Source organism: Streptococcus suis, from assembly GCF_019856455.1.
Lineage (GTDB): Bacteria > Bacillota > Bacilli > Lactobacillales > Streptococcaceae > Streptococcus > Streptococcus suis_AE.
Genome location: NZ_CP082205.1, coordinates 805968 through 863638 on the forward strand (window position 1 = coordinate 805968; position 57671 = coordinate 863638).

51 protein-coding genes and 1 pseudogene (2 of these 52 cut by a window edge) are annotated in these 57671 nt (G+C 41.6%); 44 read left to right on the top strand and 8 right to left on the bottom strand.

Going from position 1 to position 57671, the window contains the following annotated elements; all coding sequences use genetic code 11:
* From K6969_RS04035 to K6969_RS04090, 12 genes and pseudogenes are all read left to right on the top strand, one after another.
* Positions 1-4879: the final stretch of a SpaA isopeptide-forming pilin-related protein gene (locus K6969_RS04035; protein WP_321537469.1), read on the top strand. It extends 5576 nt beyond the left edge of the window; 4879 of the gene's 10455 nt are visible here — the last part of the coding sequence; its start codon lies off the left edge, out of view; its stop codon occupies positions 4877-4879.
* 36 nt (positions 4880-4915) lie between these two features.
* The gene (locus K6969_RS04040; protein WP_104931122.1) at positions 4916-6205 is read left to right on the top strand and encodes an IS4 family transposase; all 1290 of its coding nucleotides are present in this window, start codon (positions 4916-4918) and stop codon (positions 6203-6205) included.
* A 268-nt stretch (positions 6206-6473) separates the two neighbouring features.
* Entirely contained in the window at positions 6474-6950 is a 477-nt protein-coding gene (locus tag K6969_RS04045; RefSeq protein ID WP_253911855.1) for a SpaA isopeptide-forming pilin-related protein, read from the top strand.
* 177 nt (positions 6951-7127) lie between these two features.
* A complete protein-coding gene (locus K6969_RS04050; protein WP_321537470.1) occupies positions 7128-9134 on the top strand; it encodes a SpaH/EbpB family LPXTG-anchored major pilin in 2007 nt (668 codons plus the stop codon).
* Positions 9135-9158: 24 nt separating this feature from the next.
* Positions 9159-10022: a prealbumin-like fold domain-containing protein gene (locus K6969_RS04055; protein ID WP_029174246.1), complete on the top strand. Its 864-nt coding sequence runs from the start codon at positions 9159-9161 to the stop codon at positions 10020-10022.
* A 183-nt stretch (positions 10023-10205) separates the two neighbouring features.
* Entirely contained in the window at positions 10206-11123 is a 918-nt protein-coding gene (locus tag K6969_RS04060; protein ID WP_321537471.1) for an Rpn family recombination-promoting nuclease/putative transposase, read from the top strand.
* Complete coding sequence (locus tag K6969_RS04065; protein ID WP_321537472.1) at positions 11120-11374, top strand: hypothetical protein; 255 nt, start codon at positions 11120-11122, stop codon at positions 11372-11374. The genes K6969_RS04060 and K6969_RS04065 overlap by 4 nt, the downstream gene beginning before the upstream one ends.
* On the top strand, positions 11371-11637 hold the full coding sequence (locus tag K6969_RS04070) for a hypothetical protein (protein WP_029174244.1): 267 nt from the start codon (positions 11371-11373) through the stop codon (positions 11635-11637). Before K6969_RS04065 ends, K6969_RS04070 begins: the two co-directional genes overlap by 4 nt.
* Positions 11634-11897: a hypothetical protein gene (locus K6969_RS04075; protein WP_029174243.1), complete on the top strand. Its 264-nt coding sequence runs from the start codon at positions 11634-11636 to the stop codon at positions 11895-11897. The genes K6969_RS04070 and K6969_RS04075 overlap by 4 nt, the downstream gene beginning before the upstream one ends.
* A gap of 239 nt (positions 11898-12136) precedes the next feature.
* A pseudogene (locus K6969_RS04080) lies at positions 12137-12927 on the top strand (class C sortase).
* Positions 12924-13781, top strand: coding sequence for a class C sortase (locus K6969_RS04085; protein WP_171943166.1), 858 nt, complete (start codon positions 12924-12926; stop codon positions 13779-13781). The pseudogene K6969_RS04080 and the gene K6969_RS04085 overlap by 4 nt, the downstream one beginning before the upstream one ends.
* Positions 13778-14629 carry a class C sortase gene (locus K6969_RS04090; RefSeq protein WP_171943167.1) on the top strand — a complete coding sequence of 284 codons (852 nt, stop codon included), beginning with the start codon at positions 13778-13780 and terminating at the stop codon, positions 14627-14629. Before K6969_RS04085 ends, K6969_RS04090 begins: the two co-directional genes overlap by 4 nt.
* A gap of 92 nt (positions 14630-14721) precedes the next feature.
* Here the strand turns inward: K6969_RS04090 and K6969_RS04095 are convergent, their stop codons facing one another.
* A complete protein-coding gene (locus tag K6969_RS04095) occupies positions 14722-15549 on the bottom strand; it encodes an exodeoxyribonuclease III (RefSeq protein ID WP_171943168.1) in 828 nt (275 codons plus the stop codon).
* A gap of 155 nt (positions 15550-15704) precedes the next feature.
* On the opposite strand from K6969_RS04095, the gene K6969_RS04100 reads away from it, so the two are divergent.
* Both K6969_RS04100 and K6969_RS04105 read left to right on the top strand, forming a co-directional pair.
* Positions 15705-17366: a hypothetical protein gene (locus K6969_RS04100; RefSeq protein ID WP_171943169.1), complete on the top strand. Its 1662-nt coding sequence runs from the start codon at positions 15705-15707 to the stop codon at positions 17364-17366.
* 159 nt (positions 17367-17525) lie between these two features.
* Entirely contained in the window at positions 17526-18914 is a 1389-nt protein-coding gene (locus K6969_RS04105) for an amino acid permease (RefSeq protein WP_171943170.1), read from the top strand.
* 444 nt (positions 18915-19358) lie between these two features.
* On the opposite strand, the gene K6969_RS04110 is transcribed toward K6969_RS04105, so the two are convergent.
* Positions 19359-20561, bottom strand: a complete 1203-nt coding sequence (locus tag K6969_RS04110) for an IS110 family transposase (protein ID WP_321537495.1) — start codon at positions 20559-20561, stop codon at positions 19359-19361.
* Between the two features lie 366 nt (positions 20562-20927).
* Between K6969_RS04110 and K6969_RS04115 the strand changes: the two genes are divergently transcribed.
* On the top strand, positions 20928-21128 hold the full coding sequence (locus tag K6969_RS04115; protein ID WP_253911787.1) for a hypothetical protein: 201 nt from the start codon (positions 20928-20930) through the stop codon (positions 21126-21128).
* On the top strand, positions 21106-21810 hold the full coding sequence (locus K6969_RS04120) for a DUF975 family protein (protein ID WP_253911788.1): 705 nt from the start codon (positions 21106-21108) through the stop codon (positions 21808-21810). The genes K6969_RS04115 and K6969_RS04120 overlap by 23 nt, the downstream gene beginning before the upstream one ends.
* Before the next feature lie 111 nt (positions 21811-21921).
* On the opposite strand, the gene K6969_RS04125 is transcribed toward K6969_RS04120, so the two are convergent.
* Positions 21922-22803, bottom strand: a complete 882-nt coding sequence (locus K6969_RS04125) for a CPBP family intramembrane glutamic endopeptidase (RefSeq protein ID WP_171942563.1) — start codon at positions 22801-22803, stop codon at positions 21922-21924.
* 113 nt (positions 22804-22916) lie between these two features.
* Between K6969_RS04125 and K6969_RS04130 the strand changes: the two genes are divergently transcribed.
* The 3 genes from K6969_RS04130 (at position 22917) to metG (ending at position 26570) form a co-directional block, all read left to right on the top strand.
* The gene (locus tag K6969_RS04130) at positions 22917-23528 is read left to right on the top strand and encodes a DUF3885 domain-containing protein (RefSeq protein ID WP_171942564.1); all 612 of its coding nucleotides are present in this window, start codon (positions 22917-22919) and stop codon (positions 23526-23528) included.
* Between the two features lie 81 nt (positions 23529-23609).
* Positions 23610-24359: a hypothetical protein gene (locus K6969_RS04135; RefSeq protein WP_171942565.1), complete on the top strand. Its 750-nt coding sequence runs from the start codon at positions 23610-23612 to the stop codon at positions 24357-24359.
* Between the two features lie 207 nt (positions 24360-24566).
* The gene (gene metG, locus K6969_RS04140) at positions 24567-26570 is read left to right on the top strand and encodes a methionine--tRNA ligase (protein WP_171942566.1); all 2004 of its coding nucleotides are present in this window, start codon (positions 24567-24569) and stop codon (positions 26568-26570) included.
* A 28-nt stretch (positions 26571-26598) separates the two neighbouring features.
* On the opposite strand, the gene K6969_RS04145 is transcribed toward metG, so the two are convergent.
* On the bottom strand, positions 26599-27165 hold the full coding sequence (locus K6969_RS04145) for a GNAT family N-acetyltransferase (RefSeq protein WP_171942567.1): 567 nt from the start codon (positions 27163-27165) through the stop codon (positions 26599-26601).
* A gap of 61 nt (positions 27166-27226) precedes the next feature.
* Between K6969_RS04145 and K6969_RS04150 the strand changes: the two genes are divergently transcribed.
* The 18 genes from K6969_RS04150 (at position 27227) to K6969_RS04235 (ending at position 41818) form a co-directional block, all read left to right on the top strand.
* Positions 27227-28159, top strand: a complete 933-nt coding sequence (locus K6969_RS04150; RefSeq protein WP_171942568.1) for a competence protein CoiA — start codon at positions 27227-27229, stop codon at positions 28157-28159.
* 237 nt (positions 28160-28396) lie between these two features.
* A complete protein-coding gene (gene pepF, locus K6969_RS04155) occupies positions 28397-30199 on the top strand; it encodes an oligoendopeptidase F (RefSeq protein ID WP_171942569.1) in 1803 nt (600 codons plus the stop codon).
* Between the two features lies 1 nt (position 30200).
* Positions 30201-30644: a hypothetical protein gene (locus K6969_RS04160; RefSeq protein ID WP_171942570.1), complete on the top strand. Its 444-nt coding sequence runs from the start codon at positions 30201-30203 to the stop codon at positions 30642-30644.
* Between the two features lie 10 nt (positions 30645-30654).
* Positions 30655-31203 (top strand): DUF6630 family protein, encoded by a 549-nt coding sequence (locus K6969_RS04165; protein ID WP_171942571.1) that lies wholly within the window; start codon positions 30655-30657, stop codon positions 31201-31203.
* 74 nt (positions 31204-31277) lie between these two features.
* Complete coding sequence (locus K6969_RS04170; RefSeq protein WP_171942572.1) at positions 31278-31997, top strand: O-methyltransferase; 720 nt, start codon at positions 31278-31280, stop codon at positions 31995-31997.
* Between the two features lie 63 nt (positions 31998-32060).
* Complete coding sequence (prsA, locus tag K6969_RS04175) at positions 32061-33062, top strand: peptidylprolyl isomerase PrsA (RefSeq protein ID WP_044689579.1); 1002 nt, start codon at positions 32061-32063, stop codon at positions 33060-33062.
* 360 nt (positions 33063-33422) lie between these two features.
* Positions 33423-33908, top strand: coding sequence for an LURP-one-related/scramblase family protein (locus K6969_RS04180; RefSeq protein ID WP_171942573.1), 486 nt, complete (start codon positions 33423-33425; stop codon positions 33906-33908).
* Positions 33909-34115: 207 nt separating this feature from the next.
* Positions 34116-36734 carry an alanine--tRNA ligase gene (alaS, locus tag K6969_RS04185; RefSeq protein WP_321537473.1) on the top strand — a complete coding sequence of 873 codons (2619 nt, stop codon included), beginning with the start codon at positions 34116-34118 and terminating at the stop codon, positions 36732-36734.
* A 74-nt stretch (positions 36735-36808) separates the two neighbouring features.
* The gene (locus K6969_RS04190) at positions 36809-37261 is read left to right on the top strand and encodes a cytidine deaminase family protein (RefSeq protein ID WP_029173477.1); all 453 of its coding nucleotides are present in this window, start codon (positions 36809-36811) and stop codon (positions 37259-37261) included.
* Positions 37262-37469: 208 nt separating this feature from the next.
* On the top strand, positions 37470-37685 hold the full coding sequence (locus K6969_RS04195; RefSeq protein WP_024379659.1) for a hypothetical protein: 216 nt from the start codon (positions 37470-37472) through the stop codon (positions 37683-37685).
* 140 nt (positions 37686-37825) lie between these two features.
* Positions 37826-38380, top strand: a complete 555-nt coding sequence (locus K6969_RS04200) for a DUF3267 domain-containing protein (RefSeq protein ID WP_029173476.1) — start codon at positions 37826-37828, stop codon at positions 38378-38380.
* A 12-nt stretch (positions 38381-38392) separates the two neighbouring features.
* Positions 38393-38608, top strand: coding sequence for a helix-turn-helix transcriptional regulator (locus tag K6969_RS04205; protein WP_004299042.1), 216 nt, complete (start codon positions 38393-38395; stop codon positions 38606-38608).
* Positions 38605-39363 carry a DUF3169 family protein gene (locus tag K6969_RS04210; RefSeq protein ID WP_029173475.1) on the top strand — a complete coding sequence of 253 codons (759 nt, stop codon included), beginning with the start codon at positions 38605-38607 and terminating at the stop codon, positions 39361-39363. Before K6969_RS04205 ends, K6969_RS04210 begins: the two co-directional genes overlap by 4 nt.
* Positions 39364-39382: 19 nt before the next feature.
* Positions 39383-39892 (top strand): DUF3278 domain-containing protein, encoded by a 510-nt coding sequence (locus K6969_RS04215; protein WP_029173474.1) that lies wholly within the window; start codon positions 39383-39385, stop codon positions 39890-39892.
* 20 nt (positions 39893-39912) lie between these two features.
* Positions 39913-40098: a hypothetical protein gene (locus K6969_RS04220; RefSeq protein ID WP_029173473.1), complete on the top strand. Its 186-nt coding sequence runs from the start codon at positions 39913-39915 to the stop codon at positions 40096-40098.
* A gap of 25 nt (positions 40099-40123) precedes the next feature.
* Complete coding sequence (locus K6969_RS04225) at positions 40124-40807, top strand: CPBP family intramembrane glutamic endopeptidase (protein ID WP_171942575.1); 684 nt, start codon at positions 40124-40126, stop codon at positions 40805-40807.
* Between the two features lie 9 nt (positions 40808-40816).
* The gene (locus tag K6969_RS04230) at positions 40817-41134 is read left to right on the top strand and encodes a hypothetical protein (protein ID WP_029173471.1); all 318 of its coding nucleotides are present in this window, start codon (positions 40817-40819) and stop codon (positions 41132-41134) included.
* A 9-nt stretch (positions 41135-41143) separates the two neighbouring features.
* A complete protein-coding gene (locus tag K6969_RS04235; RefSeq protein WP_029173470.1) occupies positions 41144-41818 on the top strand; it encodes a CPBP family intramembrane glutamic endopeptidase in 675 nt (224 codons plus the stop codon).
* A 33-nt stretch (positions 41819-41851) separates the two neighbouring features.
* On the opposite strand, the gene nrdF is transcribed toward K6969_RS04235, so the two are convergent.
* The 3 genes from nrdF to nrdH form a co-directional block, all read right to left on the bottom strand.
* Positions 41852-42811: a class 1b ribonucleoside-diphosphate reductase subunit beta gene (nrdF, locus tag K6969_RS04240; RefSeq protein ID WP_024378442.1), complete on the bottom strand. Its 960-nt coding sequence runs from the start codon at positions 42809-42811 to the stop codon at positions 41852-41854.
* Between the two features lie 738 nt (positions 42812-43549).
* Complete coding sequence (gene nrdE, locus K6969_RS04245; RefSeq protein WP_171942576.1) at positions 43550-45709, bottom strand: class 1b ribonucleoside-diphosphate reductase subunit alpha; 2160 nt, start codon at positions 45707-45709, stop codon at positions 43550-43552.
* A 32-nt stretch (positions 45710-45741) separates the two neighbouring features.
* Positions 45742-45960, bottom strand: a complete 219-nt coding sequence (nrdH, locus tag K6969_RS04250) for a glutaredoxin-like protein NrdH (RefSeq protein ID WP_029173467.1) — start codon at positions 45958-45960, stop codon at positions 45742-45744.
* Between the two features lie 362 nt (positions 45961-46322).
* Between nrdH and acnA the strand changes: the two genes are divergently transcribed.
* From acnA to K6969_RS04280, 6 genes are all read left to right on the top strand, one after another.
* On the top strand, positions 46323-48992 hold the full coding sequence (gene acnA / locus K6969_RS04255; RefSeq protein WP_171942577.1) for an aconitate hydratase AcnA: 2670 nt from the start codon (positions 46323-46325) through the stop codon (positions 48990-48992).
* Complete coding sequence (locus K6969_RS04260; protein ID WP_171942578.1) at positions 48989-50107, top strand: citrate synthase; 1119 nt, start codon at positions 48989-48991, stop codon at positions 50105-50107. The genes acnA and K6969_RS04260 overlap by 4 nt, the downstream gene beginning before the upstream one ends.
* Before the next feature lie 2 nt (positions 50108-50109).
* The gene (gene icd, locus K6969_RS04265; RefSeq protein WP_029173464.1) at positions 50110-51303 is read left to right on the top strand and encodes an NADP-dependent isocitrate dehydrogenase; all 1194 of its coding nucleotides are present in this window, start codon (positions 50110-50112) and stop codon (positions 51301-51303) included.
* A gap of 141 nt (positions 51304-51444) precedes the next feature.
* Positions 51445-51708 carry a phosphocarrier protein HPr gene (locus K6969_RS04270; protein WP_024378446.1) on the top strand — a complete coding sequence of 88 codons (264 nt, stop codon included), beginning with the start codon at positions 51445-51447 and terminating at the stop codon, positions 51706-51708.
* Between the two features lie 4 nt (positions 51709-51712).
* Entirely contained in the window at positions 51713-53446 is a 1734-nt protein-coding gene (ptsP, locus tag K6969_RS04275; RefSeq protein ID WP_029173463.1) for a phosphoenolpyruvate--protein phosphotransferase, read from the top strand.
* A 209-nt stretch (positions 53447-53655) separates the two neighbouring features.
* Positions 53656-55080, top strand: coding sequence for an NADP-dependent glyceraldehyde-3-phosphate dehydrogenase (locus K6969_RS04280; RefSeq protein WP_029173462.1), 1425 nt, complete (start codon positions 53656-53658; stop codon positions 55078-55080).
* 529 nt (positions 55081-55609) lie between these two features.
* On the opposite strand, the gene K6969_RS04285 is transcribed toward K6969_RS04280, so the two are convergent.
* A complete protein-coding gene (locus K6969_RS04285; RefSeq protein ID WP_029173461.1) occupies positions 55610-57097 on the bottom strand; it encodes a DUF1846 domain-containing protein in 1488 nt (495 codons plus the stop codon).
* 273 nt (positions 57098-57370) lie between these two features.
* On the opposite strand from K6969_RS04285, the gene K6969_RS04290 reads away from it, so the two are divergent.
* Positions 57371-57671 carry the 5' portion of an MFS transporter gene (locus K6969_RS04290; protein WP_029173460.1) on the top strand. The gene runs 968 nt beyond the window's last position, so 301 of the gene's 1269 nt are visible here — the first part of the coding sequence; it begins with the start codon at positions 57371-57373; its stop codon lies off the right edge, out of view.

Consider the following 57671-nt stretch of genomic DNA (forward strand, 5'->3'; position numbering starts at 1 on the left):
TTCATCAGCAACGACTGAGCGCTTTGAGCAGTCTACCGACCTTCTCGCTCGGTATATCCGTGTGAGAAATGAAGAGCAAGTCGTCAACAAATGGTATGCGGTTCGTGAGCTACGTATCTCAGCCCAAGAAGCGGAGTCCGTAAGTCTTCAAGGTGGGCAGGCATTCCCAATCGGAAATATCCAACATCCATTTATCCGAATGGAAAAACGAGATAGTGAGACAGGTGCTATTATCCAAGGAACAGCGACCTTCAAGCTCTATAAGGTTCCGGAAGATACTACAGAAACTACCCTGTCCACTGCCATTAATGATAACAATCTCATTCAAACCTTCCAACTAGCCAATGGACAGACTGGTAATGAAACCTTGCTTATCAAGGAACTTGGCAAGTATGCCTTGGTCGAAACCCAAGCCCCAGATGGCTATATTGGATTGAGCCAGCCAGTCCTACTTGAGGCAACCGAGGCACGTCAGGCACATTCAGATACAAAAAACAAACATGTGACACGGTTTGCGGTCCTATCCTCTAGCGATAAGGTGACTGTCGATACCAGCAGTACAGCAAATGACAATGTTTTGAAATTGCAGGTGAAAAACAGACAGAAAGTCTATAACCTTAAGATTTTGAAACGGGATGCCCAGAATGCTCAACAAGGTTTGACTGCGACATTTGGTCTCTTTAATGCAGATGGGACAAACAAGATTGCAGAAGGGCAGACCAACGAAAACGATCATTCCTATACCTTTAGTCAGCTAAGACCGGGTACCTATACTCTCAAAGAGTTGCAAACGCCAATCAATTATAATCCATTGAGAGACTTCAAGATTGTCATTGCGAACAGTGGTCAGGTCAGTGTACTGGATACCCCAACCAGAATGGTAGAAGTGGGTAACACAGTTGATACTACCATTAGCCTCACTATCAAAAACCGCACCTATACGCCAATCAGTATTCAGAAGGTGGACAAACGTAGCAACGAGACCACCTTGATAGGTGTGCGGTTGCGGATTCAGGCTAAGAATGGCAATCAGATGCCGCAATTTAGCAATCGAAGCTGGCATGAAACAAACTATCAGGGTCGTGTGATTGACACTGAAAAGGCCCTTGAGTGGATGAGCTCGACTGCTGGAAATGCCGTCTTCCAGCTACCACAAGGAACTTATACCATCAGCGAACTCTCTGCACCAGCAGGTTACGAGCAGCTACAGCCTTTCGATATCACTGTGGCAGAAGATGGTAGTGTCCAGCTTGCTCAGGGAACAAATCCTGAACAGGTTAGTCAAGGTACAAAAGATGGACGGATCAATATCAAACTCACCAACGTCTTTAAGCCTAAGATAAAGATTATCAAAGTCGACAGCCGTGATGCCAACCGTAAGCTAGCAGGTGCACGCTTCAAGTTATTTGGACCGGATGAAAATACGCAGATAGGTCAGGAAGTGACAACCAGCAGCAACGGTGAAATCACCCTTCCAGGCTTGGAGCCAGGTACCTACTATTTGCAAGAAAGTCAGCCTCCGACAGATTATCAGGCTAATGCTCGCAAATACCAAATCATAATTGATGCCAATGGTTCGGCTCAGATTACTAATGCTGATGCTAAGATTGAGAACGGAGCTAGTCAAGATCAGGGTGCGGATAAGATTATCCCAATCACCGTTAAAAATGAGAGAGAAACCTATAACCTCAAGATTTTGCAACGGGATGCCCAGAATGCTCAACAAGGATTGATAGCGACATTTGGGCTGTATAATGCAGATGGGATAAGTAAGATTACGGAAGGTCAGACCAACCCAAGCGATCATTCCTATACCTTTAGTCAGTTGCTCCCTGGCACTTATGTCCTCAAAGAAGAGAGGCCGCCGTCAGGTTATATTCAAGTAGATCCAGTTCGACTTGAAATCACGCAGGCGGGTCAATTACGAATCCTGTCAGGAGATAGTAGCCTTCTAGAAATTGGTGCATCAAGTGGCAATACGCTTCAACTGACGGTGAAAAACGACAGTAAGAAAACCCTGCGCATTTCCAAACGCATCAAGGGATTGGAAGATTTGCCGAGTCTTATCACAGGACAGATGACCTTTACATTGACCAAGGACAATGATGCAACCGCAGTATCAGCCGTTCAGACACATGCTGCGACAGAAGACTTCGTGTTTACTAACCTGACCTACGGTTCTTATACCCTAGTCGAGACAGCACCACCAGCAGGCTATATGGTCGAGCCGATTACCTATAAGGTATCCGTGAGTCGCTCAGGAGTTTCTCTCTATAAAGTAGCGAACGCAGCTCCGAGCGAACGTGTCGCAGGTGCAACCCTCATCAAGTCCCTTGACTTATCCAATATCCAGTCAGGACAAGATGGAGACGCAATTGATGGAAGTGATACAACTTCTGTGACCTACCAGAATTTCAATGGTCAAGGAGATAATATTCCTGCTGGAGCCTATCTAGGGGTTGACCTACAAGGCGTCAAACGTGTTCGCCACATTCACTACTTGCAAGGCACTCAGCACAATCCGCTAGATAGATTCAACCGCTTCACACTTGAGTACTCAATAGATGGACGCACCTATTTCCCACTGTCTACTTATACAACCTATGGATTGGTCGATTTGAACACGGACATAGTGGCTCGCTACATTCGTGTGAGAAATGAAGACCGAGTAGAGCAGAAATGGTATGGGGTTCGTGAATTGACCGTCTCAGCTCAAGCTACAGAAACCGTTAACGCATTATCAGCTGGTCAATACCCAATTGGCAATATCCAGCATCCTGAGATTCAAATCGAGAAGCAGGATATGAATAACCGTACTATCCAACAAGCAGTGACATTTAAGCTCTATAAAGTTCCAGATGATGCAACGTCACAAACGGTGACAGGCGCTCTGACAGATCAAAATCTCGTCCAAACCTTTACATTGACAAATGGTCAAGCAAGTCAGGCTTTACAAGCCAAGGTACTGGGACGCTATGCCCTTGTCGAAGTCGCACCGCCAACTGGTTATCGTGCTTTAGCTGGTCCAGTCTTACTAGACTTGCAGACACTACAGCGACCACACAGCGGAAGTCAGATGAAGACAGTGAGCCGCTTTACCCTCGTTGGAACAAATGATAAGGTTAGGATTGACACCACTACTGAAAATGTATTGAAAATCTTCGTGAAAAACGAGTTACTCACCTACAATTTGCTTATCAAGAAACGAGACCTTGCGAATCCAAATACAGGACTTGATGCCCGTTTTGAACTCTACAATGAGAACGAGACGAGGCCGCCACTGGGCCAAGGCCATACCACGGAGACAGGAAACAGCCTCACCTTCCGTAATCTGCAACTGGGCACTTACGTCCTCAAAGAGGTCACAGCCCCAACAGGCTACAATCCGATCCAGAAAATCAAATTGACCATCAGTCTAGATGGACAAATTAGGATTGTGGAAGGACCACAAGACTTGTTGGAAAGTCAAGCTGTGAATGCCAATAACGAGATAGAACTTGTCGTCAAGAACAGACCATTTACAGATTTCAGTATCGAAAAGGTTAGCAATCTCGATTCGACGAGCAATTTGGCAGGAGTTCAGCTGCAAATCAAGGCAAAAAATAATGGACCAGCTCCGCTATTTAGCGATGATGATTTGCATAGACAACGGTATCGTGCAACGATTGATACCGCAAATAAAGCCTTGACCTGGTGGACCCAATCCAATGACGTTGGCAATGCTGTCTTTAAACTTCCTCAGGGAACGTATACGATTAGTGAGTTAGCTGCACCAGCTGGTTACGAATTGCTTCAACCGTTTGATATTATCGTTGGAGAAGATGGTCAAGTTCGGTTGGCAAACGGCGCACCGACCAATGCGGAGATTAATACCAAAGATAACAGGCTCAATCTCAAATTGACCAACATCTTCAAACCGAAACTGAAGATTATCAAGGTTGATAGCAGGAATGAGACTCGCAGACTTGCAAATGCAACCTTCAAACTCTTTGGTGGGGATGGACGCACGCAGGTTGGAAGTGACTTGGTGACAGGCGCTACTGGAGAGATAGAAACTCCAGCCTTGACACCGGGTACCTACTATCTACAAGAAACCCAGTCCCCAGCAGGCTTCCAGACAAATGGAACCAAGTACAAATTGATCATTGCTGCGGATGGCACAACAACTGTAGAGAATGGCAACGACCTTATTGCTGTCGCGCCACTTTCGGATGACAAAGTCATTCAAATCACGGTGAAAAACAAGGTGAAGACCTATCTCTTGAAGATTAAGAAGCGCGACTATGATAATCCAACTAACGGAGTATCTGGTGCTCGATTTGCTCTCTATCCATCTGAAGGTCCAAACGCAGATGGTAGCAATATGGTGCAAGTGCTCATCAACGGTAGTATGACACCCCTTGTGGGTAACAGCTATTCTCATTTTGATAATACGATTGATTTTCCAAATATTCCACCTGGAGAATACGTCCTTAGAGAGATACAAGCTCCATCAGGCTACACAAAAATCAGAGATACGCGCCTTCAGATTGGGGAGGACGGACGCTTGACGCTCCTTGATGCAGATCAGGCTCTTGTATCCGTTGAGACAGGGCAAGGGGATACGCTTGTCATGGTTGCTAAAAACATTCGTACTTTTAACTTCCAAATCAAAAAAGTGGATAGTACAAATGAGGCGACTCTCCTCGATAATGCTCAATTCTCAATCTATAAGACAGATGTTAACTGGACAAAAGGAGACACAGCCTTAGCTCAGGGTCTGACAAGAGCGGGTATCTACCAGACGAATCTTGAGCCTGGCTATTATATCCTAAAAGAAGACCAGGCTCCATCCAATGTCATTAAGTTAACTAACCTATCACATTTTGTGGTGGGTTAGTTTTTATGTTACACTAAAAATAAAAGGGGAAAAGTCATGCTAGATCAGATTAAAGCTCATTTACTTGATAGTATTAACGACATCGTTTCTAGTGCCAATCAGTTTGTGCTTCATCCTGAAAAAGATTTTAGTCGGCAAAGTCAGCTAACGATGAAAACCATGATTCAAGCTATACTGACCATGGGTGGTAATACCTTAGCCAAAGAGCTACTTGATTTAGATTTGCCTGTCTCTCAATCTGCCTTTGTCCAACGGCGGTATCAGATTAAACACCAAGCTTTTAAAACACTTTTTAGGGATATTACTTCTAAAATTCCAATCTCTGATAATCTCCCTATCCTGGCTGTTGATGGCAGTGATGTGATTCTACCAAGAAATCGTTTTGATAAAACGACCTCTTTTCAAACTGGACCACATCACACTCCTTACAATCTTATTCATATCAATGCTCTCTACAATCTTGAACAAGAGATATATCATGATTTACGGATCCAAGATAATCGAGAGGTTGATGAACGTGCAGCTTTTATTGACATGATGAAGAACTCTTCTTTCAAACAAGCTCTGGTAATAATGGATAGGGGGTATGAATCCTACAATGTCATGGCTCACTGCCAAGAAAGAAATTGGTCCTATATTATTCGTATTCGTGACGGGAATCATTCTATGAAATCAGGATTTAACCTCCCTGACACCCCTTGTTTTGATGAAAAATTTGACCTAAACATCTGTCGGAAACAGACCAATGAGATGAAGCAACAGTATCAAAATTTTCCTAATCACTATCGCTGTTTACCTAATCACACATCCTTTGACTTTCTACCAAGCTCTAGCCGAAAAAGCGACCCAGTTCAGTTTTACGAACTTCATTTTCGAATGGTGCGTCTCGAAATCAAGCCAGGTTTCTTTGAAACTTTGGTGACAAACACCGATTATTCTCCAGAAAAATTAAAAGATCTCTATGCCTACAGATGGGGCATAGAGACCAGTTTTCGTGACCTAAAATACAGTATCGGTCTGACTCATTTTCATGCAAAAAAGAAGGAAGGGATTCTCCAAGAAATCTACGCTCGCTTTATCAATTTTAATGTTTGTAAATGGCTAACCTCACACGTTGCTATTAAAACATCAAAGTTAAAACAGGCTTATAAAATTTGTTTTTCAGACGCTGTTTATGCCTGTCGAAAATTTCTTAGAAACAAACTCACTTCCTTCCAATTAGAAACCTACATTGCCAAACATTTATCCATCATCCGACCCAATCGAACGTTCCAAAGAAAGATAAAAAGCAAGGCACCTGTAAGCTTCACTTATAGAGTAACATAATAGTTGAAAAATTGGGTTAAAAAACATCCTTTTTGTGCGCCCTAAATACAAAAACTATTCCCGTTTGGTCATCAATTGCTCGGACGGGAATAGTTCCTTTAATTGTTTAAATGCTTAACTTAATGACATTGAGGCTCCATCCGGTTATCTCCTCAATCGGAATGAATACCGCTTCCAGATTAACCACGATGGTTCTATCTATCTTCATAATCCAGATGCCACCGTCTCGTTGGCTTCTGCAGACACGAATCGTCTTGTCGTCTTTACTATGAAAAATACCCGAACAACCTCTCAGTTCAAGTTGGCAAAACGCTCGTATCGTGATTCAGCTCAACGTCTAGAAGCGACATTTGAATTGAAAGAAAGTGGGAATGCACAAGCGCCAGCAGTTGTTAAGAGAACAACGACAACAGGAGATGAAGTTCTCTTTGACAATTTGCCAGTAGGGAAATCGTACATTTTGAAAGAGACGGTAGCACCAGACGGCTATCAAAAGATTGAAAAAGAAATCCATATTGATATAGGCGCAGATGGAGCCATCACTATCCAAGATGGAGGTGACCTCGTCAGTCTAGACAATACGGATAGTCACCTGATTATTGTGAAAAACCTCCGCAAAGGAGAATATCCGAAAACGGGTGGTATAGGAATTATTCCTTATATTGCATTAGGGGGGGTGATGATGTTACTGGCTCTTGCCGTCGAGCTAGGAAAAGAAAAACGTTGGAAACATATACGTAAATAAGCTACATATCATTTTATCTTTTATTACTTGGTTAACTGGTTTTGACGTACTTTAGTACAGTCTGCAGATTTTGACACGAACTGTGTTCGTTCAATTTCCACCCACCAACTATCTCCTAGATAGTTGGTGCTAGTAATAAAAGCAAACTGAAAGATTAAAAAAGAAAAGGAGAAAATAGTGAAAAAGTTAACAAAAGTATTCTCCCTCTTGACCGTTCTTCTGACGATGTTCGGTCCATTGGGAAATCTTCGACATTTAGTACATGCGGATGATACGCATCAAACTAAGGTTGTGGTGCATAAGGTCTTGATGAGTAAAGAAGATTTTAATAATTTTAATCACGAGACAGTACAAACTACCCAAAAGTATGATGGTACAACTATCCAAGAAAATAATTTTAAAAATTATTTTGGGCAATCAGCTCAAGAAATTGCAGGTGTCAACTTTAAGGTTTGGAAAAAGGTTGATTCACAACAAAATGGCTCAAAAACTGGTGCTCAATTAGGTATTACTGGTGAGGGGCAAGACGAACATTATGTATTAGATACTACGAATAATGGCACTAACGGTGTCAATACTAGAGAAGGTAGTGCTGGTGCTGAGTTCACACTTCCAAACGGTACCTACATCTTTGTAGAAGACAAAGAAAACTCACCGTACTACAACAAACAAGGTGACGGTGCAGGTAGCGAATTAACAGAAGCTAAGGCTGTTCCTTTCCGTCTCGTTTTACCAGTTACTCGTCCAGATGGAACAGGATATTTTGATAGCACAACTAATCCTCTTCACGTTTATCCAAAAAACACAGAAGATAAGCCGACTGTGACCAAGCAGTTTTCAGACAATACCATGGGACCTAAAGATGTCACAATTGGTGAAGAAGTAACCTACAAAATTACTACAAACATTCCAAAAGGTTCTTCTTACAAGACAATTGTCTGGGAAGACTTGATGGTTGAAGGTTTGGATTATAAACTAAATTCATTAGTCATTGCTTATAAAGAAGTTGAGAGTCTAGAGAAAAATACTCACTATACAGTGACTGAGGATAAACGTGGATTTATGGTGAAAGTAAATGAAACAGGTCTGAGGGCTATAGAAGAGGCTGCTAAGACTCAGGATGTTAACATCACTTTGACCTATAATGCTGTCCTAAACGACTCAGCTAAGGTTGATACAGAAATCCCTAACCAAGTGACCTTCCACTATGGTAACCGCCCACGTACAGATCTTTACAGTGAACCAAAACCAGTGACACCGAAAGAAGAAGGTGGTATAGTAAAAATCCAGGTTAACAAGGTTTGGAAAAATGAAAACGATAAAAAAGCAGTAAAATTCAAAGTATATGAAAAGGCTACAGGTGTATTTGCTGGCGAATTTACGTTACAACCTAACGAAACTACTAAAGAATTTAGAGACAATCTTAAAGCAGGTGTTGAGTATATTGTAGTGGAAGATACGACTTCTGGAACTATTCCATCCTATACTAGTGAAGGTGGAGAAAAAGCTCACATTGTTACTGTAACCAACAACCCATCAGATAACCCACCACCGCTCACACCAGAAAAACCAAAAGTTATCACTCACGGAAAACGCTTTATTGAGACAGATAATGTGGATGGATTGAATGACGCTACTGTTAAACTTCTCGGTGCAGAGTTTGTGGTGACGAATGCACAAAATCAATATTTGGCTTTGAAATCAGAGCAAGACCAAACAGACGCTGTAAATAAATACAAACAAGCAGAACAAGAGTATCTTGCATCTGTGAAAGCAAATGATGGCCAAGCCGAAGCTAAAAAAGCTCTTCGTAATGCAGCCTATGAAACACTGAATATGCAGTGGCAGTGGGTGCAAGATGAAAACCAAGCCTTCAAGTTCATTTCATCTACAGAAGGTAAATTCGAAGTCAAAGGTTTGAAAACAGGAACCTACTACTTGAAAGAAACCAAAGCTCCAGAAGGATATGCATTACCAAGTGATAAGATTGAGTTCCAAGTTGGACAAGGAACATGGGGAGCAACTGAAGAACTTACTGCTCAAAACTTCCAACAAGTGAAAAACAAAAAGATTATCATTCCACAAACTGGTGGTATTGGTACCCTTGTCTTCACAGTGGTTGGTTTGAGTACAATGGTATTTGCATTCATCGCTATGAAAAAGCGTCAGGCGGAAGACGCCTAGGATAGAGTAGAAAAGGAGGGTCTGATGAGGATTATTAAACAGCTAGTCTGTTGCATAATTGCACTGGTCTGTTCGTTGTCTCTGCCCTCTCTTTTGGTTCAAGCAGAGGATACCTATTCTATTCAGGTCGGCATTTCCTTGCCAGAGCATGTGGATGCGGGCAAGCTAGATTTGAGTCTTGAAGCCTGGTATCTGCCGGAGGGGGATCGAGAGACTCCCGAGCAACTGGCAGAGAAACTCTATGCCCTGAGTCGAGCGGAGCTAAGTCAGCTGTATGGACAAGCCCAGCTTTCTGACCCCTTGACTCCTCAAGGATTTGTAGGTTTTTCTGGTCTGAAAAAGGGCTGGTACTACATTCGACAGCAGGGGTCAGCTACTACCGTTGAGGTTATTCCCTTTGTCCTACAGGTAGACGGACAATTGCAGACTGTACAGGCTAAGGTTGGACTACCGGGGGAAAAAGTGGGTTATAGGAATTTTCTCAAGGTTTCTACCAGTACAGCCCCCTTGGCAGGAGCGACTTTCCAAGTCTTGGAAGAGGTGGACGGTCAACTGAGGCAAGTGATGATTGACGGCAAACCCTATCATCTGACCTCGGAAAATGGTGGTCACCTCAAAGTAGGTCCACTCCCCTATGGTAGTTACTATCTTAAGGAAATCAAGGCTCCCAAGGGCTATCTTCTCAGTCAGGATACCATTCCCTTTGAGATTAGTCTGGATTCGCATGTTTCGGATGTCATCCGCATAAAGAACAAACCCGTCACACCTCCCGGTATTGAAATCCCATATACCGGAAATGCGGTGGTCATAGCGGTTTTATCGCTAGGCATTATTCTCTTCTTGCTAGGCTACCGCTTGGTCACATACAAGAAAGGGGAAAAGACTTAGTCTACCTTTGGTCATATTGTTGACAGAATACACCTGCTGGAATCAAGTATCAGCAGGTGTATTTTTTCTTGAAAACATTAAGTGTTTCTGGAAAAAAATTCTCTCAAGTGCTATAATATTACTAGGAACTTCGAATTAATAGATAGAGAGTCATGCTCAATTCTATTTATCGGAGGAACACAATTGACAAAATTTCGACATAGCATCAGCCCTATGGCTGACATCGCAGCTAAGAAAATTTTCAGTGACCATGAAATTACCATTGATTTCATTGAGACCTTTCTGGGCTTTCGTCCCAAGTCTGTCCAGATTTTAAATGGAACGATTGCTGATTTGAAGAAAGAACGTGAGGGCTATTTTAGCACAACGGTGGATGTTTTAGCGAGATTGGACGACGGGACTCAGGTTATCATTGAAATTCAGGTGGTCCATCAACACAGCTTTATCAAACGTCTCTGGACTTACTCTTGTCAGCACTTGGTCAAGGATTTGCCTAATGTTCGTGACAAGGTCAAACGAACCCATGACATGTATGATAAGATTTCACCTGTTTATTCCATAGCCTTGGTCGCCACCCAGTATTTCGACGATAAGCAGCCCATCCATTCCTTTGTCTTGACAGCTGAGGAAAATGGACAGGTGTTGGAAATTCCGTTTGGAGAGCAAGGGGAGATGAAGAAACCATTTGAAATGGTTATTATTGAATTGAACAAGCTGAGTGAGGGAAAATTGGCTAAGAACCAACGCTTGTGGATGGAATTTTTTGCCAATCGTGAATTTAGCCAGCAACAAACAGACGCTATCAGCAGGGCCGAACACCTGCTGGATAGAAATACATGGACAGAGGAGGAAAGGAAGATGATTGATCAATTAGCCTACAGTGCCGCCAATCATTTTGGTGAATTGGAGACTTCTTTCATACTAGGTAGAAAGCGTGGTCAGGAAGAGGGACGGTTAGAAGGACGGGCAGAAGGTCGATTAGAAGGTCAGCTCAAGATTGCTCGGCAGATGTTAGTAGAAGGTTTCGCTGATGAAATGATAGCGAGACTGACAGGACTAAGCCAGGAAGACTTGGATGGTTTGAAAGGTGAGCGAAAATGATTGATCAACTAGCCTACAGTGCCGCCAATTATTTTGGTGAATTGGAGACTTCTTTCATACTAGGTAGAAAGCGTGGTCAGGAAGAGGGACGGTTAGAAGGACGGGCAGAAGGTCGGTTAGAAGGCCGATTAGAAGGTCAGCTCAAGATTGCTCGGCAGATGTTAGTAGAAGGTTTCGCTGATGAAATGATAGCGAGACTGACAGGACTAAGCCAGGAAGACTTGGATGGTTTGAAAGGTGAGCGAAAATGATTGATCAACTAGCCTACAGTGCCGCCAATCATTTTGGTGAATTGGAGACTTCTTTCATACTAGGTAGAAAGCGTGGTCAGGAAGAAGGTATGGCTCAAGGACTTCAAAAGGGTATTCAAAAAGGTCGAGCAGAAGGTATGCTGGATGGTCAGCTCAAGGTTGCTCGGCAGATGTTAGTAGAAGGTTTCGCTGATGAAATGATAGCGAGACTGACAGGACTAAGCCAGGAAGATTTGGATGGTTTGAAAGGTGAGCGAAAATGATTGATCAACTAGCCTATAGTGCCGCCAATCATTTTGGTGAATTAGAGACTTCTTTCATACTAGGCAGAAAGCGTGGTCAGGAAGAGGGCCGGTTAGAAGGACGGGCAGAAGGTCGATTAGAAGGTCAGCTCAAGATTGCTCGGCAGATGTTAGTAGAAAGTTTCGCTGATGAAATGATAGCGAGACTGACAGGACTAAGCCAGGAAGATTTGGATGGTTTGAAGACCGGAAGATTGGATGTGACAAAAGCTGATTTTTAGAATTGAATGTTGAGCATCCAAAGAGCAGCTGAGTGAGACGGACGAATTAAAGAATTTTCTATGGTCATCTGTGTTGTTTCAAACGATGGGAGTCAGGAATTGCGTTATTTTAGTTGCAGTTTTTGTTAGCTTGGAATGATTTAGTGCGTGACAATTCTTCATCAATGCATCACATTTTAGCACCTGGAGGTGATGGTGAATGAGCAAAGGGGAAAAAGAAGAATAATCTCTTTTTCTACTTGATTTTTATAATCGGATTTGGAATTTTACTCTATCCCCACATTTCAAATTTCTACTATCGTTATGAGGCGACGCACATTGTAACGGATTTTGACCAAGCCAAGTCAGGCTTAGCTTCAGCTGAAATCAAGCAACGTTTGGATTTGGCTCATGCTTTTAACGAAAGTTTACACAATGTTCTTGCGGAAGATCCCTATAGTCGTTCTCGTCACGAGGCCGGTCGGGCGGAATATGCACGGATGTTGGAAATCCATGAACGGATAGGACATGTCGAGATTCCTAAGATTGAGGTAGATATTCCCATGTATGCTGGGACTTCAGAGGAGGTCTTGCAGAAAGGGATTGGGCATTTAGAGGGGACTTCCCTACCTGTTGGCGGTCAGGATACCATAGTGTATTAACGGCTCATTCTGGTCTACCCAAGGCACGCTTGTTTACGGATTTGCATCGTTTAAAGCTAGGAGATGAATTTTATATTCACAATATCGGAGACGTATTGGCTTATGAAGTGGATCAAATCTTGGTGGTTGAGCCGAGTAATTTTTCTCAATTATTGGTTGTTCCAAACCAAGATTATGTAACCTTATTGACTTGTACGCCTTATATGGTGAATACACATCGACTTTTGGTGCGAGGACATCGCATTCCTTATGTGGAAGAAGAACATCGCAAGGCAACGGATCAGGCTGAGAAACGGATTTTGATACGCTATCTTTTATATGCTTTAGGCATGCTTGTTGCCATTGGCTTGATTTTTGTCTTGACTAAAAGGAAGAGGAGGACGAAATGATGAAGAACCTGCTGGAATCTAATCGCTTTCTTCAAAAGAAGTTGGTCCTGCGTTTGATTTTTGTGTTGGGACTGCTCATAACGCTCTATCCTTTATGTTCTCATCTATACTATCGCTACGAGGCAGAACAGGAAGTGCAGGAGTTTTATCAACTAGCCAAAGACCTACCGACTCAAGAGGTGTTAAATCGTCTCGAATTGGCTAGGGCCTATAATAAGACCTTGAATCCAAGAAAATTACAGGATCCCTATTCAGAGGAGGAAAAGGCTGGTCTAGCAGAGTACGCTCGTATGTTGGAGGTCAAGGAGAAAATTGGCTATGTCGAGATTCCGAAACTAAATGAAAAAATCCCTGTCTATGCAGGAACATCCGAGGAAGTCTTACAAAAGGGAGTTGGTCACTTGGAAGGTTCTTCCTTGCCTGTCGGTGGTGCCAATAGCCATACGGTCTTGACAGCTCATCGAGGTCTTCCCACGGCCTCTCTTTTTACCAATTTGGATCAACTCAAGCTAGGAGATCGCTTTTATATTCATAATATTGCTGAGATTTTGGCCTATGAAGTAGATCAGATTTTAGTTGTTGAACCTAGTGATTTTGAACCTGTGTTGGTGGTAGAAGAAAAGGATTATGCCACTCTTTTGACCTGTACTCCTTATATGGTCAATAGCCATCGCTTGTTGGTCAGGGGGCATCGGATTTCCTATGTTCCAGAGGTGCATGAGGAAGAAGAACCAGGTTTCTTTGTCGATAGGATGCTTTTATCCTATCTGGTAGCTGCTCTTCTCCTTATTCTCTTATTGGCAGGCTACCTCCTATTCCGAAGAAGAAAAGCGACTAGGAGGAGACGGTCATGAAGTTGAAAATTGTTGGCTATCTATTGATGATAGTGGGATTATTGTTGCCCTTATTATTGTTCAGCAATATGACAGTTCATGAGGTGAGGGAATTTTTTGCTTACCAGAGCTACAAAAAAATGGAGTCAGGCTTTTCAAAGAAAGAGGAAGAGGTCATTGAACACTATCAAGAAGCGGTGCGGAGTGGTCAACTGGCAACAGTTGATCCCTTTGCTGAGACTAGGAAAGATGAGCAGTCCGTATCTGATTTTGGAGATACCATCATCGGCTATGTAAGCATTCCTAGTCTTGAAATCCGCCAACCTATTCGGGTGGGAGCCAGTGATTCCCATCTTGATCAGGGTGTAGCGGTGGTGTCAGGAACGGACTTGCCTTTCGGAGGTCTGGATCGTCGTAGTGTGCTGGCTGGCCACAGAAGTTGGTATAGTGATTTGCGTTTTTTCCGATTGAATGAAATGCGTGAAGGCGATGAGATTTTTGTTGAAATTGGTGAAAAAGTAGTCACCTATCGGGTCAAAAATACAGAAATCATCAAGGCAACCGATTGGCAGAAATTGCTTCCGATAGAAAAACAGGATGTCTTGACCCTGTTGACCTGTGATCCATTGGTTCCGCCCTTTGATTATCGTCTTTTGGTCAATGCCTATCGCTATCATGATAGTAGCGAGCAGGCAGTATCAGCTTCAGAAGAAAAAAGACAGTCTAGTCAAGCAGTGCTGGAATCTTATCGCAAGAAAGGTGTAAGCTTCATCGCCTATCTGACCCTTTTAGGCTGGATTTTGTTTGTCTATCTTGCCTACAAGTTGCTCAAGCTTGTGAGAGAGTGTCAAATTACTAAAGTACTATAAGTTTGCTATAACAGGAATAAGAGAAAAAAGACTTAGAGAACCACCGTTTCTGATGGCTGTTCTAAGTCTTTTTGTTTGGTGAACTGTATTATTTATAGCTCAATTTCCATGACAATCGGTGTATGGTCTTGGCGGGCACCAGAATCAATCATATCTGACTTGGTTACCTTATCAGCGATACGGTCGCTGACAAGCCAGTAATCAATTCTCCAGCCTGTGTTGTTGATTTTGCTGGTACGGCTGCGTTGTGCCCACCAAGTATAAGCGTTGAGGACATCCCCGTGTAAGTGGCGGAAGGTATCTGTAAAACCTTTTGCTAGAAGATTTGTAAAACCTTGACGTTCTTCATCTGTAAATCCTGGAGATTGACGGTTACTTGCGGGATTAGCAAGGTCAATTTCCTTGTGAGCAACGTTGTAGTCACCTGTGGCTAAGACAGGCTTTTGGCTATCAAGTTTTGCTAAGTAGTCAGCATACTGAACGTCCCAGATTTGACGGTCAGCAAGCCGTTTCAAGCCATCACCAGCATTTGGCGTATAAACTTGTGTGACATAGAAGTCATCAAATTCTAGCGTGATGATACGCCCTTCAGAATCCATGGTTGTTGGAGCACCAATCTCAGGGAAGGTAATGGTTGGAGTTAGATGGTTTTTGTAGAGGAAGAGTGTACCAGCATAGCCTTTGCGAGCTGGTTCTACAGATGAACGCCAGGTATTTGCGTAACCTGGGAAGTAGCTTTCAAGGATTTCCAAGTGTTTTTTTGTCGGTCCCTTGTCAGAGAGTTTGGTTTCTTGAATGGCGATAATATCGGCATCTTCAGCAACTAGCGTGTCAATGACGGCACGGGATAGGAGGGCGCGTGGGGATTCAGCTGTCAGAGCAGCATTGAGGGAATCAATGTTCCAAGAAATGAGTTTCATAATTTTCCTTTTCTAGTCTGTTACTGTTTTACATTATACCAAAAATCAAACTTGCAGGCGAATATGGAAACTTGAAAAAAATTTTATAATTTTTGTATTATAACATTAAAATTGTGATACAATAGAACTAATAAATCTGTGTCAAGGAGGTTATTATGAAAAGAAAATTATTTGTTTTTGCCTGGTTAGCCCTAGTTTTGGAAATGCTAATCTACTACTGGTACCAGTTGCCTGCTTTAAATATTTTGAGTGTGGACTTCTGGATATTTTTCCTTCAATCTGTCGGATTGGTTTGGCTCATACTTTCCATGTTCAGCTCCAAAGGTGCTTTTCAAAAGGTGACTAAGATTTCCGGTCGCCAGAGACAAGTAGATACCTATCAGATTAAAACCTCGCAACTACCAGCTTACTTAAAATGGTTGGGACGAATTTGGGTATTGGTTGTCCTGGGTTTGTTGGGGCTGGGGCTTATTAACTCACGTGTATTTCGTGCTAAGGATTACGCTGCTGTCATAAGCGTTAAGGATGCGGATTTTAAAGCAGATTTTCCCGAAACAGACATATCCAAATTGGCCCTCCTAGATCGCGCCTCAGCCGAAAAAATCGGTGACACCTATCTTGGCACCATTGACAAGGTTTCCCAGTTTGGCATTTCGGACGATTATCGCCAGATTACTATCGGTCAGCAACCGTTCCGTGTATCGCCTTTGGAATATAAGAATTTTTGGAAATGGCTGAGCAACCATCAAGATGGGATTGGTTACTACGTGAAGGTTAATCAGACAACAGGGAAGGCAGAACTTGCCAAGTTGAGCAAAGCCATGCACTATTCAGATTCTGAATTTTTGCTGAATGATACCTTACGTCATCTTCGCCTGCAATACCCGACAACTATTTTTGGGAAACCATCCTTCGAAGTGGATGACCAAGGAAATCCATATTATATTGCAACGATTTACGAGCCAAAATTTGGACTTTCATCAAATGATCCGATTGGTGCTATTGTATTGGATGCAGTAACAGGCGAAAGTAAGAAGTATAGTCTGGAAGATATTCCAGAGTGGGTAGACCGTGTTTATTCGGCAAACAATGTTATCAGCCGTGTAGATGACCACTATACTTATCAAAATGGTTTCTGGAATACCATTTTCAGTCAAACTGGTGTGAAAAATACAACAGACAGCTATAATTATATTTCTATCGGCTCAGATATTTATCTCTACACAGGTATCACCTCAGCAACTGCTGATTCATCCAACCTTGGATTTATTCTTGTCAATATGAGAACTCGTGAAATTACCAACTACAAATTGGCTTCAGCGACTGAAACAGCAGCGCAAGAGTCCGCAGAAGGTGAAGTGCAGGAAAAAGGCTATAAAGCCACTGCTCCAAGCCTAGTTAAGTTGGCAGATACAGCCTACTATCTGGTTTCTCTCAAAGACGACGCTGGCCTGGTCAAATCCTATGCATTGGTCGATGCGGAAGATTACCAGCAAGTGACAGTCAACAATGACGTGGCGTCCCTTATTTCTCAAGTCACAGGAACGGATGCTTCTAGCCTTTCAGGATTGACGGTGACTGAAAATGAAGAAGTTGGTGAACAGACTGAGGTTATCAGTGGAAAAGTAGAAGCTTTAGCGAGTCAAATAATTGGCGGTGCGACAATCTACTATATTGAGTCTGAGGGCAAGATTTATAAAGTCAAAGCAACGGAAGATAGTACAGATCGTTTACCGTTTATCAAAGTAGGAGATCACTTTAGCGGTCAGTTAGATAAGAAAAATTATCTTAAAAACTTTAAGGTTAATCCAGAATAATAAGAAGAAAGAGTGAGGTAGAAAAGCCTTGCTCTTTTGCTTGTCATCACCCATGCGAGATATTTCAACTTATGGTATAATGGGGCGTTGTGGTTCTTTGACAGGAATCCGTAGATTGTTCTGTCGAGTATCCATATTCTTATTCTGAAGGAGAATTTTGTGAGTTTATTTAGAAAAAAACAAGCAGTCGGTCGCCATAGTCAAATGCGTCGGCATTTAGGCTTAGTTGATTTGATATTTTTAGGTATCGGTTCGATGGTTGGAACAGGTATCTTTACGGTAACTGGTTTGGCAGCAGCCCAGTATGCAGGGCCAGCTCTGATCATCTCAATTGTTATTGCAGCAATTTCAGTCGGACTAACAGCCTTGTTTTACGCAGAATTTGCCTCTCGTATACCGACTAACGGTGGTGCCTATGGTTATCTCTACTCGGTTTTTGGTGAATTTCCTGCCTGGATTGCTGGCTGGCTGACGATTATGGAATTTTTAACAGCGGTGTCCAGTGTGGCTTCTGGCTGGGGAGCCTATCTAAAAGGACTGCTGGCTAATTTTGGTATCGCTACGCCGACAGCTCTGAATGGAACTTTTAACCCCGCTGCAGGCACCTATGTAGACCTCTTACCAGTTCTCGTCTTGATTTTTGTGGTAGGAGTGGTCTTGCTTAATTCTAAGGCAGCTCTTCGTTTCAATTCAGCCTTGGTAGTTTTGAAATTTTCAGCGTTGGCTTTATTTATTTTAGTAGGGTTATTCTTTATCAAACCAGAAAACTGGTCGAACTTCTCTCCTTTTGGTTTTGGTGCCATTTATGGTGGACAGGCGGGAATTATGGCGGGAGCGTCTCTCATGTTCTTTGCCTTCCTGGGATTTGAGTCTATTTCATTAGCGATTGATGAGGTGAAAAAACCTGAGAAGAATGTACCAAAGGGAATCGTGTTGTCTCTATCCATTGTAACAATTCTTTATATTGTAGTGACATTAGTATTGACTGGTATGGTTCACTATACTAAGTTGAATGTGGCAGATGCGGTTGCCTTTGCACTTCGAGAAGTTGGATTGGATTGGGCAGCGAGTTATATTTCTATTGTTGCAATCCTAACATTGATTACAGTATGTATTTCCATGACCTACGCCTTGTCGAGAATGGTCTATTCCATCAGTCGTGATGGTTTGCTACCGAAATCATTGAGCCGATTGACACAAACAAGCAAGGTTCCTAAAAATGCGACCATTCTTGTGGGGATTTTTGCAGCCATTTGTGCAGGTATTTTCCCACTAGCAAGTATTGCTTCTTTCCTCAATATCTGTACCTTAGCTTATTTGATCATGCTGGCGTTGGGTATTATTCGTCTGCGTCAGGTTGAGGGCTTGCCAAAAGCAGGACAATTCAAAACGCCTCTTGTTCCCTTGTTACCTATCCTCTCGATTATCATTTGTCTTTCATTTATGTTCCAGTATAGTTTAGATACTTGGTTAGCATTCGGAGTATCCTTGGTTATTGGAATTTTGATTTACTTCTGTTATGGCTATCGTCATTCGGAAGTGAAATAATAAATAGATTAAGGCTGGGCAAAAAGCCTAGCACCACTTTTCAGAGTTCGTGTCAACATCTCAGCGCAGTGGTTGATTGGCAGATTTGTTCGTGTTTTACACTCCAAATCTAACCTCTACGACTGATGCGAACAGAGTTCGCCTTATCTCCAACCTCAAACTGTCTCCCAGACAGTTTGAGCTGTGCGGGGGTGGGAGTGAAACAGTCTGGGGATAGACTGTTTCAGCTCAACAACTAGAAATAAAGACTTGTTGACGAACTCTTTTTCTACCATTTGTCAAGCCTATCAAGGTATTTGATGAAAAATATATCGAGTTCAATAGTCAAAATAAAGAAATTGTTTTCTTTTGGACTAAAGTTACGTGTAAAAAAGGGTACACGAAATTAACACCTTATGTTGAAAATTTTTGATAAGGTGTTACAATAATATAGCATAAACAATTTTACTGATTTTGGGTTAAAGTGTAATCGTAAAGTTTGTTATGCGTTATGAGGTAATACATTGTCCGAATGAGACGATGTATGGAGGCAATCGTGTGTGGCTTCGTAGAAGTCGTTTGCGATTGTCTTTTTCGTTTCTCATAAAAGTCGGCGATATGGCAAGGCTTGGTGTGACTGGCTGAAGCGATATTGTGAATACATTTGAACAGAATCTTTCTAGCGTAGGGATTGCCACGCTTGGTAATGTGTTCCTTAGCGAGGAAGTTGCCAGATTCATAGTGTCTCAGATCAATACCGATAAAGGCATTGATTTGGTTGGCAGACTGAAAACGGCGAATATCTCCCAGTTCACCAATAATACTTGTTGCAGTAGTCTCAGCTATTCCAGGAATAGAGAGCAGAATGTCATATTCAGGTAATGGCTGAGCTAGTTCCACCATTTGGTCTAGGACAGTTTGTCTCTGTTCAGAAAGCCGAAGCAATTCTTTTCCATAGTAACGAACCTCTTCCAGCATTGGAGAGGTTTTCTTGACGGCACAATAAGATTGATTAGCTAGTGCTATCAGCTTCTCAGCTAAATACGCCACACGCTTGTCAGAAATCCGTTTTGAGGTGGACTGACGAATGCTCTCTAAGAGTTCGTCCTTGCTTAAATCAAGCACGAAGTCCTTGTAAGGAAACGCAGTAACTAAGTTCCAGTATTGTTCCCCAGTTGGCTTTGATAAGACAGTCTCTATCTCTGGAAACGTGACTTGCAAGACCTTGTGCAGACGGTTTTTAGCTCGAACGATGTCCTCAGTTAAGTTCTGATAGAAGCGACTTAAATCTCGCAGTTCTTGATAGACTTCTTCTTGGACATAAGTGGGTTTACGATTCAGCACAAATTGAGATTGAGCCAGTTTTTCAGCGTCAATTTGATCTGTTTTCCTCACACGCAAGCTATCCAGTTGCTTCTTAGCTTCTAAGGGATTAAGCCTTGTATAAGCATAGCCATTATCTTCTAGAAAAGTTTGGAGACGGCGAGAATAGACACCTGTTGCTTCAAAGATGATTTCTGGTTTATGGACGGTTCTCAAATCGCCAAGTAGCCGAGCAAAGCCTAAGGCGTCATTGGACATGGTATAGCCATGAACTTTCTCACCATTGACTAGAATGGCCACTTCTGAACCTGCCTTACTCACATCAATCCCAAAAACTGCACGCATGATATTACCTCTTTGTCTTGAATGATTCCTTGTTTTAGTGATGTCATTTTCAATACTCGACGTCTGGCGTCCCACATACTTTGATAACATTCTTTCTAAAACAGGTGTCTTGCCAGTTTTTGATGCGACGTCTAGCGTCAAAAGAGTTCTCGACTTAACAAGACACCTCTACTTTAACATAAAGAAAAAGTAGTGACTACTCTCTCCCGTCGGAGATTTCCTCACTACTAATCTTAGTATGTTTTAACTAGTCGAGTTCTTTCCCACTCCCTTTTTTGTACAATTTTTTTATAGAAATAATGGAAAACTTAAAAATAAAATAGTATAATATATATAATGATATAGATATATGAAAGGGGAAACGCAATGTCTAATAGCGATATTCGAGCTAAAGCAACGGTTATTCGTGAACAAACAGATGGGATGATAACCTTGTTTTTGGCACCTGTTTTGATTTCTTTTCTGTCAGGAGTGGCAGAATTTGGCTTGAAACAAATCTGGGGGCAAACTGGTACTTTCTCCTGGGGCACAACTATTGTGAAAGATGGTGTTACTTGGACTCATTAATTTTATTTCTGTTGGCCCGTCAATCATATTTGATTTTATTGCACAATGTTTGATTGTGACGGCGTGTTTTCAACTCATAAGAGTCGTAAGAAAGCAGCGAGACAAGGTCAGCTTTTCAGAGTGTTTTAGTCTACTGGATGGGAAGAATTTTTTACCTATTCTGGTCACGACCTTTTTGAAAATGCTCGTTATTTATATAGCTGGTTTCCCAGCTGTCATTGGGATGGCTTTACTTAGTATTTCATTTTTCAGTACAGTTTTCATTGTTGGGGCTCCGGTTGGCTATCAGCCTGATTTCTCAGGATTTTTTAGCTCCTCCTATTTTCAAATAGGAGTAATCTTAGTCGTGATTGGCTTGGTTTGTGGTCTATTAGTAGATTATGGTCTCAGTCAGGTTCAATTTCTTCTTTATGATCATTTGGAAAATAATATTTATTCTTCTCCGTTTAAATTATTCAAACAGAGTTGGCAATTGATGAAAGGTAATAAGTGGCGTCGATTCATGCTTGACTTGTCATTTATTGGTTGGTTCATCGGTATTTTACTGACTTTTGGTTTGTTGGGCTTGTATGTTTATCCTTATTATTGGACCTGCCAAGCCCTGTTTTATGAGGATTTGATTGCCAAAAATCCTTTGTTACTTTCGAGGGTAGATTCCGTTTGGTCTTCGGAACTAGGATAAGCATAGATTTTATACAGCTACATTGAAATAAAAATACAGACAGTTTCTGCTGGATTTAGCAATCAGCAAGATTCTGTCTGTATTTTTTATCATCACTGCGATACATTATTACTAAAGTTCAAGTTCGGTTGATGGTGATGTGAAATAGAGTTCATATGCCAACCAAGTGATCATACCAGCTTGGATAAGGAGGCTGATAACTGAGCCTTCCACACCAAATGCACCACCTGACAACCAGTCTGGACCAGAGGTTTCTACTGCGATAAAGGCCTGGCCAGCCTGTGTTCCGCTCACTGGAAAGGCAAAGACATTTCCTTGGAAACAATTCCAGGCAGCATGTAGACCACCTATTACCCAAAGATTACCGGTTTTTAACATGACTAAGCAGGCTAAAATGGCAAAGAGTGTTAGGTCGAGAAGGGGAATGAGGGAAATCCCGTCGTTACCAAGATGGAGAAAGGTAAAAAAGAGGGAGGAAACAAGGATACCGACAGGGATATTGTGCTTGGCAGCTAGGGATGAAAACATCCAGCCTCTAGTCAATAATTCCTCTGTTGTGCCTTGAATGGACCAAGCAAGTACAAGGATAAGAAATTCTCCTACTAAATTCGCTGAGAATTGAAAACTAGTCACTTGAATAGCCCCAAATCCCCACATAAGCAAGACACAGGTGGTTAACATAGCAGCACCTATCCCCCAACCAAGTAAGAAGTCTTTCAAAGCTCCTTTTTTTCGTATTCCAAGCCCAAGCCAAGGACTTTTTTCTACAAATCTTGCCCAGAGTATGATGGCAAGACTGATGAAGGCAAAGGCCAATAATTCAAGACTGAGTGTCACAAAGGCATTATCTATGAAAATGAAAAATAAGGGCATAAAGGCAAAGTAACCAACTGTTTCAGCTACTGCCATCAAGACCAGTGCTGTGATAGGCGATAGGATAAAATTGAGATTAAAGCGTGATTTGGCTTTCTCTGAAATGAATGCTGTTTTCATATTTTTCTCCTAGTTTGTGTTTAGTACCAGTCTATCATATTTTCCTATGGAAAACTAGACAGAATTTTGATAAGCGTGATATAATGATACAAAAGTATAAAAGGAGAATATCTATGAAACTAATGGATTGGCTAAGAGATTTTCAATTTGGAGAACACCAATTGGTAGGTCCATTTTTCTATGCAACCCCGCTCGCCTTGAAATTTGAAGTTGGTCCTGCAGAGGAGGCTGAAACCCTTCCTAAGAAAGTTTATCTGGACCGAGCTTATGCGCGTGCGGTAGAGCTTTTGGAGCGGGCTAGTTCAGCATACGACTATGTGGTTCTTTCACTGCTTCGGCAGGAAGATAGGGATATAGACACCTACCTCTGGCATTTTTCATCGAAATTTAACTTCGACAAGGTCCCTGAGCCTGAGTTGATAGAAGTGGAGGATTTGACGGGAGATGTGCTAGTCTTTGAGCGCTATCTCCTTCCAGTTACCGACCAAGACTTGAAAGCTCTGTTGAAGGAGATTATCAAAGCCGACCATGGAGGTTTTAACTATCTATCAAGTTCCGTTCTCTTCCTATCTAGTCAGGACAATATCATCTATCATTGCTACGATGATCGGGGAGTTGATATTGCTGTTTTAGATGATGATAAACGTCGTCAGCTCTTTACAGACTGCCATGACCTCCTTTTTGACTATGATATGGAGGAGATGGAGAGGAGGATGAGGGGGTAGGAAGAAAATGTATATCTGATGACCGTCTTCTATAGTACTTAGGATATTATGGCACACAACTAATTTTTAGGGAGCAAATCAATGCCTTACCGTAAATTAACATCAAGAGATCGGTCTTTTATCAAAGGTCAGACGGACCGCTTGCTGAATCAGATGAATAGCAATGCGGCATATTTGGCGACTGTCCAGACCTATGAGGCAGCCAAGGCCCGCATGAATCAAGCCTATTTGGCTATGGAGTTGGAAGATGACCCAGAGAAAAAGGTACGACTGGCAAAATTGGTTGAAACCTATGCTGCACAAGCCCAGGCTATATTGGACGAGTGGGAGGAGAAGAACAGACATGCAGAGAAAGCGGCAAGAAATATCAAGTTGATCTTGTGGCTGACCGTACTGTTCACCCTTAGCTTTGTTTTTCCAGTCAATATCATTTTAGCCATTCTTTTTGCCGTTTGGTTTTATCGGAATTACCTTCGTTCAAGTAGAATTGCCCAATTGCCTAAGTCTACTGCGAGCCAGTCAATAGTGACAGAAGAGGAAAGTTATGAAGACTGGCTGACAGAAAAGATTGTCACACTTAACAAAGACAAGTGCCAGTGGACAGAGGATGTACTTGCAAAATATGACAGTTTGGATGAAATAGCAGCAGGTATTGGTAAAATTGACGAGATAGATAAAGAAGCTGGTAAGAAAATTCTCCATCGTTATCAAGCAATCTTAGCTGATATTGAAAAATTACCAGATTCTGACCAGAAAACCTATTATTTAGATTTTCATCGAGAAATGATAGCTGATTTGGAAAATGTATTTGAACAGCTCCATATTGTATAAGAACACCGGAAACAGTTCCAAACTGGTTCCGGTTTTTCGCTCTTCGTCAATTGACAAGAGCAGAACTATAATTTTATAGAGAAGATAGACATTAGCTTTCTACTCGGCTTGTATTTAGAACCGCTTTGTGATTTAGCTGAAAATATGATAAAATAGGATGTTGTCAATAACAGGGTTTCATTTGCCCTGAATTTGAAAGGAAAAAATATGACAAAAACACCGTTTTATATCACCACACCGATTTATTATCCGTCTGGCAAGCTCCATATTGGCTCGGCCTACACAACTATTGCCTGCGATGTCTTGGCTCGCTACAAGCGTCTCATGGGGCACGAGGTTTTCTACCTGACAGGGCTTGATGAGCACGGGCAGAAGATTGAGGAGAAGGCAAAAGAGGCTGGTTTGACACCTCAAGCCTATGTTGACGGCATGGCGGTTGGCGTTAAAGAGCTCTGGAACTTGCTAGACATCTCTTACGACAAGTTCATCCGCACGACCGACGATTACCACGAGGAAGTAGTGGCGGCTGTTTTTGAAAAATTGCTGGCGCAGGACGACATTTACTTGGGAGAGTATTCTGGATGGTACTCCGTATCAGACGAGGAATTTTTCACCGAGAGCCAATTAGAAGAGGTCTTCCGAGATAAAAACGGCAAGGTAACAGGCGGTATCGCTCCCAGCGGTCACGAGGTTGCCTGGGTTTCAGAAGAATCCTACTTCCTTCGCCTCAGCAAGTATCAGGATAAGTTGGTCGAGTTCTTCAATGCTCACCCGGACTTTATCCAGCCAGACGGCCGCCTCAATGAAATTATGAAAAACTTCATCGAGCCAGGCTTGGAAGATTTGGCAGTATCCCGTACCTCATTTACTTGGGGCGTGCCTGTACCGTCCAATCCTAAACACGTTGTCTATGTTTGGATTGATGCCCTACTCAACTATGCGACGGCCTTGGGTTATGGTCAGGAAGAAACAGCCAACTACGACAAGTTCTGGAATGGAACAGTTTACCACATGGTTGGTAAGGACATTCTTCGTTTTCACTCTATTTATTGGCCAATCATGCTCATGATGTTGGACATGAAGTTGCCAGACCGCTTGGTTGCTCATGGTTGGTTTGTCATGAAAGATGGCAAGATGTCTAAGTCTAAGGGCAATGTGGTCTATCCAGAAATGTTGGTCGAGCGTTTCGGCTTGGATCCGCTGCGTTACTACCTCATGCGTAGTCTGCCAGTCGGCTCTGACGGGACCTTCACACCAGAAGATTATGTTGGTCGTATCAACTACGAGCTAGCCAACGACCTTGGAAACTTGCTCAACCGAACGGTTGCTATGATTAACAAGTATTTCGGCGGTCAGGTCCCAACCTTTGTTGCCAATGTGACTGATTTTGATGCGGACTTGGCGGCAGTAGTAGCTGACAACTTGGCAAGCTACCACACCTACATGGAAGCTGTGGATTATCCACGCGCTTTGGAAGCTGTTTGGAATATCATTTCCCGTACCAACAAGTACATCGACGAAACTGCACCTTGGGTCTTGGCTAAAGAAGAAGCTGACCGTGACAAGTTGGCAGCGGTGATGGCTCACCTGACAGCAGGTCTTCGTGTGGTGGCTCATTTGATTCAACCATTTATGATGACGACGTCTAATGCTATTATGGAACAGCTTGGTTTGGGTACTGCATTTGACCTTGAAAACCTTGACTTTGCAGGTCTTCCAGCTGGTTTGACAGTGGTCGCAAAAGGCACGCCTATCTTCCCACGTCTGGATATGGAAGAGGAAATCGCCTATATCCAAACCCAAATGGGTGGTAGCTCTGCCATTTCCCAAGAGGAAGAAAAAGAATGGGACCCAGCTGACGTGGAACTCAAAAACGAGAAAGCTGCGATCAAGTTCGAGGACTTTGATGCGGTTGAAATCCGCGTGGCCGAAGTCAAGGAAGTGGCCAAGGTGGAGGGATCTGACAAGCTGCTCAAGTTCCGTCTGGACGCTGGTGATGGACAAGACCGCCAAATCCTGTCTGGTATCGCCAAGTACTATCCGAATGAGCAAGAGTTGGTCGGCAAGAAAGTTCAAATCGTTGCCAACCTCAAGCCGCGTAAGATGATGGGCTTGCTCAGCCAGGGCATGATCCTATCAGCCGAACATGGTGACAATTTAACACTCTTAACAGTCGATCCATCCGTGCCAAACGGCAGTCAGATTGGGTAAAATTACTTAAAAAGACACAAAAACCAGCCTAGTCAGCTGGTTTTTTGAGTGCTTTCCATTCCTCTTCTAGGATTGCCATGATGAGTGTATCGGCATAACTGTCTGCTGTCTTCTGGCTGTCACGCTTGATGCCTTCCAAACGAAAGCCAGCTTTTTCATAGGCACGTTTCGCACGCGGATTGAAGGAAAAAACTTCCAGTTCCAAGCGATGTAAGCCAACCTGCTCAAAAGCAAAGTCTCTGGTTTTCTCGACTGCCCAAGTGTCCAGACCTTGTCCCAGATAGTCCTCGTCAAAGATAACGATACGGAAGTTAGCATAGCTGTTCTCCCAATCCAGTTCATTGATAACCGACTCACCGATAAATGTCCCGTCAGGTGCAATCATTATAAAATCAAACCGGTCAGGGTCAGTGACAATCCGGTTGTAGTAGCTGACAACATCCTCTTTCATATAAGTCCCCGAACTCCCCGTCAGGCGATTAATTTCAACGGAAGGCTTGGTAAAACAGTCCTCATAGTATTTCTCCGCAAAGCCCGCTTGAAAGGACTGTAGGACAAAGCCGTCCTTTTCCCATTTGGCAATTTTTTTGGTCATTTTCCATCTCCTTTTCATCATTTTACCACAACTTGCGAACTAAGTAAAGAGAGGAGGTTTTATGTTAGTTGCACTTGATGAAGATGGACAAGTTTTTAATGTCTTGGAAAATCCTGCGCCGCAAGGCAGTTTTACTTGTCCAGTTTGTGGAGGCCTGGTCCGATACAAGTCCGGAAAGGTTCTGCGTTCGCACTTTGCCCATGTTTCCCTGCGGGATTGTAGTTACTTCTCCGAGAATGAGTCCGCCCAGCACCTGTCACTTAAGTCCAGTCTCTATAACTGGTTGGCTAAAAACGAACTGGTTGAACTTGAAAAATGCCTGCCAAAGATTGGCCAGGTCGCTGATTTATTGGTCAATAATAGTCTGGCCTTGGAAGTTCAATGTTCTAGCCTCCCCATTACTCGTTTGCAGGCGAGAACAATAGCCTATCATGTTGCAGGTTATCAGGTTGTTTGGTTGCTTGGCAAGGATTTGTGGCTCAAGGGACGACTGACCAATTTGCACAAGCAATTTCTCTCCTTTAGTATGAACATGGGTTTTCATCTGTGGGAGTTGGATGATGAGAAGAATGAGTTAAGACTTCGTTATCTCATTCATGAAGACTTGCGAGGCAAGGTGCATTGTCTGACCAAGACCTTTCCCTTTGGTCAGGGAAACTTACTGGATATATTACGTTTACCTTTTTCCAAGCAAACCCTATCTAGTATGACTTGTCCAATGGATGAGGATTTGCCTCGCTACATTGCTCAACAGCTTTATTACAAATCCCCCAAATGGCTCGCCCTACAAGCAGTGGCTTATGGACGTGGAGAAAATCTACTAACCAAGACAGCACTAGACTGGTATCCCCACTATCGTCTGCCCCGCTCTGCCATTGGCTTTGCCCAAATCAAACAAGACCTGACACCGATTTACCAAGCATTTGATCTATTTTACGACAAAGCAAAAGAAAAGAGAAAACAAATCTTGTATCCACCTATAATGTATAGATAACTTATGTAAATAGTTATAACTGATGGAGGTGTATATATTACTTTTGAAAACATGCTCAAAATTTTATTTTGGCTATACTACTGTTGGTGAAGGTTGTAGATTTTATTAGCCTAGTTGCGACTTGCGATGGTGAATGGCAAAAACTATTTTCCAGTTGAATAGTAACCAATAAGCCCTCACTTTTCAATGGAAAGCGAGGCTTTTTTGTGGTAAAATAATAGGAACGGAGGATTTATTATGTCTAAACAACGTTATGAAATTGAAGAAAAATACCAGTGGGACTTGACCACAATTTTCCCAACAGATGAGGCTTGGGAAGCAGAATTGGCTGATTTACAAGCTGAAACTGAAAAAACAAAAGAATTTGCAGGTCATTTGCTGGACTCAGCTAAAAGTCTCTTAGAAATTAGCGAAACGCAACTCGGTCTCATGCGCCGCATTGAAAACCTCTATGTCTATGCGTCTATGAAGAACGACCAAGATACTCGCGAAGGCAAATATCAGGAATTTCAAGCTAAGGCCATGGGCTTGTATGCTGCCTTTTCACAGGCTTTTGCCTTCTATGAGCCTGAATTTATGGCTATCACTGAAGAGCAGTTGGAAGCCTTTAAGGTAGAAGAGCCTGCTCTTGTTCAGTATAGTCACCAATTTGAAAAGCTTCTGGCGGCCAAGGACCATGTCCTGTCACAAGAGGTAGAAGAAGTCCTTGCAGCGACTAGCGAGATTTTTGAATCACCTGCTGAAACCTTCTCAGTCTTGGACAATGCCAGTCTGCGTTTCCCAGAAATCGCAGATGAAGACGGTCACTTGGTACCACTTTCACACGGAAACTACATCCACTTTATGGAGTCTAAAAACCGTGATGTCCGTCAAGAAGCATACGAAGCAATGTACGGTACCTACGAGCAGTTCCAGCATACCTACGCTAAGACCCTTCAGTCTAACGTCAAGGTCAATAACCTGAAAGCTCGTTTGCGGAAGTACGATTCAGCCCGCCACGCATCACTTGCAGCTAATTTCATTCCAGAATCTGTTTACGATACATTAGTGACGGCAGTCAACAAGCACCTTCCGCTCTTGCACCGTTATATCAATTTGCGTAAGAAACTCTTGGGTATTGATGATTTGAAGATGTACGATATGTACACACCATTGTCAGATTTCAGTACCAAGATTTCATACGAAGATGCACTAAAAAAATGTCAAGAAACCTTGGAAATCTTTGGTGAAGATTACTCTGCTATCGTAAAAGAAGCCTTTGAAAATCGCTGGATTGATGTCCATGTTAATGAAGGAAAACGCTCAGGAGCATATTCAGGAGGTGCCTATGATACCAACGCCTTCATGCTCCTCAACTGGCAGGACAATTTGGACAACATGTACACTCTTATCCATGAAACAGGCCACTCTCTTCATTCCATGTTGACTCGTAAGACGCAACCCTATGTCTATGGCCATTATTCACTTTTCTTGGCTGAAATTGCGTCAACAACCAATGAAAATCTCCTAACAGAAAAACTCTTGGCAGAAGTAGAAGATGACAAGGAACGCTTTGCGATTCTTAACCATTACCTAGATGGTTTCCGCGGTACAGTCTTCCGCCAGACCCAATTTGCCGAGTTTGAACAAGCTATCTATAAGGCAGACCAGGAAGGTCAGGTCTTGACGGCTGATTTCCTCAATGAATTGTACGGTCAGACAAACGAGAAATACTACGGACTTTCTGCCGAAGAAAATCCAGAAATCCAGTTTGAGTGGGCTCGTATTCCACATTTCTATTACAATTTCTATGTCTATCAGTATGCGACAGGTTTTGCGGCAGCATCAGCTCTAGCAAACAAGATTGTCAATGGTAGCCCAGAAGACAAAGAAAACTATCTCAACTACTTAAAGGCTGGTAGCTCAGATTACTCCCTCAATGTCATCGCTAAGGCTGGCGTAGACATGACCAAGGAAGATTACCTCAATGATGCCTTCAAGGTATTTGAGGCTCGTTTGGAAGAATTAGAAGCTCTAGTTGAGAAAGGTGTGCACCTCTAATATGATTTCCTATAAACGTTCGATTGTCATTCCTGGTGTAATTAGCCTTGTTTTAATCTTGCTCGGTCTTGGTGGTTTGACCAGACCTGAGCCATCTATGGGAAGTGTCGTCTATTTGATATTTTTACAACCTTGGCTGATTTATTTATATATATTGAGAAAACAAAAGGCTGTTTTTATCTTGACGAAACAGCACCTAGAATTTCAAGAACACTTTTGGAGTGAACGCCAGCGCCATTCGTTAGAAGAGATTGCGGAGATTCGATACATGGTTTCTCCTGTCTACCGTGGCTATCAGTCGAAACGTTTGCGAATCGTAGGAAATAAGGGAGCGCTACTTGCAGTCGTCAATTTGAATAAGCTTGATGGTGCAGATTTTAATGATATTTACCATTTTGTAGAGCAAGTAGCACCGCATATAAGATGGGATTTTTCAAATTCATAATGGAGGTATTATGTTAACGGAAGAACAACTACAGGACATTTTTGAACTGGCAGACCTCATGTCAAATGGTGACAGGGAGCTATTTCTTCAACTTAGGGATGTGGTTTTTGCTAGTGATCCGAATCAGATTCTAGACTCTATTGAACGCATCTTAGAACCAGATTCATTCGATGATTTCTTGGACCGTGTTGGGGAGTCTGAAAAGGAAAATCTTTGGTTAATCTTGATAAAATTACTAGAGCATTTTAATTATATTTGTGTGCGTGATTATAAGGATAATCTTGAAGATTTTATCTACTTTTTTGACCGTCTTCATCAAGTCCGCAATGCAGGGATTTCTCTCAAATTGGATTCAGATGGATTAAATCCAGCTGCCTCTATTTCAGAATGGGCAAGAGTTGTTGATAGCAAATATCTTGATGAAAACTTTTGTCTAGGGGCAGTAGATATGGACACGGATAGTTACTATCTCTTTTTCAGTAAGCAAGAGACTTTTGTTCGACTTCAAGAACTAGCTGGAAATTTAGGGTATCAAATTGATTACGCCAAAAATATGTAAAGAAAAGGTGGGGAAACCTACCTTTTAGCGCGTTGAGGAAGAAAATCTTGTCGGCTTATGATATAATGGACTCTATGGTCGAATCATATAGTAAAAACGCAAATCACAATATGCGCCGTCCGGTTGTCAAGGAAGAAATTGTGGATTTTATGCGAACACGTCAGGCGCAAAATACAGGTTTTTTGAAAGAACTGGAAGAGTTTGCTCGTCAAGAAAATATTCCAGTTATCCCTCATGAAACGGTTGCTTATTTCCGCTTGCTGATGCAGACACTCCAACCTAAACGTATTTTAGAAATTGGAACTGCTATTGGCTTTTCTGCGTTACTGATGGCTGACAATAGCCCGTATTCGAAGATTACAACGATTGATCGAAATGAAGAAATGATTGGCTTTGCAAAGGAAAACTTTGCCAAATATGATCAGCGCCAGCAGATTGAATTGCTGGAAGGGGAAGCCATGGACATTCTTCCGACTTTACCAAATGACGTATATGATTTTGTTTTCATGGATTCTGCTAAATCAAAATATATTGTATTTTTACCAGAAGTCTTGAAAAAGGTCAAAGTAGGCGGTCTAATCATTTTGGATGACATCTTCCAAGGAGGAGATGTTGCCAAAGACATCAAGGATGTCAGAAGAGGGCAGCGCACTATTTATAAGGGATTGCAACGTTTATTCGATGCGACTTTGGATAATCCAGATGTGACTGCTAGTCTTGTTTCCATGAGTGACGGTCTCCTTATGTTGAGGAAAAATAGGGAAAATGTTGACTTAAAACATACAGAAATTTAAGAAGTTTTTAAGCTTTTGTGTTATAATGAAAGGGTTAACGAAAAAAAAGGAGAGAGACTTTAAATGAAGCAAACTAAAAAAATTCTCGCGGGTGCAGTAACACTCTTTGCTGCGGTAACGCTCGCTGCTTGTTCCAATGCAGCTGATAAAGATATCATTACGATGAAAGGCAATACGATTACTGTGTCTGAGTTTTATGAGAAGGTAAAAACAAACTCTCAAGCTCAACAAGTTCTATTGTCAATGATTATTAGTAATGTATTTGAAGACCAGTATGGTGACAAAGTGACTGCAAAAGAAGTCGATGAGGCTTATGACAAAATGGCAGAGCAATATGGTGATTCATTTGCAACAGCTCTTTCTTCAGCTGGCTTGACTCAAGAAACTTACAAAGAACAAATCCGTACTAATAAATTAGTTGAGTATGCTGTAAAACAGGCCGCTGAGAAGGAATTGACTGATGAGAACTACAAGGCAGCTTATGATGCCTATACCCCAGAAGTAACAGCACGTGTCATCAAATTGACAGACGAAGCTAAGGCAAATGAAGTTTTAGCTGCAGCACAAGCTGAAGGTGCAGATTTTGCTCAATTGGCGAAAGACAATTCTACGGATACTGCTACAAAAGACAATGGAGGCGAAGTACAATTCGATTCAACTTCAACAACTGTTCCTACAGAAGTTCAAAACGCGGTCTTTGCTTTGGATGCAGGCCAAGTAGGGGCATCCGTTATTTCAGTAGTAGATATGACAACTTATACAACTAGCTACTATGTTGTAAAATTGGAAGCGAAGTCAGAAAAATCTGCCAACTGGGAAGACTACAAAGATAAGTTGAAAGAGATTATTTTGGCGCAAAAACAAAGTGATTCAACATTTGTTGCTACTGTGCTGAAAGAAGCACTCCAAAAAGCAAACGTTAAGGTTAAAGACAGTGCTTTCCAAAATCTTCTTTCACAATATGTGACAACAGAAGAAAGCAGTTCTTCATCAACGGAAAGTAGCTCTTCGTCGACCGAAAGCTCTTCTTCTACAACAGAATCTTCTAGTTCTTCAGGTCAATAATTGACGTTTTACCTATTAAGAATAGATACTTGATTACTTAGTTCAGAAAATTGGCGGTTGTTGCGAGCCATCTAGGCCAAGTATCTTGCTACTTAATAGAACAATTGAATATGAGAACCTGTATTCATAGTTTAGTACTTCTATCTAAGTCTAGTTTTTCAGCTACTCATCGTTAGTTTTTTCAAAATACAGTCGTATTACCTTAAAAACTGCTTTGATTAGCGACATGCTATCTCTTATATACGAGTGCTTCACTTGTGAACATAGGTTATGAAATGAGAATGACAAGTCATTGAATGAAGGTGGTACCGCGGTTTTTCGCCCTTCGTTTGATTTCTTGTTATTTTTTTGGAGGTTATCATGAAGCAATTTCAAGTGAAACAGCGCTTTACCTTTGGTGGTGAAAAATTTGATATCCGTGATAGTTTTGGAGATCTTGCTTATCAAGTGCAAGGCTCGTTCCTTGAAATTCCAAAACGATTTACTGTGACCAATTCCAGAGGAGAAGCAGTTTGTCAGATTACCAAGAAAATTTTGACCTTTCTTCCTCAATTCATGATTGAGATGGCAGATGGGCATTCTTTCTACGTGCAAAAGGAATTTACTTTTTTCAAGGATCGCTATACTGTGGAAAATCTAGGTTTAATCCTAGACGGAAATATCTGGGATTTGGATTTTCGCTTGAAAAGGCTAGATGGTATGCTCGTAGCTGAAATCTCCAAAGAACTCTTTCATTTAACGTCTCATTACTCCGTTACTGTATTGGAGGACTCCTATGCAGATTTGGTCATTTCCTTAGTGGTCGCAATTGACTACATCGAAATGATGGAAGATGCATCGAATTAATCGTGAAATAATCATTCAGTTTAACTGTTCCGTTAAATTGAACCCGCCTAACCATCACTTATGAAAGGAAATGTTTAATTTAACTGTTTCGTTAAATTGAACCCGCCCGGAAGGCTCGGAAAAAAGATAAACTGCCTAGGAAATCAAGATTTCCTGTCAGTTTCCTATTTTTCAGTCGCCTTCTAATCGGGCTTGGTATCTTAGTTTATGAAAAATTTATCTTCTGCTCAAATTCGTCAAATGTGGTTGGATTTCTGGAAATCAAAGGGTCACTTTGTTGAGCCTTCAGCAAATCTAGTCCCTGTTAACGATCCAACTCTTTTGTGGATTAATTCTGGTGTGGCAACTCTAAAAAAATACTTCGATGGCTCTGTCATTCCAGATAACCCACGGATTACAAATGCCCAAAAATCCATCCGTACCAACGATATTGAAAACGTTGGTAAGACAGCCCGCCACCACACCATGTTTGAAATGCTTGGTAACTTCTCGATTGGTGATTACTTCCGTGACGAAGCGATCGAGTGGGGTTTTGAGCTCTTGACAAGCCCAGAGTGGTTTGCCTTTCCAAAAGACAAGCTCTATATGACCTACTATCCTGATGATGTGGATTCATACAATCGTTGGATTGCTCTTGGTGTTGAGCCAAGCCACTTGATTCCGCTTGAAGATAACTTCTGGGAAATCGGTGCAGGTCCTTCTGGTCCAGATACGGAGATTTTCTTTGACCGTGGTACTGACTTTGACCCTGAAAACATTGGTATCCGTCTCTTGGAAGAAGATATTGAAAATGACCGTTACATCGAGATTTGGAATATCGTATTGTCCCAGTTCAACGCAGACCCAGCTGTTCCGCGTTCTGAATACAAGGAATTGCCTAACAAAAACATTGATACGGGTGCAGGTTTAGAGCGTTTGGCGGCTATTTTCCAAGGGGCTAAGACCAACTTTGAAACGGACCTCTTCTTGCCAATCATTCGTGAAGTAGAGAAGATTTCTGGTAAGACCTACGATCCAGATGGCGACAACATGAGCTTCAAGGTTATTGCAGACCATATCCGTGCCCTTTCTTTTGCCATTGGTGACGGTGCCCTTCCTGGAAATGAAGGTCGTGGTTATGTCCTTCGTCGTCTTCTCCGTCGTGCTTCTATGCATGGTCAACGTTTGGGCATTACAGAGCCATTCTTGTACAAATTGGTGGAGACAGTTGGCAATATCATGGAAAGCTACTATCCAGAAATACTTGAAAAACGTGCCTTCATTGAAAAGATTGTTAAGAGTGAAGGAGAGTCATTTGCTCGTACTATCCATACAGGTTCACAATTTGCTGAGCAATTGATGGATAAATTGGCAGCAGAAGGTAAGTCTGAGATTGATGGTCGTGACATTTTCAAACTCTATGATACCTATGGTTTCCAAGTAGAATTGACAGAAGAATTGGCTGAGCACCGTGGAATGACCCTTGATATTGCTGGTTTTGAAGCGGCTATGAAAGAGCAACAAGACCGTGCCCGTGCCTCAGTTGTCAAAGGTGGTTCAATGGGTATGCAAAATGAAACCCTGGCTGCTATCACAGAAGAGTCGACCTTTGTTTACGGCCAAACAGCTCTTGAAGCAAGCTTATCTGTCATTGTGGCTGATAATGCGCGTACAGAAGCAGTCTCAGAAGGTCAAGCCCTCCTTGTCTTTGACCAAACACCATTCTATGCAGAAATGGGTGGTCAGGTTGCAGACCATGGTTTTGTGAAAAATGCTGCTGGAGACATTGTTGCGACTGTCATCGATGTGCAGAAAGCACCGAATGGTCAGCCATTGCATACCGTAGAACTGTCCGCAAGTATTTCAGTTGGTCAAACCTACACACTTGAAATCGAAACAAAACGCCGTAAGGGTGTTGAGAAGAACCACACAGCAACTCACTTGCTCCATGCAGCTCTTCACAATATTATCGGCGAGCATGCAACACAGGCTGGTTCCTTGAACGAGCAAGACTTCCTCCGCTTTGACTTTACGCATTTTGAGGCAGTTACTGCGGAAGAACTTCGTCGTATTGAAGAAGAAGTCAATGAGCAAATTTGGAATGCCATTCCAGTTGTAACGGTTGAAACTGATATTGACACAGCTAAGGAAATGGGTGCTATGGCCCTCTTCGGTGAAAAATACGGTAAAGAAGTCCGCGTTGTTACTATCGGTGACTATTCTGTCGAACTCTGTGGTGGTACCCACGTTGGCAACACCGCTGAAATCGGTATCTTCAAGATTTTGAAAGAAGAAGGTATCGGTTCAGGTACTCGCCGTATCATTGCGGTAACAGGCCGTGAAGCCTTCCTTGCCTATCGTGACCAAGAAGATGCCCTCAAAGAAGTAGCGGTAACCATCAAGTCACCGCAGATCAAGGAAGTGCCAAACAAGGTTGAAAGTCTTGCTCAGCAAGTTCGTGACCTGCAAAAAGAAAATGCAGCTCTGAAAGAAAAAGCAGCGGCAGCCGCTGCTGGTGATGTCTTCAAAGATGTCAAAGATGCTAACGGCATTCGCTACATTGCCAGCCAAGTCCAAGTTTCAGATGCAGGTGCCCTCCGTACCTTCGCTGACAATTGGAAGCAAAAAGACTACTCTGATGTCTTGGTGTTGGTTGCGGTTATCGGTGACAAGGTCAATGTCCTTGTGGCAAGTAAGTCAAGCGATGTTCATGCAGGAAAACTCATCAAAGTCCTTGCGCCAATCGTAGCAGGTCGTGGTGGTGGTAAGCCAGACATGGCCATGGCAGGTGGTAGCGATGCCTCTGCTATCCAAAACCTCTTGAACAGTGTTGCTGAAAACTTATAATATAGTCAGTGTATATCCCTTTGTTAAAGCAACTAGCAAGGGGATATCTTTCAAAATTGGAATGAGGAACAATAATGGAACGTGTAAGTGATATTTGGCAAGAGTTGTATAATCAGGCAAAAGTCCATTATGCTCCGCATTATGTTTCGCCTTTCATTTATTCAAACCATGTCGTTGCTGCAATTGAGGCAGAAGATGGACAAATTTACACCGGTTATTGCTTTGAGGCAACAGCAGGTGTATTTCATCTTTGTGCAGAGAGAGCAGCTGCCTTTAATATGTTTCAGGATAGTGGGCAGATGACGATAAAACGCATTATTGCCTTTCGAAATCAAGCTCCCTCTGGAGAGGGTTCGGGAATGCCTTGCGGAGCTTGTCGTGAATTTTTGATGCAACTGTCGGCTGAGAATGCACAGACAGAAATCATGGTTGATTTTGACAAACGAGAAACCATCACATTAGGCGAACTCATGCCTTACTGGTGGGGTGAAGAAAGAATGCAAGCTGGTGTGGATCACTTGGAATAACAAATGAACTCTTTTATCCTTTGGGTAGAAGAGTTTTTTGTATGGCATTCTAGTCAATTTGACAACATTCATAAACTTTTTGACAAAAATTATTATTTTTTTGACAAAGATACTTGTCAAAAAGAAAAAGAAGTGTTACAATGATATCAAGATAAGGAGATAAAAACGAATTCATCAGACAAGAAAAAAAGAAAGTTGGGGTATAACAATGAAAAAGATAAATAGCAATAAAAAAGGAATTTTGATTACAGGAACAACCGTTGCGCGTGCAGTCGAAATAGGGTCCATTCTATTATTGGCTTACATTCTCCTTTCTGATTTGCTGGGATGGAGCGATATGGATACAGCTCTAATGACTACTCTAATTGCTTCAATTGCTTGTATCGAAGCAAGTTTACAAATGGAGAAAAAAGGAAATAAGTAGAAGGAGAGAGACCATGAAACGGTACATTTCAGCAGATATGGCAGCGATTATGATTACAGGGTCAATTATTATCGGCTTACTGATTGGAGTTGCTCTAGGTTTATTGAGTTTGAGCTAGGTGAAATAGAAGGAGAAGAAAAATGGAAAATAAAAAGAAATTATATGAAGTAGATGTTAGAAGTGATAAACAGTTGGCAGCAAGGTTATACGTAACTACAGTTTTATTAGTGTTTCCGTTCTATTGGCTATTTGGATTCATAGCTTCAAAAGTTGAGTTTCAAAATGTTATGAATGAGATGCAATTTATAGAAGCACTATTTGTTTTTCTATTGCTTATTATCATGCATGAATGGATTCATGGACTGTTTTTTAAAATTTTTTGTCCCAAAAATCCTGTCAAATATGGAATTAAATGGAAAACAGGAACGGCTTATGCAATCAGTCCCAACTCCCTTTATAATCGTTTCCAAACAGTTGTAATTGCCCTTGCCCCCTTCGTTCTGATTAGTTTGGGCTTGACAGCATCTGCAATGTTTGGTTGGCTTGATAAAGGGGCTTATCAGATTCTAGCAACCATGCATTCAGTGGCTTGTATTGGTGATTTCTATTATACATATTTACTGATGGCAAAATTCAAAGAGGTGGCGGTAGAAGTAGCTGTAACAGAAAAGAGCTTGATAATCTACCAAGCTTAGAAAGGAAAATTTATGGAATATGTCTTAAAAAATCGGCTCAAGGAGTTGCGGGCACGGGATAGCCTCAACCAGACAGAGCTGGCCAAGTTAGCAGAAGTATCACGGCAGACCATTAGCTTGATTGAGCGGGGAGAATACACACCCTCTGTGGTCATTGCCATGCGGATTGCACAGATTTTTAACGAAAATGTAGAGAATGTCTTTCAATTAGTGGAGGTAGAAGAATGAAACAGGGAAAACAATTAACGACAAAACAAAGATGGATGAGGAATCTTACCTATTTGTTTTTAGGAGCAATTTTCGGTGCATTTTATGGCTTTTTTGGAGTATTGATTTCTAAGTTTGGATTACCGCCTTTTGTCAATCTAGATAACTTTCTATTTTGTTTGCGTATCATTACTTTTGTCATTTTCGCTGGAACCGTATATTTTATTCTTAAGGCTAATCAAACTCATAAACTTTACCATTCTATTTCAGATGAGGATGAAGAACGTGTTGATGAGACATATATGAAAATGTTTCGTAACCTAGAATACGCGAACATATCTTTCAATGTTGCTGCGTCATTGACTCTTTTAAATTTAGGATTAGGTTTTGGAGTTACCTTCTTAGAAAAGGGGGCACTCATGTACGGGTCAATATTTGATGCAGTTTTCTATGTCATTCTTCTCATTTCTCAGATTTTTATCATGAAATTAACTCAGAAAATTCGTGAATATAAGTTGTCTGTATTTGCTACGGTAAAAGAGGTGAAGGATTTTATGGAGGCCATGGATGAGGGAGAAAAACAAGCTAACTACGAAATGAGTTTCCAAATCGTCTTCACTTTAAATCAAATCGTGTTACCAGGTTTGTATCTATTCCTATTTGTACTTAGCATGCTATTGCAAGAGCGACAAATTACAGCCTTTCTAGTTGTTGCTTTTCTTCACATTTACATCAATATTCTTAATGTACAAATGATACGGAAATATTTTAAATAGAGAAAAAGAGATGATAGTTATGAAAAAGGATAATCTACACATTCGAGCAATTCGTTATTTCTATGATATCGTTGGTGAGTTAGACGAGGTGTCTTATGCGGCCTTGACCAATTTCGGCAACAATATGTATATGCTCTTTATGACAGTGACACTGCTAAGCTTCCTAGTTAGCTTTGCGCTGGGAGAAGATGTCATGGGGATCAGCCTTTTCTTGACACTGGTTTATTCTCAATTCAAACAGGACGCCATTATCAAACAGTTGGGTCTGGATAAATTGGTGGTTGCCAAGGCTGATGTAAAAATGGCTCGGAAGAAAATGATGAAACGAACTCTGTATCAAACCTTACAGATTGCCGTTTTGAGTTTGCTAGTCAGTATCTGCCTCTGGCAGTCACAAATTCTACAGGAAAGTGGAACATCTGCAGCGGAGTATTTCCAGTTTGTCACGCCCATGACCGTTGTCCTTCTGACCTTAGTAGGATTTGTTAGCTTCTACTTTGCCAATCGTAAGAGAATCACATTCATTTAATGTAAATGGAGGTATCAACAATGAAAGTCTTTAAGAAAATTTATCTTGCTTCATTTATCGGTCTCGTTCTCTATGCATTTGGCTATGTTTTCGGAGAATGGCTGGCTACTGGTCAAATTGATATCTCAACTCTGAATATTCTTCTGCCGATGGTTTTGGGCTTGCCTGCTCTGCTATTGATCGAAAAAGAAAGTAATGAAAACTGACTTAGTGTATGTGAAGGAGATTGCTATGAATAGACTTGGAAGTGTCAAAGATTGGAATGTAGTTAAAAATTGGAAATTTCTCTTTGTGGGACTGGCTGTCGTTGCACTAAATGTATTGACCCAGATGGCTGTGTTTACCCTACCAAATTTTGATGGGACTAACCTACTGATTGCTGCAGCGCTCATATTGCTTGCTGTATTGCTTGGTCTTATCTTGACTGGTAAATTAGGTCTGTGGAAAGGTGAGCAGAAATGGGGGATGGGTGCGAATATTGGTTTTGTAGTCCTCGCTTTTATCGTCATGTTTGGTTTGAAAATAATTGGTGGGCAATTGATTATGCTGGAAGAGGGATACGGTCAAACGACTGCCAATCAGGAAATCATCAACAATTCAGGCTTACCAACCTTAGTTTTGTTTCTCTTTGCTGTACTTTTTGCTCCAGTTCTTGAAGAATTAATTTTCCGTGGCATTCTCATGGGTAAAGTCTTTGGTAAGGATTCGATTGTAGGATTATTGCTATCGAGTTTTCTGTTTGGACTTATTCACAATCCGACCAATATCGGATCTTGGGTTGTCTATGGAGGTCTGGTCCTGGGACTCGCCTATCGTATTTCTGGCAAATATACCAATGCACTTATTCTACACAGTCTCAATAATCTTATCGGATTTTTGTTGATGCTACTGATGCAAAGTCTGGGCTTGATATAGGAGGAAAATATGGACTTTTTCTTATGGATTCTAGTAGGATTTCTATTTTTCAATTCTCTATCAGATAGGAAAAAAGTGAAGCAGTTGCAAGCTAGGGTAAAAAAGTTGCAGAAAACTACAAAAGGAGAAAATCAGATGTCAGTTTTATTGAAAGAATTGGTCGGAAGTAAAGCCAAAATCCGCTTTGATGAGGAATTTTCTATTGCTTATGAATACACCATTTTGGCAGTTGATGAGGAATGGGTTAAAATTTCTCGTGAATTAGCGAATGGGGAGCTTGAAACCAAGTTGGTACGAGTCGATAATATTGTTGACTTGAGCTTTTAGGGAGGGAATATGTTGAAATTTATCAAACACGTCGCATTACTATTTCTATACTTTGTTGCCTATCAGATTACATCTGGTTTTCTAATGGTAGGACCAACTTTACAAAGCATACAAGACATACCTGCCCAGTTGATTGACAGTACAATTTGGATTTGTGCGATAATTGGTCTTGTTCTCTCCATTGCGCTCATTATTTTGTTATGGAAGTATATCTATCCACGTCATTCTGTTGACTATCGTGTGACAGCTTTATGGTTCCATAAGATTCAATGGCCGATATTACTCTATATTGCATTTTTTATCTTCCAATTTATTGTACCAGTCCCAGAAAGTGAAAATCAGAAGCTGGTGATTGAATTCGTATCAGCTTATCCCTTGATTGCATTTAGCTCAGTAGTGGTTTTTGCTCCAATTTTAGAAGAATTGATTTTCCGTGGATTTTTAGCGACCTATTTCTTCCCTAAAATGGCAGGCATGAAGGCTGTTGGAATCTATCTTGTTGTAACGGGGTCTTTATTTAGTCTGGTCCATATGCCAGCAACTCTTCCCCAATTTTTGATTTATTTCACAATGGGACTCAATCTAGGATGGCTCTATCTGATTAGATGTGATATTCGTTATCCGATTGCGCTACATATGCTCAACAACGGTATTTCTTATTTGATGATTGTATTTTTAGTATAAAAAAAAGCAGCTCGGATTGAACTGCTTTTTTGATTATAAACCGTAAAGATAATCATCGTCCTGCATAGCTTCCACTTCACCAAGAAGATAGCCGTTACCGACTTGGGAGAAGAAGTCGTGGTTAGATGTACCGGTTGAAATACCGTTCATGATGATTGGGTTTACATCATCTGCTGAATCTGGGAAGAGTGGATCCTGTCCCAAGTTCATGAGAGCCTTGTTGGCATTGTAACGAAGGAAAGTCAAGACTTCCTCAGTCCAGCCGACTGCGTCATAGAGGGAGCGTGTGTAGCCTTCTTCATTTTCGTAAAGTTGGTAGAGAAGGTCGTACATCCAGTCGCGGAGTTTATCTTGTTCTTCCTCGGACAATTCATTGAAACCAAGCTGGAACTTGTAACCGATGTAGGTACCGTGCACAGACTCGTCACGGATGATCAGCTTGATGATTTCTGCAACGTTGGCCAGCTTGTTGTTACCAAGGTAGTAGAGTGGCGTGAAGAAACCAGAGTAGAAGAGGAAGGTTTCTAGGAAAACACTGGCAACTTTCTTCTCAAGAGGAGTACCTGTTTCGTAGATTTCGTTGATAATCTTTGCCTTGCGTTGCAAGTATTCGTTGCTGTTAGTCCACTCAAAAATTTCTTCAATCTCAGACTTGGTATTCAAGGTTGAGAAGATAGAAGAGTAGGATTTGGCGTGAACAGACTCCATGAATTGGATGTTGTTGTAAACAGCTTCTTCGTGCGGTGTACGAATATCGTTGCGAAGAGCTTGGACACCTGTTTCAGATTGAAGGGTATCCAAGAGGGTCAATCCACCAAAGACCTTACCAACCAGGTCTTTTTCTTCAGCAGTAAGTTTACGCCAGTCATCCAAGTCGTTTGATAATGGGATACGTGTATCGAGCCAGAATTGCTCGGTCAACTTTTCCCAAGTTGACTTGTCGATAACATCCTCAATGGCGTTCCAGTTTATGGCTTTGTAGTAGGTTTCCATCATATTCTCTTTCTTTTTCTTATACTTCAAATATTATATCACAAATAGATAGTAGCCTGTAAAAAAATCCCCTAAAAGGGATTTTAATCGATTGCTTATTAGTTGCTTCACATCGTGAACGACAGTGTCGTAAGGTAGCTAGCTAATCCGCTTATAGCGGTTAGCGTAGATTAGCTAGTTGATTTATCAACAGCTAAACTTGTTACGTCGAAATCGAGTTCGGGCTAAGGACTTGGCAAAAAAGATAAATCCCTTTGAGATGCAAGACATCTCTGCGGTATTTCCTATTTTCTCATTTCCAACTTTCAACAGTCCTCCAGACTGTTGAAACGCCCTCACATCTTACGACACGTAGAAACTGAAGACGATATTTCTTCAGTTTCGAAGTTAGTAAGGTAGCTAGCCAATCCGCTTATAGCGGTTGGCGTAGATTAGCTAGTTGGCTTGCCAACAGCTAATCTTGTGAAAGTTACGACCTGAGAAAAGTCGTTCGAACTTAACGACTTTTCGAGGTAGTAAGCCACTTAGGGAGCGGAAAGAACTCGACCATTCAAAAAAGAGTTCGTCTTCCCGCCCCCGCACAGTTGATTAGGCCAGATTTGGAGTGTTAAACACGAACAAATCTGCCAATCAACCACTGCGTTGAGATATTGACACTAATATTGAAAGGTGGTGCTGGACTTTTTGCCCAGACTCGTTCATTCATTAGATGCTTTAGCATCAATGAATGTTAGTGTCTTAAATTACACAACTTTCACATTGGTTTGCGCCGACTTCTTCGCCGTCATCGGTAAAGGTGCGGACGTAGTAGATAGACTTGATACCTTTGTTGAAGGCGTAGTTACGGAGGATAGAGAGGTCACGGGTAGTTTGTTTGTTCTCTGTTTTCCATTCGTAGAGTTCTTTTGGAAGCTCACTGCGGAGGAAAAGGGTGAGGGACAAACCTTGGTCAACGTGCTCTGTTGCGGCAGCATAGACATCGATAACCTTGCGCATATCCATATCGTAGGCAGACTTGTAGAATGGAATAGTTTCAGTTGCCAAACCAGCTGCTGGATAGTAGATTTTACCGATTTTCTTCTCTTGGCGTTCTTCAATCCGTTGTGTGATTGGGTGAATTGAAGCAGAAACGTCGTTGATGTAGCTGATAGAACCGTTTGGTGCAACAGCTAGACGGTTTTGATGATAGAGACCATCTGCCATTACTTTTTCACGAAGCTCCGCCCAATCTTGTCCACTTGGAATGAAAATACCTTCAAAGAGTTCTTTGACACGGTCAGATTGTGGTTGGTAATTACCAGTCACGTATTTATCGAAATAAGTGCCGTCTGCGTATTTTGATTTTTCAAAGTTATGGAAAGTAGCCTTGCGTTCGCGGGCAATGTTGTTTGATTCTACCAAAGTCCAGTAGTTGAGGAGCATGAAGTAGATGTTGGTAAATTCTACGGCTGTTTTTGATCCGTAATCGATTAAGTTTTGGGCTAGATAAGAGTGAAGTCCCATGGCACCAAGACCGATAGAATGAGCTTGCTCGTTACCAGCTTCGATAGACGGTACTGCAGAAATGTGCGAGTGGTCCGTCACATAGGTCAAAGCGCGTGTCATTGTACGAACAGAACGTCCAAAATCAGGCGATTTCATCAAGTTGACGATGTTGGTCGAACCAAGGTTACATGACACGTCTGTTCCCATAGTCAAGTATTCCTGAGAATCATTGATGACGCTTGGAGTTTGTACTTGAAGAATTTCTGAACAGAGGTTTGACATGATAATCTTGCCGTCAACAGGGTTGCTACGGTTGGCTGTATCGATGTTGATAACGTATGGATATCCAGACTCTTGTTGGAGTTTGGATATTTCTGTTTCCAAGTCACGTGCCTTGATTTTTGTCTTACGAATGCGTGGGTTTGCTACCAACTCGTCGTATTTTTCTGTGATGTCAAGGTAGCTGTAAGGGACACCGTACTCTAATTCCACAGAGTAAGGGCTGAAGAGGTACATGTCTTCATTTTTACGGGCCAATTCGTAGAATTTATCAGGAACGGTGATACCGAGTGATAAGGTCTTCACACGAACTTTCTCATCGGCATTTTCTTTCTTAGTCGAAAGGAAGGAAATAATATCTGGGTGGAAAACATCAAGATAAACGACACCAGCCCCTTGGCGTTGCCCAAGCTGGTTAGAATAGGAGAAGCTGTCTTCGAAGAGTTTCATAACAGGAACGACACCAGATGCTGCTCCCTCGTAGCCCTTGATTGGTGCACCTGCCTCACGCAAGTTGCTGAGGGAGATACCGACACCACCACCGATACGGGACAATTGCAGAGCAGAGTTGATAGAACGTCCAATAGAGTTCATATCGTCTGTGACCTGGATGAGGAAACAAGACACCAACTCACCACGACGGGCACGGCCTGCGTTGAGGAAGGAAGGAGTAGCAGGCTGGTAACGCAAATGAATCATTTCGTTGGCCAAATTCAAGGCTAATTCTTCGTCGCCCTCAGCAAAATACAAGGCGTTGAAGAGAACACGGTCTTCCATGCTTTCCAAGTAGTAGGCACCGTCGTTGGTTTTGAGGGCATACTGGTTGTAAAACTTGTAGGCTGCCATGAAAGACTTGAAGCGGAAATTTTGGTCTTTCAAGAATTGATCAATTTTGATGATAAATTCTGGATTGTATTGGTCCAAAAACTCTTTTTCGAGGTAATTTTCTTCTAATAGATAAGCAATCTTGTCTAAAATACTATCAAATTGCTTGGTATTTGGAAGGACATTTTCCTTGAAGAAAGCCTTGACAGCCTCTTTGTCCTTGTGGAGAGGGATTTGTCCGTTGACAGGACGGTTGATTTCGTTATTCAAACGGAAGTAGGACACATCGCCTAATTCTTTCAAACTCATAGTCGCAATCTCTTTCTATAAACAGTAGGGAGTTAAACCAAGGCTTTTAGTTTTCCTGGTTGAAAACCTGAGAAAACATCATTTGCAGTTTCGATAACAGGTGCGGCTGAGAAACCAAGGCTTTTCACATGTTCGATGTATTCTGGTTGTTCGTCTAAGTTGATTTCAGTATAGGCTACATTGTGTTGGTCAAGAAATTTCTTGCTCATCTTGCATTGTACACAATCGTTTTTCGAATAAATAGTAACCATTCTATTTCTCCTTTATTGATTAAATTCACCAATCTAGGATACTAGATTTTGGGGTCAAAGTCAAGAAGGAAGTTTATTTAAAATCACAAAATATAGTGCACAATATTTTTATAAGACACCATATATTGTACATCCGTCCAATGCTGCTAAGTCGAAAATAGCGTTTACATAGCTGTTTCTATTTAGTTTGATAACCCTAACAATCTCTCGGTAAAGTATAAATCAGCTTTTTTACAAATGTCGTAATATTTTTAAGGAAATATATGATGTTACAAAATATAACATTTATAGTTATACATGTATTGAATATATATTACCTTTTGTGCTATACTATTCAATAATGCCGAAAGAGGTTATAAAATATGGAAAAATCACATAGAAAACGCTTGTTTCATAAAGGGAAAGAATATTCATATTATGCATTGGATTCGATTTCAATGGAAGAAAAAATGGATATTCAATCACTTCCCTATACTATTCGTATTTTATTAGAGAGTCTTTTAAGAAAAGAAGATGGTATAGATGTTACAAAAAATCACATAATGGAGTTGCTTCATTATCAGGCTGCATCTCCTAAAGGAGAAATTCCTTTTAAACCTAGTCGTGTTATTTTGCAAGATTTTACAGGTGTTCCTGTTGTGGTAGATTTAGCCTCCATGCGTGATGCGGTGGTGAAAGCAGGTGGAAAACCTGAATTGATTAACCCGGAAATTCCAGTGGATTTAGTCATCGACCACTCTGTTCAAGTTGATTTTTTTGGGACTGAAGATGCTCTGGAGAAAAATATTGCCTTAGAGTTCGAAAGAAATAATGAGCGCTATGAATTTCTGAAATGGGCAGAGAATTCCTTTGAAAATTATCGCGCTGTGCCTCCAGCAACAGGAATTATCCATCAGGTAAACATTGAATTTCTAAGCGATGTTATTATCAACAACGATGGCTTGCTTTATCCAGATTCTATGTTTGGTACAGACAGTCATACGACCATGATTAACGGTATTGGTGTACTTGGTTGGGGTGTAGGTGGCATTGAGGCGGAAGCTGCAATGTTGGGTGAAGCATCCTATTTTCCCGTTCCTGAGGTGATTGGTGTTCGCCTAGCTGGGCAATTGCCTAAGGTTGCCACTGCAACGGATTTGGCGCTTAAGGTCACTCAACTTCTACGTCAGGAAAATGTAGTTGGGAAGTTTGTCGAATTTTTTGGACCAGGTTTAGCTTCTCTTACATTAGCGGATCGAGCAACTGTTTCCAATATGGCTCCAGAATACGGTGCGACCTGTGGCTATTTCCCGATTGATGGAGAAACTTTACATTATATGAGATTGACCAACCGTTCGGAGGAGCACGTAGAGTTGACAGAAGCCTATGCTAAGGCTAATTATTTATTCTATGATGCTGAACGTTTTCCGTCTTATAGCAAGGTTTTAGAATTGGATTTATCAACAGTAGTCCCATCTATTTCTGGTCCTAAAAGACCACAGGATTTGATAGAATTAACAGATGCAAAAGCAGAGTTTCAGGCTAGTTTAATACGTGAAGTAGGTGTGCGTGGATTTGGTTTGGAGGAAGCAGAGTTAGATAAAACAGCCACGGTTAAGTATGTTGAAGGAGATGAGCAAATTCAAACAGGTCATGTTGCTATTGCGGCGATTACCTCGTGTACAAATACCTCCAATCCGTATGTCCTTTTGGCGGCAGGATTACTGGCAAAAAATGCGGTAGAAAAAGGTTTGGCAGTTTCTAAGACGGTCAAGACGTCATTGGCACCAGGCTCAAAAGTAGTGACTGGCTATTTAAAAAAATCAGGTTTGCAGACCTATCTAGATGCCTTAGGGTTCAATTTGGTTGGTTATGGTTGTACAACTTGTATCGGTAACTCAGGTGATCTGCGTCCTGAAGTAGCGGATGCGATTAAGGAAGAAGATTTATTGGTTTCTGCGGTATTGTCTGGAAATCGTAACTTTGAAGGACGGATTAATCCATTGGTAAAAGCTAATTTCTTAGCGAGCCCACCGCTTGTTGTTGCCTATGCTATTGCGGGAAATATGAATGTAGATTTAACAAGGGATCCGCTGGGGTATGATGAGAAGCAACAAGCTGTCTACCTTGCGGACATTATGCCAAGTCGCGAGGAGGTAGATGACTACATTGAGCGTTATGTGACTCGTGACCTTTATAAGGAAGAATACCAACAGGTATTTACAGATAGTCAGGCTTGGAATGCGATTGAAACAAAGACAGAGAAGAATTACAATTGGAATTCATCTTCAACCTATATTCAAAATCCTCCCTATTTTGACAATATCCAGGCAGATTTATCCATAAAACCACTGGAAAATTTATCTGTTTTGGCTAAATTTGGCGATACCGTAACGACAGATCATATTTCTCCGGCAGGGAATATTGCACGATTGAGTCCAGCCGCTCGTTATCTCGAAGAGAATGGCATTGTTTATAAGGATTTTAATTCTTATGGAAGTCGTCGTGGAAATCACGAAGTCATGATGCGTGGGACTTTTGCAAATATTCGTATAAAGAATGAGCTGGCAGCTGGAAAAATTGGTGGTTGGACAAGAGTTGGCGATGAGATTCTTCCAATCTATGATGCAGCCATGAGATATAAGGAAGCTGGTGTCGGTAGTATTGTTATTGCTGGTAAAGACTATGGGATGGGGTCAAGCCGTGATTGGGCAGCCAAAGGTTCAAGTTTACTTGGTGTGAAGGCCGTTCTTGCTGAGTCATTTGAGCGGATTCACCGTTCAAACTTAGTGATGATGGGTGTTCTTCCGTTACAATTTTTAGAAGGTCAGTCGGCAGAAAGTCTTGGCTTGACTGGACATGAAAGCTATACAATCGACTTGCCAGAAGATGTCGGTGTTGGTCAAATTGTAACAGTCCATGCGCAAACAGACGATGTTACAAAGGAGTTTCAAGCTCTGGTGCGGTTTGATGCAGAAGCGGATATTCGTTATTATCGCCACGGAGGTATTTTACCTATGGTAGTAAGAAAGAAACTAGGAGGAAAGGTATGACAGAAACGAATGGGTTAAAAGATGCGATTGCCTGTGATACGCGAATCAGTGCAATTGAAAATGACCGCTTGTCCTATGCAGGGTATGACATTGCTGAATTGATGGAGAATAACGCTTCTTTTGAGGAAGTCATCTATCTTCTGTGGAACCTGCATTTGCCAACTCAGATTGAATTAAATTATTTTGAGAAAAGCCTGCGAAAAGAATATGCGATTTCAGATGCGGTAGAGCAATGTATTCTGATTCAATCACGGCGACATTTGCATCCTATGAGCGTGTTGCGTTCGACAGTATCTCTCCTTGGAGTATATAATGTACACGCTGAAGAGAATTCGTTAGAAGCTTTGTATGAACAATCTATTCAGATTATGGCCAAGGTTCCGACGATTATTGCAACATTTGCTCGTTTGAGACGTGGATTGGTTCCAATTGAACTGCGGTCTGATCTGGGTTTTGCGGCGAATTTTCTTTATATGCTGAATGGTGAGGAGCCGAGTGATTTGCAAATCAAAGCATTTAACAAAGCTTTGGTGCTTCATGCTGATCATGAATTGAATGCGTCTACTTTTGCTGCGCGTGTCACGGCATCAACGTTAACGGATTTATATTCTTGTGTTACCACGGCAATTGGGACTCTGAAAGGCTCATTGCATGGTGGTGCAAATGAACGAGTGTTTGACATGTTGCTGGCTATTCGCGAGAGTGGTGATACCGAGAGATATTTGCAGAAGAAGCTGGATTCGAAGGAAAAAATTATGGGATTTGGCCATCGAGTCTATAAAACGGTTGATCCTCGTCAAGAGTATTTGAAGGAGATGGCGCGTGATTTGACATTCGGAACAGACGATGAAGCGTTTTATAGATTGTCAGAGGAAGTAGAGAGCTTTATTAAAAACAAAAAAGGTTTAATTCCAAACGTAGATTTTTATTCGGCGACAGTTTACCATGTGCTAGGTATTGATAGTGATATTTTTACATTGATTTTTGCAATGAGCCGTATGGCGGGGTGGATTGCACATGTCCAGGAACAACGGAAAAATAATAAATTGATTCGTCCGCGCTCTTCCTACTTAGGCGGTAGGAATTTGGTTTACATCCCGATTGGAAAGAGGTAAATATGGCAGAAAAAATCCTGATGAGAGAGGGGCGGTTAATTGTCCCAGATTGTCCCGTTATTCCCTATATTGAAGGAGATGGTATTGGCAGGGATATTTGGTCAGTCAGTCAAAAAGTTATTGATGCTGCAGTGAAAAAAGCCTATGCAGGTCAACGTTCTATTCAGTGGAGGGAGGTTTTGGCAGGAGAAAAGGCTTATGAATTAATAGGAACTTCTTTGCCGAATGAGACATTAGCAATAATCCGTAAGCATTTAGTTGCAATCAAAGGTCCCTTGGGGACGCCGATTGGGAAAGGTCATCGTTCTCTTAATGTTGCACTTCGTCAAGAATTAGATTTGTATGCCTGTGTGCGTCCAATTCGCTATTTTAAGGGAGTGCCAAGTCCGCTGAAAGAGCCTGAAAAGACGGATATTACTATTTTTCGTGAAAATACAGAAGATATTTATGCAGGTATTGAATGGGAGGCTGGTTCAGATGAAGTTGCCAAAGTCATTTCCTTTTTACAAGAAGAAATGGGAGTGGTAAATATCCGTTTTCCAGAATCTTCAAGTATTGGTATCAAACCGATTTCGGAAGAAGGGAGTAAACGTCTCATTCGCTCTGCAATAGAATATGCCCTAGAACATCAATTGAAGATAGTGACCTTAGTTCATAAGGGAAATATTCAAAAGTTTACAGAAGGCGGTTTCCGCAAGTGGGGTTATGAATTGGCGAAAGAAGAATTTGCTACAGAACTTGCAGAGGGGACTTTGGTAGTAAATGACATTATTGCGGATAACTTTCTGCAGCAGATTTTATTGGCGCCGGAAAACTTCCAGGTGGTTGCTCTTACAAATCTCAATGGAGATTATGTATCAGATGCTCTTGCGGCTCAGGTCGGAGGAATAGGCATCTCACCGGGTGCTAACATTAATTATCAGACAGGTCATGCTATCTTTGAAGCGACACATGGAACTGCTCCCGATATTGCAGGAAAGGATTTGGCTAATCCATGTTCCCTCTTGCTTTCGGCTTGTATGATGTTGGAATATATAGGCTGGAAAGAAGCAGCTGCTTTAATTATACAGGCCTTGGAAGATGCTTTTATAAATAAAAATGTTACGCTTGATTTTGCTAAAATTTTGGACGTTGCTCATCAATCTACTAGTCAATTTTCAGAAATTCTAATAGATTCTATAATGAAGAAAAAGTAAAATGAACCTCTCTTTTTATGACGGAAACATGAAAGAAAGGTAAAAAAATCTTGAAAATGATTTCAAAAAGTGGTATAATGTCTTTTGTAAGGGTTATCACAAATAACTCACAATTTTGTAAAAATAAAGGAGAATCCAAATATGGCTTCAAAAGACTTCCACATTGTGGCAGAAACAGGTATCCACGCTCGTCCAGCAACTTTGCTTGTTCAAACTGCTAGCAAATTCGCTTCAGACATCACTTTGAACTACAAAGATAAATCAGTTAACCTTAAATCTATCATGGGTGTTATGAGTCTTGGTGTTGGTCAAGGTGCTGACGTAACAATCTCTGCTGAAGGTGCTGATGCTGACGACGCAATCGCAGCTATCACTGAAACAATGGAAAAAGAAGGATTGGCATAAGAATATGACAGAAATGCTTAAAGGAATCGCAGCATCTGATGGTGTTGCCGTTGCTAAGGCATATCTACTCGTTCAGCCAGATTTGTCCTTCGAAACTGTTACAGTTGAAGATACAAATGCAGAAGAAGCTCGTTTGGATGCAGCTCTTGCAGCATCTCAAAACGAGCTTTCTCTTATTCGTGAGAACGCAGTAGCTAGCCTAGGTGAAGAGGCCGCAGCCGTATTTGATGCACACTTGATGGTTCTTGCTGACCCAGAAATGATTGGTCAAATTAAGGAAACTATTCGTGCTAAGAAAACAAACGCTGAGACTGGTTTGAAAGAAGTAACGGATATGTTCATCGCTATTTTTGAAGGTATGGAAGATAACCCATACATGCAAGAGCGTGCAGCAGATATCCGCGACGTTGCAAAACGTGTCCTAGCTCACTTGCTTGGCGTTCGTTTGCCAAACCCTGCGACAATTGATGAAGAGTCAATCGTTATCGCACATGACTTGACACCTTCAGATACAGCACAATTGAACAAACAGTTTGTAAAAGCCTTTGTAACAAACATCGGTGGTCGTACAAGCCACTCAGCTATCATGGCTCGTACACTTGAAATTGCTGCTGTTTTGGGGACAAATAACATTACTGAAATCGTTAAAGATGGCGATGTACTCGCTGTTAACGGTATCACAGGTGAAGTGGTTATCAACCCTTCTGAAGAAGTGATTGCAGAATTTAAAGCGGCTGGTGAAGCTTATGCAAAACAAAAAGCTGAGTGGGCACTTTTGAAAGATGCTCAAACAGTTACAGCTGATGGCAAACACTTTGAATTGGCAGCAAACATCGGTACACCAAAAGACGTTGAAGGTGTAAATGATAACGGTGCAGAAGCTGTTGGTCTTTACCGTACTGAGTTCTTGTACATGGACTCACAAGACTTCCCAACTGAAGATGAGCAATACGAAGCTTACAAGGCTGTTCTTGAAGGTATGAATGGCAAGCCAGTTGTGGTTCGTACAATGGATATCGGTGGTGATAAGGAACTTCCTTACTTCGATCTTCCACACGAAATGAACCCATTCCTTGGTTTCCGTGCCCTTCGTATCTCTATCTCTGAGACTGGTAACCAAATGTTCCGTACTCAGTTGCGTGCCCTTCTTCGCTCATCAGTACATGGTAAACTTCGTATCATGTTCCCAATGGTTGCCTTGTTGACAGAATTCCGTGCAGCAAAAGCAATCCTTGAAGAAGAAAAAGCCAACTTGTTGGCAGAAGGTGTAGCAGTTGCGGATGATATCCAAGTTGGTATCATGATTGAAATCCCTGCAGCAGCAATGCTTGCAGACCAATTTGCCAAAGAAGTTGACTTCTTCTCAATCGGTACAAACGACCTTATCCAGTACACAATGGCTGCTGACCGTATGAACGAACAAGTGTCATACCTCTACCAACCATATAACCCATCAATCCTTCGCTTGATCAACAATGTTATCAAGGCTGCGCACGCAGAAGGTAAATGGGCTGGTATGTGTGGTGAGATGGCTGGTGATCAACAAGCTGTTCCACTTCTTGTAGGTATGGGCTTGGATGAGTTCTCTATGAGTGCAACATCTGTACTTCGTACACGTAGCCTTATGAAGAAACTTGATACAGCTAAGATGGAAGAATATGCTCACCGTGCCTTGACAGAATGTGCAACGGCAGAAGAAGTTCTTGAACTTCAAAAAGAGTATGTTGATTTCGATTAATAAGAAATTTAAAGTTTGGAGTAGATAAACTACTTCAAACTTTTTTTTGTATGCTCCAGCATTGAGTACTATATATTTTTTGAGATATACGGCTTAAAATACTTTGAAGATTGAAATTAATTTTTAGAAAATTTGAAATTTTCTAAAAATTATTGCAAAATAAGATTTGTTATGTTACAATAATCACATTATACTCAAAGGAGGAAGAAATGAAGGCGTATAATAATTATATTAACGGTTCTTGGGTTGGATCAGAAAAATCAATCGCGATTCACTCACCGATTAATCAAGAAAAACTAGGTACAGTACCTGCTATGTCAAAAGAAGAAGTTGATAAGGCGATGGATGCTGCTAGAAAGGCATTGCCCGCTTGGCGTGCCCTTTCAGCATTTGAACGTGCTCAATATTTGCATAAGGCAGCAAATATTTTGGAAGAACGTAAAGATGCAATCGGTGAAATTTTAGCTAAAGAAGTTTCGAAAGGGATCAAGGCTTCCATCGGTGAAGTGGATCGTTCTGCCCACCTCATTCGTTTTGCTGCTGAAGAAGGCTTGCGTGTTTATGGTTCATCATTAGAGGGTGGAACCTACGAGCCAACTGCTAAGTCAAAGGTTTCTTTGGTTCGTCGTGAACCGGTAGGTATCGTATTGGCGATTGCACCGTATAACTACCCTGTTAACTTATCGGCATCAAAAATTGCTCCTGCTTTAATTGGTGGTAACGTGGTAATGTTTAAACCACCAACGCAGGGTTCAATTTCTGGTCTATTGTTGGCGGAAGCTTTTGCAGATGCTGGTATCCCAGCGGGTGTCTTTAATACCATTACTGGTCGCGGTTCAGAAATTGGTGACTACATCATTGAACATCCAGAAGTAAACTTCATTAACTTTACGGGTTCAACGCCAATTGGTCAAAAAGTCGGTAAATTAGCAGGCATTCGTCCAATCATGCTTGAATTGGGTGGTAAGGATGCTGCGGTTGTTATGGAAGATGCGGATTTGGACCACACTGCAAAAGAAATTGTAAGTGGTGCCTACAGCTATTCAGGTCAACGTTGTACGGCTATTAAGCGTGTTCTTGTTATGGATTCTGTAGCTGATGAATTGGCTGCGAAGTTGAAAGCAGAAGTTGAGAAATTGACTGTCGGTAATCCATTTGAGAACAAGGATATTACGCCAGTTATTGACGAACAATCAGCAGAATTTATTGAAGGCCTAGTTAGAGATGCACAGGCTAAAGGTGCAACGGAATTGACACCATATAAACGTGAGAAAAACTTGATTTGGCCAACCCTTCTTGACCATGTTACACCAGATATGGAAATTGCTTGGGAAGAACCATTTGGACCAGTTCTTCCAATTATTCGTGTTTCATCATTGGATGAAATGTTGGAATTGTGTAACCAATCTGAGTATGGTCTTCAATCTTCTATCTTTACAAGCAACTATCCATTTGCTTTTGATTTTGCTTCTAAATTAGAAGTTGGTACGGTTCATATCAATGCCAAGACCCAACGTGGTCCAGATAACTTCCCGTTCTTGGGTGTCAAGGGTTCAGGAGCAGGTGTTCAAGGTATCCGTTATAGTATCGAAGCGATGACGAAAGTGAAGTCAGTGGTATTTGACGTTCAATAAAATAATAAGGGAGTGGGACAAAAATCGGTAACCCGCAGAGTTCGATGAGTCGTTAGCCCACCCCCGCACAGTTGAGTAGGGCTGTAAAGAGGCCGGGCAGAAAGTCCAGCCTCGCTTCTTAGAGTTCGTGTCAACATCTCAGCGCAGTGGTTGATTGGCAGATTTGTTCGTGTTTCACACTCCAAATCTGACCTATACGACTGATGCGAACAGAGTTCGCTTCATCTCCAACCTCAAACTGTCTCCCAGACAGTTTGAGCTGTGTGTGGGTGGGAGTGAAACAGTCTGTGGATAGACTGTTTCAGCTCAACAACTTAAAACGAAAAATTGTTGACGAACTCTTTTTAAACTGATCGAGTTCTTTCCTACTCCCTAATTAGAGCTCACTCAACCACTGCGTCAAGTTTAACTATTGAAAAAAACTAAGGAGGCCAGGACTTTTGTCCCAGCCTCTTTTACTTACGTACTGGCAATCATTCATTCACGAAAAAAAGTTCTAACCTCAAAATGAGATTAGAACAGGATTTGGTTATTTAGCTTGATAAAACTTATTGTGTTGGTAGATAGGGTCAAAGGTAAGATTGATACCTAATTTACGAAGGACGCTCTTGTCTTCATCAGAAAGGATAACGGTTGAGTGAGCTTCGCTACCATTTAATTGGCCTAATTCTTTCATGGCACGTGCAGCAAGAGGGCTATCTTGTGCAGTGATGGCAAGGGCATTAAGGATTTCGCTTGCATCCAAACGTGTATTACTTTTATCCAGATAATCTGCTTTCAATTCTTGGATTGGACGGATGTAGTTTGGTTCAATAAGAAGAGTTTCATCATCGATTTTAGTAATTTGCTTGATGGCGTTGAGAAGGACAGTTGCAGTTGGTTTAAGGAGGTCGGATGTCTTACCTGTTACAATCTCTCCAGTTGGTAACTGAATAGCAAGGGCAGGGCTAGTTGTCAGCTCTGCTTTTTCGCGCGCAGCGATAACAACCTTACGATCTGCTGGTGTCACGCCGACTTCATTCATGAGGAGTTCAATCTTTTTAACTGCTTGCTCGCTCACCCGCTCTGCCTTGAAATCAACCAAGGTCTGGTAGTAGCGGCGGATGATTTCTTGCTTGGATGCTTCGATCGCAGCCTCTTCGTTCACGATAGAATAGCCCACCATGTTAACCCCCATGTCTGTCGGTGAGGCGTATGGTGATTTGTTCAAAATACGTTCAAAGGTACGGTTGAGGACAGGGAAGACCTCGATGTCACGGTTGTAGTTGACCGCTGTTTTGCCGTAAGTTTGCAGGTGGAAGGGGTCGATCATGTTGAGGTCGTCCAGGTCAGCAGTTGCTGCTTCATAGGCCAAGTTAACGGGATGGTGGAGTGGTAAGTTCCACACTGGGAAGGTTTCAAACTTAGCATAGCCTGATGTTACGCCATGTAGTTGGTCGTGGTAAAGTTGGGAGATACAAGTCGCCAATTTACCTGAACCAGGTCCAGGTGCGGTGACAACGACGAGATTGCGACTAGTTTCAATGTAGTCATTTTTGCCCATACCTTCTGGTGAGATGATGTGGTCAATATCAGAAGGATAGCCCTTGATTGGGTAGTGGAGATAGGACTTAATACCATGTTTTTCCAACTGTTTGCGGAAGGCGTCTGCAGCTGGTTGGTTGCGGTATTGGGTAATGACGACAGAACCAACGTAAATATCAATATCATTAAATGTATCAATCAAGCGGAAGACTTCTTGGTCATAAGAAATACCCAAGTCACCACGTGCCTTAGAATGTTCGATGTTGCTTGCATTGATGGCGATGACGATTTCTACTTGGTCTTTTAACTCTTGGAGGAGTTTGATTTTGTTATCTGGTTCATAGCCAGGTAAAACACGGGCTGCGTGGAAATCTTCCAGCATTTTTCCGCCAAACTCCATGTAGAGTTTGCCTTCAAACTGAGCAATACGCTCTAAAATGTGATCACGTTGCAAATTCAAGTATTTAGTTGAATCAAATGCGATTTTTTTCATTATAAATATGTCCTCCAAATATGTATTATTCTCTGGGAAAACAAAAAATAGCTCCCTAAAACTAGGGAGCCTTTTCTCCGACCTCTCAAAAGAGGTGCCCGAACAATACTATAACAAACTGTGCTAATCTTGTCAAGAAAAAGTCAGATAGAAGAAAAATTAAACGAATGTTTAAAAAATATTTAATTTTTATAAAATTAAGTATTGACTTTATTAAAATAAAGTGTAAAATAATATTAAATAAATGTTTAATTAAATTAAAAGGAGTTTATTATGAAAAAATTAGTCAACAATAAATTATTCCTGTCCAGCTTTGTAGCAGACTTGATTTCTAACTTTGGAGATACGCTTTACTATCTGGCTTTGATGAACTATGTTTTACTCTTGCCAGATACCAAGTTTGCCTTAGCCATGATTACCGCTTCTGAAACCTTGCCGATTTTGGCAGGCCTCTTCATAGGAATCTGGGCGGACAAGACTAAAAATAAACTGGATACCATTCTAGCTACCCTTGTGATCCGTGTTGGTTTATATGCCCTTGTTGGTTTCTTGATGGGATTTACCCCAGCCCTGT

Coding starts and splice junctions, on each gene's coding strand:
- K6969_RS04040 (WP_104931122.1), top strand. CDS start 4,916: ATGCTAGATCAGATTAAAGCTCATTTACTTGATAGTATTAACGACATC.
- K6969_RS04045 (WP_253911855.1), top strand. CDS start 6,474: ATGAAAAATACCCGAACAACCTCTCAGTTCAAGTTGGCAAAACGCTCG.
- K6969_RS04055 (WP_029174246.1), top strand. CDS start 9,159: ATGAGGATTATTAAACAGCTAGTCTGTTGCATAATTGCACTGGTCTGT.
- K6969_RS04065 (WP_321537472.1), top strand. CDS start 11,120: ATGATTGATCAACTAGCCTACAGTGCCGCCAATTATTTTGGTGAATTG.
- K6969_RS04070 (WP_029174244.1), top strand. CDS start 11,371: ATGATTGATCAACTAGCCTACAGTGCCGCCAATCATTTTGGTGAATTG.
- K6969_RS04075 (WP_029174243.1), top strand. CDS start 11,634: ATGATTGATCAACTAGCCTATAGTGCCGCCAATCATTTTGGTGAATTA.
- K6969_RS04085 (WP_171943166.1), top strand. CDS start 12,924: ATGATGAAGAACCTGCTGGAATCTAATCGCTTTCTTCAAAAGAAGTTG.
- K6969_RS04090 (WP_171943167.1), top strand. CDS start 13,778: ATGAAGTTGAAAATTGTTGGCTATCTATTGATGATAGTGGGATTATTG.
- K6969_RS04095 (WP_171943168.1), bottom strand. CDS start 15,549: ATGAAACTCATTTCTTGGAACATTGATTCCCTCAATGCTGCTCTGACA.
- K6969_RS04100 (WP_171943169.1), top strand. CDS start 15,705: ATGAAAAGAAAATTATTTGTTTTTGCCTGGTTAGCCCTAGTTTTGGAA.
- K6969_RS04110 (WP_321537495.1), bottom strand. CDS start 20,561: ATGCGTGCAGTTTTTGGGATTGATGTGAGTAAGGCAGGTTCAGAAGTG.
- K6969_RS04115 (WP_253911787.1), top strand. CDS start 20,928: ATGTCTAATAGCGATATTCGAGCTAAAGCAACGGTTATTCGTGAACAA.
- K6969_RS04120 (WP_253911788.1), top strand. CDS start 21,106: ATGGTGTTACTTGGACTCATTAATTTTATTTCTGTTGGCCCGTCAATC.
- K6969_RS04125 (WP_171942563.1), bottom strand. CDS start 22,803: ATGAAAACAGCATTCATTTCAGAGAAAGCCAAATCACGCTTTAATCTC.
- K6969_RS04130 (WP_171942564.1), top strand. CDS start 22,917: ATGAAACTAATGGATTGGCTAAGAGATTTTCAATTTGGAGAACACCAA.
- K6969_RS04135 (WP_171942565.1), top strand. CDS start 23,610: ATGCCTTACCGTAAATTAACATCAAGAGATCGGTCTTTTATCAAAGGT.
- metG (WP_171942566.1), top strand. CDS start 24,567: ATGACAAAAACACCGTTTTATATCACCACACCGATTTATTATCCGTCT.
- K6969_RS04145 (WP_171942567.1), bottom strand. CDS start 27,165: ATGACCAAAAAAATTGCCAAATGGGAAAAGGACGGCTTTGTCCTACAG.
- K6969_RS04150 (WP_171942568.1), top strand. CDS start 27,227: ATGTTAGTTGCACTTGATGAAGATGGACAAGTTTTTAATGTCTTGGAA.
- pepF (WP_171942569.1), top strand. CDS start 28,397: ATGTCTAAACAACGTTATGAAATTGAAGAAAAATACCAGTGGGACTTG.
- K6969_RS04160 (WP_171942570.1), top strand. CDS start 30,201: ATGATTTCCTATAAACGTTCGATTGTCATTCCTGGTGTAATTAGCCTT.
- K6969_RS04165 (WP_171942571.1), top strand. CDS start 30,655: ATGTTAACGGAAGAACAACTACAGGACATTTTTGAACTGGCAGACCTC.
- K6969_RS04170 (WP_171942572.1), top strand. CDS start 31,278: ATGGTCGAATCATATAGTAAAAACGCAAATCACAATATGCGCCGTCCG.
- prsA (WP_044689579.1), top strand. CDS start 32,061: ATGAAGCAAACTAAAAAAATTCTCGCGGGTGCAGTAACACTCTTTGCT.
- K6969_RS04180 (WP_171942573.1), top strand. CDS start 33,423: ATGAAGCAATTTCAAGTGAAACAGCGCTTTACCTTTGGTGGTGAAAAA.
- alaS (WP_321537473.1), top strand. CDS start 34,116: ATGAAAAATTTATCTTCTGCTCAAATTCGTCAAATGTGGTTGGATTTC.
- K6969_RS04190 (WP_029173477.1), top strand. CDS start 36,809: ATGGAACGTGTAAGTGATATTTGGCAAGAGTTGTATAATCAGGCAAAA.
- K6969_RS04195 (WP_024379659.1), top strand. CDS start 37,470: ATGAAAAAGATAAATAGCAATAAAAAAGGAATTTTGATTACAGGAACA.
- K6969_RS04200 (WP_029173476.1), top strand. CDS start 37,826: ATGGAAAATAAAAAGAAATTATATGAAGTAGATGTTAGAAGTGATAAA.
- K6969_RS04205 (WP_004299042.1), top strand. CDS start 38,393: ATGGAATATGTCTTAAAAAATCGGCTCAAGGAGTTGCGGGCACGGGAT.
- K6969_RS04210 (WP_029173475.1), top strand. CDS start 38,605: ATGAAACAGGGAAAACAATTAACGACAAAACAAAGATGGATGAGGAAT.
- K6969_RS04215 (WP_029173474.1), top strand. CDS start 39,383: ATGAAAAAGGATAATCTACACATTCGAGCAATTCGTTATTTCTATGAT.
- K6969_RS04220 (WP_029173473.1), top strand. CDS start 39,913: ATGAAAGTCTTTAAGAAAATTTATCTTGCTTCATTTATCGGTCTCGTT.
- K6969_RS04225 (WP_171942575.1), top strand. CDS start 40,124: ATGAATAGACTTGGAAGTGTCAAAGATTGGAATGTAGTTAAAAATTGG.
- K6969_RS04230 (WP_029173471.1), top strand. CDS start 40,817: ATGGACTTTTTCTTATGGATTCTAGTAGGATTTCTATTTTTCAATTCT.
- K6969_RS04235 (WP_029173470.1), top strand. CDS start 41,144: ATGTTGAAATTTATCAAACACGTCGCATTACTATTTCTATACTTTGTT.
- nrdF (WP_024378442.1), bottom strand. CDS start 42,811: ATGGAAACCTACTACAAAGCCATAAACTGGAACGCCATTGAGGATGTT.
- nrdE (WP_171942576.1), bottom strand. CDS start 45,709: ATGAGTTTGAAAGAATTAGGCGATGTGTCCTACTTCCGTTTGAATAAC.
- nrdH (WP_029173467.1), bottom strand. CDS start 45,960: ATGGTTACTATTTATTCGAAAAACGATTGTGTACAATGCAAGATGAGC.
- acnA (WP_171942577.1), top strand. CDS start 46,323: ATGGAAAAATCACATAGAAAACGCTTGTTTCATAAAGGGAAAGAATAT.
- K6969_RS04260 (WP_171942578.1), top strand. CDS start 48,989: ATGACAGAAACGAATGGGTTAAAAGATGCGATTGCCTGTGATACGCGA.
- icd (WP_029173464.1), top strand. CDS start 50,110: ATGGCAGAAAAAATCCTGATGAGAGAGGGGCGGTTAATTGTCCCAGAT.
- K6969_RS04270 (WP_024378446.1), top strand. CDS start 51,445: ATGGCTTCAAAAGACTTCCACATTGTGGCAGAAACAGGTATCCACGCT.
- ptsP (WP_029173463.1), top strand. CDS start 51,713: ATGACAGAAATGCTTAAAGGAATCGCAGCATCTGATGGTGTTGCCGTT.
- K6969_RS04280 (WP_029173462.1), top strand. CDS start 53,656: ATGAAGGCGTATAATAATTATATTAACGGTTCTTGGGTTGGATCAGAA.
- K6969_RS04285 (WP_029173461.1), bottom strand. CDS start 57,097: ATGAAAAAAATCGCATTTGATTCAACTAAATACTTGAATTTGCAACGT.